Origin of the sequence: Nocardioides ureilyticus, assembly GCF_051280745.1 — a bacterium.
Taxonomy (GTDB): Bacteria; Actinomycetota; Actinomycetes; order Propionibacteriales; family Nocardioidaceae; genus Nocardioides.
Map to the genome: position 1 here is coordinate 1 of NZ_JBNCOG010000003.1, position 55,546 is coordinate 55,546.

The 55,546-nt window shown below is 71.8% G+C and carries 59 protein-coding genes, 3 tRNA genes and 1 pseudogene (1 of these 63 cut by a window edge); 35 read left to right on the forward strand and 28 right to left on the reverse strand.

Translation table 11 applies throughout. The annotated features are described in order from the left end of the window. Both ACSMHG_RS02275 and trxA read left to right on the forward strand, forming a co-directional pair. Positions 1-328: FAD-dependent oxidoreductase (locus ACSMHG_RS02275; protein ID WP_435741745.1), on the forward strand; the 328-nt coding region annotated here is incomplete at its 5' end. A 119-nt stretch (positions 329-447) separates the two neighbouring features. Further along, positions 448-774, forward strand: coding sequence for a thioredoxin (gene trxA / locus ACSMHG_RS02280; RefSeq protein ID WP_435741746.1), 327 nt, complete (start codon positions 448-450; stop codon positions 772-774). 43 nt (positions 775-817) lie between these two features. On the opposite strand, the gene ACSMHG_RS02285 is transcribed toward trxA, so the two are convergent. Beyond that, positions 818-1,471, reverse strand: coding sequence for a GNAT family N-acetyltransferase (locus ACSMHG_RS02285; protein WP_435741747.1), 654 nt, complete (start codon positions 1,469-1,471; stop codon positions 818-820). Positions 1,472-1,523: 52 nt separating this feature from the next. On the opposite strand from ACSMHG_RS02285, the gene ACSMHG_RS02290 reads away from it, so the two are divergent. Next, positions 1,524-2,738, forward strand: coding sequence for a pyridoxal phosphate-dependent aminotransferase (locus tag ACSMHG_RS02290; protein WP_435741748.1), 1,215 nt, complete (start codon positions 1,524-1,526; stop codon positions 2,736-2,738). Between the two features lie 43 nt (positions 2,739-2,781). After that, on the forward strand, positions 2,782-3,546 hold the full coding sequence (locus ACSMHG_RS02295) for a lysophospholipid acyltransferase family protein (RefSeq protein WP_435741749.1): 765 nt from the start codon (positions 2,782-2,784) through the stop codon (positions 3,544-3,546). 86 nt (positions 3,547-3,632) lie between these two features. Here the strand turns inward: ACSMHG_RS02295 and ACSMHG_RS02300 are convergent, their stop codons facing one another. From ACSMHG_RS02300 to rpmH, 8 genes are all read right to left on the reverse strand, one after another. Beyond that, the gene (locus ACSMHG_RS02300) at positions 3,633-4,628 is read right to left on the reverse strand and encodes a ParB/RepB/Spo0J family partition protein (protein ID WP_435741750.1); all 996 of its coding nucleotides are present in this window, start codon (positions 4,626-4,628) and stop codon (positions 3,633-3,635) included. Further along, complete coding sequence (locus ACSMHG_RS02305; protein WP_435741751.1) at positions 4,625-5,458, reverse strand: ParA family protein; 834 nt, start codon at positions 5,456-5,458, stop codon at positions 4,625-4,627. The genes ACSMHG_RS02300 and ACSMHG_RS02305 overlap by 4 nt, the downstream gene beginning before the upstream one ends. Positions 5,459-5,771: 313 nt before the next feature. Further along, a complete protein-coding gene (gene rsmG / locus ACSMHG_RS02310; protein ID WP_435741753.1) occupies positions 5,772-6,488 on the reverse strand; it encodes a 16S rRNA (guanine(527)-N(7))-methyltransferase RsmG in 717 nt (238 codons plus the stop codon). A 79-nt stretch (positions 6,489-6,567) separates the two neighbouring features. Then, on the reverse strand, positions 6,568-7,089 hold the full coding sequence (locus tag ACSMHG_RS02315; protein WP_435741754.1) for a Jag family protein: 522 nt from the start codon (positions 7,087-7,089) through the stop codon (positions 6,568-6,570). Next, entirely contained in the window at positions 7,086-8,093 is a 1,008-nt protein-coding gene (gene yidC / locus ACSMHG_RS02320) for a membrane protein insertase YidC (RefSeq protein ID WP_435741755.1), read from the reverse strand. The genes ACSMHG_RS02315 and yidC overlap by 4 nt, the downstream gene beginning before the upstream one ends. Before the next feature lie 3 nt (positions 8,094-8,096). Then, positions 8,097-8,345 (reverse strand): membrane protein insertion efficiency factor YidD, encoded by a 249-nt coding sequence (yidD, locus tag ACSMHG_RS02325; protein WP_435741756.1) that lies wholly within the window; start codon positions 8,343-8,345, stop codon positions 8,097-8,099. Then, positions 8,342-8,728: a ribonuclease P protein component gene (gene rnpA / locus ACSMHG_RS02330; protein ID WP_435741757.1), complete on the reverse strand. Its 387-nt coding sequence runs from the start codon at positions 8,726-8,728 to the stop codon at positions 8,342-8,344. The genes yidD and rnpA overlap by 4 nt, the downstream gene beginning before the upstream one ends. A 49-nt stretch (positions 8,729-8,777) precedes the next feature. Then, on the reverse strand, positions 8,778-8,915 hold the full coding sequence (gene rpmH, locus ACSMHG_RS02335; RefSeq protein ID WP_011758123.1) for a 50S ribosomal protein L34: 138 nt from the start codon (positions 8,913-8,915) through the stop codon (positions 8,778-8,780). 425 nt (positions 8,916-9,340) lie between these two features. On the opposite strand from rpmH, the gene dnaA reads away from it, so the two are divergent. The 16 genes from dnaA (at position 9,341) to ACSMHG_RS02415 (ending at position 25,533) form a co-directional block, all read left to right on the forward strand. Further along, the gene (gene dnaA, locus ACSMHG_RS02340; protein WP_435741758.1) at positions 9,341-10,843 is read left to right on the forward strand and encodes a chromosomal replication initiator protein DnaA; all 1,503 of its coding nucleotides are present in this window, start codon (positions 9,341-9,343) and stop codon (positions 10,841-10,843) included. Positions 10,844-11,246: 403 nt separating this feature from the next. Beyond that, positions 11,247-12,386: a DNA polymerase III subunit beta gene (dnaN, locus tag ACSMHG_RS02345; RefSeq protein ID WP_435741759.1), complete on the forward strand. Its 1,140-nt coding sequence runs from the start codon at positions 11,247-11,249 to the stop codon at positions 12,384-12,386. Between the two features lie 53 nt (positions 12,387-12,439). Beyond that, complete coding sequence (gnd, locus tag ACSMHG_RS02350; protein ID WP_435741760.1) at positions 12,440-13,411, forward strand: phosphogluconate dehydrogenase (NAD(+)-dependent, decarboxylating); 972 nt, start codon at positions 12,440-12,442, stop codon at positions 13,409-13,411. 7 nt (positions 13,412-13,418) lie between these two features. Continuing rightward, the gene (gene recF, locus ACSMHG_RS02355; RefSeq protein ID WP_435741761.1) at positions 13,419-14,573 is read left to right on the forward strand and encodes a DNA replication/repair protein RecF; all 1,155 of its coding nucleotides are present in this window, start codon (positions 13,419-13,421) and stop codon (positions 14,571-14,573) included. Then, positions 14,563-15,192, forward strand: coding sequence for a DciA family protein (locus ACSMHG_RS02360; RefSeq protein WP_435741762.1), 630 nt, complete (start codon positions 14,563-14,565; stop codon positions 15,190-15,192). Before recF ends, ACSMHG_RS02360 begins: the two co-directional genes overlap by 11 nt. Before the next feature lie 205 nt (positions 15,193-15,397). Continuing rightward, the gene (gene gyrB / locus ACSMHG_RS02365) at positions 15,398-17,587 is read left to right on the forward strand and encodes a DNA topoisomerase (ATP-hydrolyzing) subunit B (protein WP_435741763.1); all 2,190 of its coding nucleotides are present in this window, start codon (positions 15,398-15,400) and stop codon (positions 17,585-17,587) included. A gap of 51 nt (positions 17,588-17,638) precedes the next feature. Next, positions 17,639-20,422 carry a DNA gyrase subunit A gene (gene gyrA, locus ACSMHG_RS02370; protein ID WP_435741764.1) on the forward strand — a complete coding sequence of 928 codons (2,784 nt, stop codon included), beginning with the start codon at positions 17,639-17,641 and terminating at the stop codon, positions 20,420-20,422. Next, positions 20,422-20,985, forward strand: coding sequence for a DUF3566 domain-containing protein (locus tag ACSMHG_RS02375; RefSeq protein WP_435741766.1), 564 nt, complete (start codon positions 20,422-20,424; stop codon positions 20,983-20,985). The genes gyrA and ACSMHG_RS02375 overlap by 1 nt, the downstream gene beginning before the upstream one ends. A gap of 98 nt (positions 20,986-21,083) precedes the next feature. After that, a tRNA-Ile gene (locus ACSMHG_RS02380) sits at positions 21,084-21,160 on the forward strand. Positions 21,161-21,245: 85 nt separating this feature from the next. Beyond that, positions 21,246-21,374 carry a DLW-39 family protein gene (locus tag ACSMHG_RS02385; RefSeq protein ID WP_435741768.1) on the forward strand — a complete coding sequence of 43 codons (129 nt, stop codon included), beginning with the start codon at positions 21,246-21,248 and terminating at the stop codon, positions 21,372-21,374. Between the two features lie 46 nt (positions 21,375-21,420). Further along, a tRNA-Ala gene (locus tag ACSMHG_RS02390) sits at positions 21,421-21,496 on the forward strand. A gap of 161 nt (positions 21,497-21,657) precedes the next feature. Beyond that, on the forward strand, positions 21,658-22,434 hold the full coding sequence (locus tag ACSMHG_RS02395; protein ID WP_435741769.1) for a hypothetical protein: 777 nt from the start codon (positions 21,658-21,660) through the stop codon (positions 22,432-22,434). A gap of 21 nt (positions 22,435-22,455) precedes the next feature. Further along, positions 22,456-23,211 (forward strand): SURF1 family protein, encoded by a 756-nt coding sequence (locus ACSMHG_RS02400; protein WP_435741771.1) that lies wholly within the window; start codon positions 22,456-22,458, stop codon positions 23,209-23,211. Then, a complete protein-coding gene (locus ACSMHG_RS02405; protein WP_435741772.1) occupies positions 23,208-23,627 on the forward strand; it encodes a DUF3817 domain-containing protein in 420 nt (139 codons plus the stop codon). Before ACSMHG_RS02400 ends, ACSMHG_RS02405 begins: the two co-directional genes overlap by 4 nt. 19 nt (positions 23,628-23,646) lie before the next feature. After that, a complete protein-coding gene (locus ACSMHG_RS02410; protein WP_435741773.1) occupies positions 23,647-24,474 on the forward strand; it encodes a patatin-like phospholipase family protein in 828 nt (275 codons plus the stop codon). A 36-nt stretch (positions 24,475-24,510) separates the two neighbouring features. After that, positions 24,511-25,533, forward strand: a complete 1,023-nt coding sequence (locus tag ACSMHG_RS02415) for a 1-acyl-sn-glycerol-3-phosphate acyltransferase (protein WP_435741774.1) — start codon at positions 24,511-24,513, stop codon at positions 25,531-25,533. A gap of 30 nt (positions 25,534-25,563) precedes the next feature. On the opposite strand, the gene ACSMHG_RS02420 is transcribed toward ACSMHG_RS02415, so the two are convergent. After that, a complete protein-coding gene (locus ACSMHG_RS02420; protein ID WP_435741775.1) occupies positions 25,564-26,286 on the reverse strand; it encodes a hypothetical protein in 723 nt (240 codons plus the stop codon). Positions 26,287-26,489: 203 nt separating this feature from the next. Here ACSMHG_RS02420 and ACSMHG_RS02425 point away from each other — a divergent pair, with 203 nt between their 5' ends. Beyond that, entirely contained in the window at positions 26,490-26,996 is a 507-nt protein-coding gene (locus ACSMHG_RS02425) for a peptidylprolyl isomerase (RefSeq protein ID WP_435741776.1), read from the forward strand. A gap of 13 nt (positions 26,997-27,009) precedes the next feature. Beyond that, positions 27,010-27,969, forward strand: coding sequence for a rhomboid family intramembrane serine protease (locus tag ACSMHG_RS02430; protein WP_435741777.1), 960 nt, complete (start codon positions 27,010-27,012; stop codon positions 27,967-27,969). 183 nt (positions 27,970-28,152) lie between these two features. On the opposite strand, the gene ACSMHG_RS02435 is transcribed toward ACSMHG_RS02430, so the two are convergent. Next, positions 28,153-28,608: a cell division protein CrgA gene (locus ACSMHG_RS02435; protein WP_435741778.1), complete on the reverse strand. Its 456-nt coding sequence runs from the start codon at positions 28,606-28,608 to the stop codon at positions 28,153-28,155. Between the two features lie 67 nt (positions 28,609-28,675). On the opposite strand from ACSMHG_RS02435, the gene ACSMHG_RS02440 reads away from it, so the two are divergent. Beyond that, positions 28,676-29,482 carry a DUF881 domain-containing protein gene (locus ACSMHG_RS02440; RefSeq protein ID WP_435741779.1) on the forward strand — a complete coding sequence of 269 codons (807 nt, stop codon included), beginning with the start codon at positions 28,676-28,678 and terminating at the stop codon, positions 29,480-29,482. On the opposite strand, the gene pknB is transcribed toward ACSMHG_RS02440, so the two are convergent. Genes pknB through ACSMHG_RS02475 form a run of 7 tightly spaced genes read right to left on the reverse strand, consistent with a single transcriptional unit; the run spans position 29,451 to position 38,281 of the window. Continuing rightward, on the reverse strand, positions 29,451-31,292 hold the full coding sequence (gene pknB, locus ACSMHG_RS02445; RefSeq protein ID WP_435741780.1) for a Stk1 family PASTA domain-containing Ser/Thr kinase: 1,842 nt from the start codon (positions 31,290-31,292) through the stop codon (positions 29,451-29,453). The genes ACSMHG_RS02440 and pknB overlap by 32 nt on opposite strands. Beyond that, positions 31,289-32,812, reverse strand: a complete 1,524-nt coding sequence (locus ACSMHG_RS02450; protein ID WP_435741782.1) for a serine/threonine protein kinase — start codon at positions 32,810-32,812, stop codon at positions 31,289-31,291. Before ACSMHG_RS02450 ends, pknB begins: the two co-directional genes overlap by 4 nt. Further along, the gene (locus ACSMHG_RS02455) at positions 32,809-34,281 is read right to left on the reverse strand and encodes a peptidoglycan D,D-transpeptidase FtsI family protein (RefSeq protein WP_435741784.1); all 1,473 of its coding nucleotides are present in this window, start codon (positions 34,279-34,281) and stop codon (positions 32,809-32,811) included. Before ACSMHG_RS02455 ends, ACSMHG_RS02450 begins: the two co-directional genes overlap by 4 nt. After that, positions 34,278-35,690, reverse strand: coding sequence for an FtsW/RodA/SpoVE family cell cycle protein (locus ACSMHG_RS02460; protein WP_435741785.1), 1,413 nt, complete (start codon positions 35,688-35,690; stop codon positions 34,278-34,280). Before ACSMHG_RS02460 ends, ACSMHG_RS02455 begins: the two co-directional genes overlap by 4 nt. Then, positions 35,690-37,069 (reverse strand): PP2C family protein-serine/threonine phosphatase, encoded by a 1,380-nt coding sequence (locus ACSMHG_RS02465; protein ID WP_435741786.1) that lies wholly within the window; start codon positions 37,067-37,069, stop codon positions 35,690-35,692. Before ACSMHG_RS02465 ends, ACSMHG_RS02460 begins: the two co-directional genes overlap by 1 nt. Continuing rightward, positions 37,066-37,560 carry an FHA domain-containing protein FhaB/FipA gene (locus ACSMHG_RS02470; RefSeq protein WP_435741787.1) on the reverse strand — a complete coding sequence of 165 codons (495 nt, stop codon included), beginning with the start codon at positions 37,558-37,560 and terminating at the stop codon, positions 37,066-37,068. The genes ACSMHG_RS02465 and ACSMHG_RS02470 overlap by 4 nt, the downstream gene beginning before the upstream one ends. Beyond that, entirely contained in the window at positions 37,553-38,281 is a 729-nt protein-coding gene (locus ACSMHG_RS02475) for an FHA domain-containing protein (protein ID WP_435741788.1), read from the reverse strand. The genes ACSMHG_RS02470 and ACSMHG_RS02475 overlap by 8 nt, the downstream gene beginning before the upstream one ends. Positions 38,282-38,472: 191 nt before the next feature. Between ACSMHG_RS02475 and ACSMHG_RS02480 the strand changes: the two genes are divergently transcribed. Then, positions 38,473-38,556 (forward strand) — tRNA-Leu (locus ACSMHG_RS02480). A gap of 177 nt (positions 38,557-38,733) precedes the next feature. Continuing rightward, positions 38,734-38,829, forward strand: a pseudogene (locus ACSMHG_RS02485) (IS481 family transposase); the annotation flags it as partial. Positions 38,830-39,093: 264 nt separating this feature from the next. Here ACSMHG_RS02485 and ACSMHG_RS02490 read toward each other — a convergent pair. From ACSMHG_RS02490 to ACSMHG_RS02510, 5 genes are all read right to left on the reverse strand, one after another. Beyond that, on the reverse strand, positions 39,094-39,693 hold the full coding sequence (locus ACSMHG_RS02490; protein WP_435741789.1) for a TetR/AcrR family transcriptional regulator: 600 nt from the start codon (positions 39,691-39,693) through the stop codon (positions 39,094-39,096). After that, positions 39,690-40,178, reverse strand: a complete 489-nt coding sequence (locus ACSMHG_RS02495) for an FBP domain-containing protein (protein WP_435741790.1) — start codon at positions 40,176-40,178, stop codon at positions 39,690-39,692. The genes ACSMHG_RS02490 and ACSMHG_RS02495 overlap by 4 nt, the downstream gene beginning before the upstream one ends. Before the next feature lie 80 nt (positions 40,179-40,258). Continuing rightward, the gene (locus ACSMHG_RS02500) at positions 40,259-40,696 is read right to left on the reverse strand and encodes an organic hydroperoxide resistance protein (protein WP_435741791.1); all 438 of its coding nucleotides are present in this window, start codon (positions 40,694-40,696) and stop codon (positions 40,259-40,261) included. 44 nt (positions 40,697-40,740) lie between these two features. Continuing rightward, positions 40,741-42,222, reverse strand: coding sequence for a dihydrolipoyl dehydrogenase family protein (locus ACSMHG_RS02505; protein ID WP_435741792.1), 1,482 nt, complete (start codon positions 42,220-42,222; stop codon positions 40,741-40,743). Continuing rightward, the gene (locus ACSMHG_RS02510; protein ID WP_435741793.1) at positions 42,219-42,803 is read right to left on the reverse strand and encodes a hypothetical protein; all 585 of its coding nucleotides are present in this window, start codon (positions 42,801-42,803) and stop codon (positions 42,219-42,221) included. Before ACSMHG_RS02510 ends, ACSMHG_RS02505 begins: the two co-directional genes overlap by 4 nt. Before the next feature lie 94 nt (positions 42,804-42,897). Here ACSMHG_RS02510 and ACSMHG_RS02515 point away from each other — a divergent pair, with 94 nt between their 5' ends. The 4 genes from ACSMHG_RS02515 to ACSMHG_RS02530 all read left to right on the forward strand — a co-directional run bounded on the left by ACSMHG_RS02515 (position 42,898) and on the right by ACSMHG_RS02530 (position 44,843). Beyond that, complete coding sequence (locus tag ACSMHG_RS02515) at positions 42,898-43,239, forward strand: hypothetical protein (protein WP_435741794.1); 342 nt, start codon at positions 42,898-42,900, stop codon at positions 43,237-43,239. 343 nt (positions 43,240-43,582) lie between these two features. After that, positions 43,583-44,035 carry a MarR family winged helix-turn-helix transcriptional regulator gene (locus tag ACSMHG_RS02520; protein WP_435741795.1) on the forward strand — a complete coding sequence of 151 codons (453 nt, stop codon included), beginning with the start codon at positions 43,583-43,585 and terminating at the stop codon, positions 44,033-44,035. A gap of 77 nt (positions 44,036-44,112) precedes the next feature. Then, positions 44,113-44,640: a hypothetical protein gene (locus tag ACSMHG_RS02525; protein WP_435741796.1), complete on the forward strand. Its 528-nt coding sequence runs from the start codon at positions 44,113-44,115 to the stop codon at positions 44,638-44,640. After that, positions 44,637-44,843 (forward strand): hypothetical protein, encoded by a 207-nt coding sequence (locus ACSMHG_RS02530; RefSeq protein WP_435741797.1) that lies wholly within the window; start codon positions 44,637-44,639, stop codon positions 44,841-44,843. Before ACSMHG_RS02525 ends, ACSMHG_RS02530 begins: the two co-directional genes overlap by 4 nt. Before the next feature lie 14 nt (positions 44,844-44,857). Here ACSMHG_RS02530 and ACSMHG_RS02535 read toward each other — a convergent pair whose 3' ends face one another. Then, positions 44,858-45,826 (reverse strand): helix-turn-helix transcriptional regulator, encoded by a 969-nt coding sequence (locus tag ACSMHG_RS02535; protein WP_435741798.1) that lies wholly within the window; start codon positions 45,824-45,826, stop codon positions 44,858-44,860. Between the two features lie 96 nt (positions 45,827-45,922). Between ACSMHG_RS02535 and ACSMHG_RS02540 the strand changes: the two genes are divergently transcribed. The 3 genes from ACSMHG_RS02540 to ACSMHG_RS02550 all read left to right on the forward strand — a co-directional run bounded on the left by ACSMHG_RS02540 (position 45,923) and on the right by ACSMHG_RS02550 (position 47,441). After that, positions 45,923-46,348 (forward strand): VOC family protein, encoded by a 426-nt coding sequence (locus tag ACSMHG_RS02540; RefSeq protein ID WP_435741799.1) that lies wholly within the window; start codon positions 45,923-45,925, stop codon positions 46,346-46,348. 1 nt (position 46,349) lies between these two features. Further along, a complete protein-coding gene (locus ACSMHG_RS02545; protein ID WP_435741800.1) occupies positions 46,350-46,946 on the forward strand; it encodes a YdeI/OmpD-associated family protein in 597 nt (198 codons plus the stop codon). Positions 46,947-47,090: 144 nt separating this feature from the next. Next, positions 47,091-47,441: a VOC family protein gene (locus ACSMHG_RS02550; RefSeq protein WP_435741801.1), complete on the forward strand. Its 351-nt coding sequence runs from the start codon at positions 47,091-47,093 to the stop codon at positions 47,439-47,441. Here ACSMHG_RS02550 and ACSMHG_RS02555 read toward each other — a convergent pair. Next, on the reverse strand, positions 47,438-48,283 hold the full coding sequence (locus ACSMHG_RS02555; RefSeq protein WP_435741802.1) for a helix-turn-helix domain-containing protein: 846 nt from the start codon (positions 48,281-48,283) through the stop codon (positions 47,438-47,440). The genes ACSMHG_RS02550 and ACSMHG_RS02555 overlap by 4 nt on opposite strands. 114 nt (positions 48,284-48,397) lie before the next feature. On the opposite strand from ACSMHG_RS02555, the gene ACSMHG_RS02560 reads away from it, so the two are divergent. Continuing rightward, positions 48,398-48,751 (forward strand): nuclear transport factor 2 family protein, encoded by a 354-nt coding sequence (locus ACSMHG_RS02560; RefSeq protein WP_435741803.1) that lies wholly within the window; start codon positions 48,398-48,400, stop codon positions 48,749-48,751. Positions 48,752-48,841: 90 nt separating this feature from the next. Here ACSMHG_RS02560 and ACSMHG_RS02565 read toward each other — a convergent pair whose 3' ends face one another. Next, on the reverse strand, positions 48,842-49,798 hold the full coding sequence (locus ACSMHG_RS02565) for a helix-turn-helix transcriptional regulator (RefSeq protein WP_435741804.1): 957 nt from the start codon (positions 49,796-49,798) through the stop codon (positions 48,842-48,844). An 83-nt stretch (positions 49,799-49,881) separates the two neighbouring features. Here ACSMHG_RS02565 and ACSMHG_RS02570 point away from each other — a divergent pair, with 83 nt between their 5' ends. Beyond that, positions 49,882-51,051 (forward strand): epoxide hydrolase family protein, encoded by a 1,170-nt coding sequence (locus ACSMHG_RS02570; protein ID WP_435741805.1) that lies wholly within the window; start codon positions 49,882-49,884, stop codon positions 51,049-51,051. 96 nt (positions 51,052-51,147) lie between these two features. Here ACSMHG_RS02570 and ACSMHG_RS02575 read toward each other — a convergent pair whose 3' ends face one another. Continuing rightward, positions 51,148-51,999 carry a CPBP family glutamic-type intramembrane protease gene (locus tag ACSMHG_RS02575; protein WP_435741806.1) on the reverse strand — a complete coding sequence of 284 codons (852 nt, stop codon included), beginning with the start codon at positions 51,997-51,999 and terminating at the stop codon, positions 51,148-51,150. A gap of 91 nt (positions 52,000-52,090) precedes the next feature. Next, positions 52,091-52,300 (reverse strand): helix-turn-helix domain-containing protein, encoded by a 210-nt coding sequence (locus ACSMHG_RS02580; RefSeq protein ID WP_435741807.1) that lies wholly within the window; start codon positions 52,298-52,300, stop codon positions 52,091-52,093. 248 nt (positions 52,301-52,548) lie between these two features. On the opposite strand from ACSMHG_RS02580, the gene ACSMHG_RS02585 reads away from it, so the two are divergent. After that, positions 52,549-55,546, forward strand: partial view of a family 78 glycoside hydrolase catalytic domain gene (locus ACSMHG_RS02585; RefSeq protein WP_435741809.1) — the 5' portion only. 1,325 nt of this gene lie beyond the right edge of the window; 2,998 of the gene's 4,323 nt are visible here — the first part of the coding sequence; it begins with the start codon at positions 52,549-52,551; its stop codon lies off the right edge, out of view.

Genomic DNA, 55,546 nt, shown 5'->3' on the forward strand with positions numbered 1-55,546 from the left:
GCGGATGGACGCGACCGGTCTGTTCATCGCCATCGGCCACGACCCCCGCTCCGAGCTGCTCCGCGGGCAGGTGGAGCTGGACGCCAACGGCTACGTCGTCGTGGCCCACCCCTCCACGAGCACCAACTTGGCCGGCGTCTTCGCCGCGGGTGACCTCGTCGACCACCACTACCGCCAGGCGATCACCGCGGCCGGGACCGGCTGCGCGGCCGCCCTGGACGCCGAGCGCTACCTCGCCGCCCTCGACCACGTCGAGACCTCCCCCGAGGGCGCGCAGTCGCGCCTCGAGGCCGAGCTCGCCGCCGAGGCGGCGCCGGCCGGCAGCTGAGGTCTCGCCCGGCCGCGCGCGGGACCAGCCCGGCCGCAGCCGGAACAACTGTCGGCCGGGTGGTGTTCACTCCTCACAGGCTTCCGCCTGAGACGATCTCCAGGGAAAGGGATGTGCACGTGGGCAACATCGCAGCCGTGACCGACGCCGAGTTCGAGGCCCAGGTCCTCAAGTCCGACAAGCCGGTCCTGGTCGACTTCTGGGCCGAGTGGTGCGGCCCGTGCCGCCAGGTCGCGCCGATCCTCGACGAGATCGCCGGCGCACACGGCGACAAGATCACCTTCTTCAAGATGAACGTCGACGAGAACCCGGTGACTCCGTCGTCCTACCGGGTCACCGGCATCCCGACGATCAACGTCTACCAGGGCGGTGAGGTCGTGAAGACGATCGTCGGCGCCCGTCCGAAGGCGACGCTGCTCAACGAGCTGTCGGACTTCATCGCCTGAGTGATGCGCTGGGCACCGCCCAGCCGCCGTCCCTGCGGGCGGCTCACCGCACTGCGGCCCTCGGCACGCTCCCTCGGGAGGGTGTCGGGGGCCGTACCGGTTGCGGCACCGGCCGCACGGCGTCGACGAGGCGCTCCAGCGCCGCCTCGACCTCGTCCTTCCACGTCAGCGCCGAGCGGAGCTCCATCCGCATCCGGGGGTGGAGCGGGTGTGGACGCAGCGTGCCGAAGCCGACGCTGGAGAGGAAGCCCGCCGGCACCACGCACCCGCCGCCCACGGCGCCGGTGGTGCCGAACGCCTCGACCGCACGGATCCCGCCCCGTTGGATCAGGTCGCGGGCCATCCCCTGCACGAGCATCCGGCCCAGCCCGCCCCCGGCATGACGCCGGTCGACGTGGAGGCTGGCGAGCAGGACGGCGTCGGCGCTGACCGGTGCGGTCGGGAACCCGGCGGCCCCGGGGGCGAACGCCGCGGGCACGTAGACGGCGTGCCCCACGGGCTCCTCGTCGACGAGGACCACCCGGCCGCACGAGCCCCACTCGCGCAGCACCTCCGAGAGCCAGGCGTGCTTCTCGGCTGCTGGGTCGTCGACGCGCCCGCGTCGGACGGGGTCCAGCTCCCAGAACAGGCACTCCCGGCACGGTCCGGTGAGCTGGTCGAGGTGGTCCAGCGTCAGCCGGACGACCTTCCGCGACATGAGGACCTCCTCCCGCCCGCCATCATGGCACGCGGCCTGCGAGGATGGCCGTGTGCGCCAGATCCGCCAGAGCCGAAAGCTCAAAGATGTCCGGTACGACGTCCGTGGTCCGATCCTCGTCGAGGCCCAGCGCCTGGAGAGCGAGGGCCATCGGGTCCTGAAGCTCAACATCGGCAACACCGCACCGTTCGGGTTCGAGGCGCCCGAGGCGATCGTCGCGGACATGGTGCACCACCTGCCGGACTCCCAGGGGTACGCCGACTCCCGGGGCATCTACGAGGCCCGCACCGCGGTGATGAACTACTACCAGTCGCGCGGCCTCCGGGAGACGAGCGTGGAGGACGTCTTCATCGGCAACGGCGTCTCCGAGCTCATCTCGATGGTGCTGCAGGCCTTCGTCGACGACGGCAACGAGATCCTCGTGCCCGCGCCGGACTACCCGCTGTGGACCGGAGCGGTGACCCTGGCCGGCGGCACGGCGGTCCACTACCGCTGCGACGAGGCGGACGACTGGAACCCCGACCTCGCCGACATCGAGGCCAAGGTCACCGAGCACACCCACGCCCTGGTCATCATCAACCCGAACAACCCGACCGGAGCCGTCTACAGCGAGGAGACGGTCAAGGGCCTCGTCGACATCGCCCGCCGCCACGACCTGGTCGTGATGGCGGACGAGATCTACGAGAAGATCCTCTTCGAGGACGCCGTGCACCACCACGCGGCGACCTACGCCGGGAGCGACGTGCTCTGCCTGACCTTCAGCGGGCTGTCGAAGGCGTACCGGGTCTGCGGCTACCGCGCCGGCTGGGTGATGATCTCGGGGCCCAAGGAGCTGGCGACCGACTTCATCGAGGGCCTCACCCTCATCGCGAACATGCGGATGTGCTCGAACGTGCCGGCCCAGCACGCCATCCAGACCGCGCTCGGGGGCTACCAGTCGGTCGAGGAGCTGATCGGGCCGGGTGGGCGCTACTACGAGCAGTCGATGCTCGCCCACCGACTGCTCAACGAGATCCCCGGCGTCAGCAGCGTGCGCCCCCGCGGAGCGCTGTACTGCTTCCCGCGCCTCGACCCGGAGGTCTACCCGATCGAGGACGACGAGGCGTTCGTGCTCGACCTCCTCCGGGCGAAGAAGCTCCTGGTCACGCACGGCACCGGGTTCAACTGGCCCGCGCCCGACCACTTCCGGCTGGTGACGCTCCCGGACGTCACCGTGCTCGAGGAGGCCATCGGCCGGATCGCGGACTTCCTCGCCGTCCGTCGCTGACCCACGGGCGCGGCCGCCTTCGCCGTGCCCCTACGCTCGCCGCATGCGCGACATCAGCTACCCGCCGATCATCCTGACGGCCAAGGCCGCCTTCCGGCTCCTGGGCCAGCGGTTCCAGCTGACCGGTACCGAGCACGTCCCTCGTGAGGGCGGCGTGCTCCTCGCCTGCAACCACGTCGGGTACCTCGACTTCATCTACGGCGGTCTCGCGGCCCACCCGTCGGGTCGGCTGGTGCGGTTCATGGCGAAGAAGGAGATCTTCGACCACCCGGTCGGCGGTCCGGTGATGCGCTCGATGCACCACATCGAGGTGGACCGCGGCGAGGGCCTCGCGTCCTACCGCACCGCGGTCGACTACCTGCGCCAGGGCGAGGCCGTCGGGATCTTCCCCGAGGCCACCATCTCGCGCTCGATGGAGATCAAGGAGCTGAAGTCCGGCGCGGTGCGGATCGCGGCGGAGGCCGGGGTGCCGCTCCTGCCGGTGGTGCTGTGGGGCACGCAGCGGATCCTGACCAAGGACCACCCGAAGGACTTCTCCCGCGGAAAGACCATCTCGATCACGGTCGGCGAGCCGATGCACCCGACGGGGGAGGACCCCGTCGCGGAGACGGCCGCCCTCAAGAAGGCGATGACGGGGCTCCTGGACCAGACGATCGCCGGCTACCCCGCCGACGAGCAGGCTCCGGGATCCTGGTGGCTTCCCGCCCGGCACGGAGGGTCGGCGCCGACCCCCGAGGAGGCCGACCGCCTCGACGCAGAGGAGAAGCGCGCCCGTGCCGCCCGGCGGGCCCAGCGCCGCGGAGCCTGACGGCTGTCACAGAGCTGCTTTGTCGACAAAGCGTTAAGTGGCTTCATCGCTAGATCGTTGTAGCGATGTCGCCGACCGCTGCGACGTCAGATCGGGCGGTCCGAGCGGTTCCGGGGGTCCATCACGTCCACGATCCGGCGGAGGTCGTCCAGCGAGGCGAACTCCACCGTGATCTTCCCCTTGCTCTTCCCGAGGTCGACCTTCACCCGGGTCTCGAACCGGTCCGAGAGCCGCTCGGCCAGGTCGGCGAGGCCCGGGGCGGCCGGCTTGGCGCGCCGCGCCACGGGCGCCGCCGTGCTCGGGTCACCCACCGCGACGATCTCCTCGAGGCCACGGACGCTGATGCCCTCGGCCACCACCCGTTGGGCCAGTCGGTCCTGCAGGCCCGCGTCCTCGACCGCGAGCAGTGCCCGAGCGTGACCCGCGGACAGCACGCCGGCGGCCACCCGCCGCTGGACGGCAGGGCTGAGGCGGAGCAGGCGCAGGGTGTTGCTGATCTGCGGGCGCGAGCGCCCGATCCGCTGGGCGAGCTCGTCGTGGGTGCAGCCGAAGTCCTCCAAGAGCTGAGCGTACGCCGCAGCCTCCTCCAGCGGGTTCAGCTGGGACCGGTGCAGGTTCTCCAGGAGCGCGTCGCGGAGCATGTCGGTGTCTTCGGTCCGCCGGACGATCGCGGGGATCCGGTCGAGCCCCGCCTGCTGGGAGGCGCGCCACCGGCGCTCGCCCATGACGAGCTCGTACTCGTCGTCCCCCGTGCGTCGGACGACGACCGGCTGCAGCAGCCCCACCTCGCCGATCGAGTGGACGAGCTCGGCCATGGCGTCCTCGTCGAACACCTGCCGGGGCTGCACCCGGTTCGGCACGATCTGGCCGATCGGCACCTCGGCGAAGTAGGCGTCCGCGACCGGCGCCAGCGCCCCGGCGGGCGCGGGGGAGCCTGGAGCGTCCGGGGAGCCTTGAGCGTCCGCGGAGCCGGTGCTCGACCGGCCCGAGCCGTCCGTCCCACCATCCGAGTCGGCGGCCGTCGGGATGAGGGAGCCGAGGCCGCGGCCGAGACCACGGCGACCCTGCGGCTTCGACGTCACGCGGACCCTCCTCGGCGAGTGGCCGCACGGCCGGTGATCTCCCGCGCTGCCTCCAGGTAGCTCAGCGCGCCGGGGGAGCCGGGGTCGTAGGTCATCACGGTCTGACCGTACGACGGCGCCTCGGAGACCCGCACGGAGCGGGGGATCGCCGTCCGGAGCACCTGGTTCCCGAAGTGCTCCCGCACCTCGTCGGCGACGCCGGCTGCCAGCCGGGTGCGCGCGTCGTACATGGTGATGAGGATCGTCGACACCTCCAGCGCCGGGTTCAGGTGCGCGCGCACCATCTCGACGGTCTCGAGGAGCTGGCCGAGGCCCTCGAGTGCGTAGTACTCGGCCTGGATGGGGATCAGCATCTCCTCGCCCGCGACCAACGCGTTCAGCGTGAGCAGACCGAGCGAGGGCGGACAGTCCACCAGCACGTAGTCGAAGCGCTCGTCACCCGCCTCGGCGGCGGTGCCGACCCACGGGTGGCCGCTGATGGCCTTCTTCAGGCGTCCTTCCCGGGCCACCACGCTGACGAGCTCGATCTCCGCGCCGGCGAGGTCGATGGTCGCGGGGACGACGAACAGGCCGTCGAGGTCGGGACTGGGGCTCACGACGTCCGCGAGTGGTACGCCGTCGACCAGGGCGTCGTAGGTCGACGGCGTGCCCCGCCGGTGGTCGACGCTCAGCGCCGTCGACGCGTTCCCCTGCGGGTCGAGGTCGATCACGAGCACCCGCTGGCCGAGCTGCGCGAGGGCCGCTGCGATGTTCACCGTCGAGGTCGTCTTGCCGACGCCGCCCTTCTGGTTGGCTACCACGAAGACCCGGGTCCGTTCCGGGCGGGGCACGACGGGCCGCTCGCCGGTCCGCGAACGGGCGAGCACCGAGTGCTGTGCGGCCTTCGCGAGGGGCGTCTGGTCGTCGTCGAACCCGGCGGAGTACTCCGCGAGCTCCTCAGCCGTCCGGACCCGGTAGCTACCGGCAGTCGAGCTGGTTTCACGTGAAACCCCACTCGGGTCCGTTGTTCCACGTGAAACGTCGGGTGGCTCAGACACGGGCACTCCTGTGGATAACTTCGGCAAAACTGTGGACGTTCACGCTCAGCGGCGCAGTGTCGTCGGTGGATAACCTGCGGAACGGCGGCCGGCGGCCCCTCCGCCGCTAGGAGCCCCGATCTCCTCGGCTGCGCGAGCCGCGCTGACCGGCGGGACCCCTTCCCTTCGGTCGCCGACCGCCGGGGGCGGCCGCAGCGCGCCAAGATACCGCCGACGGATCCGCCCAGGAAACCCGGACCGCCATCGTGGTCTCCGCGAGGGAGTCAGCTCCCAGCACGAGCGGCTCAGGAGCCGCGCATCCGAGTCCGGCCAGCACGTCCCGCGCGCCGTCGATCTCCTCCGCGACGGCGGACCCCTTCATCGCCACCAGCGACCCGGACGGCGCGACCAGGGGCATCGACCACTCCAGCAACCGTCCCAAGGGTGCGACCGCCCGCGACGTCACCACGCCGAACCGGCGGGTGCCATGGAGGCTCTCCGCGCGTCCCCGCACGACCTCGACGCGCTCGAGTGCGAGCTCCTCGACCACCTCGCTGAGGAAGGTCGTCCGGCGCAGCAGCGGCTCGAGGAGCGTCACCTCGAGATCAGGCCGTGCGATCGCAAGCACCAGACCGGGTAGGCCTGCTCCCGAGCCGACGTCGCAGACCCGGGCTCCCTCCGGGATGGCCTCCCCCAGGACGGCGCAGTTGAGGAGGTGCCGGGTCCACAGGCGGGGCGTCTCGCGCGGCCCGATCAACCCGCGGACGACCCCCGCATCCGCGAGCAGCCCCGCGTACCGCACGGCCAGCTCCAGGCGGTCCTCGGGGAAGAGCGACCGCGCCACCTCTGGCGGGGGAGGCGGCGGCGATGTTTCACGTGGAACCTCGCCCATGGTCCTCAGCTCCGAGGGCGAGCGGGGACGATCACTCCGGGAGGACGACGACGTACCGGCGCGGCTCCACGCCCTCGGACTCCGAGACCAGACCCGCCTGCGCCACCACGTCGTGGACGACCTTCCGCTCGAACGGCGTCATCGGGTCGAGCGACACCGGCGATCCCGACTCCCGGACCCTCGCGACCGTCTCCTCACCGAGCGCGACGAGCTGCTCACGCCGCTGGGCGCGGAAGCCGGAGATGTCGAGCATCAGTCGCGAGCGCTCGCCGGTCTCGCGGTAGACCGCGAGCCTGGTCAGCTCCTGGAGGGCGTCGAGCACCTCGCCCTCGCGCCCCACCAGCTGTTGCAGGTCGGCGCCGACGATCGAGACGGCGGCGCGGTCGCCTTCCACGTCGATGTCGAGGTCACCGTCGAGGTCCGCGATGTCCAGCAGCTCCTCGAGGTAGTCCGCGGCGATGTCGCCCTCGGCCTCGAGCCGCTCCACGCGCGACGGCCGCCGGTCGTCGGCCTCGCCCGTCACCTGCGTCGTCTCCGTCGTCTCGTCGGTCACTTCTTCTTCCCACCTTCGGTACTGCCGCCGGCAGCACGCTGGCCGCCAGAGGACTTCCGTTGCTGTCGGGTCTGCTTGCGCGGCTGCTGGCGCTGCGAGGGACGCGGCGCCGGCGGCGCCTGCTCCTCGACCGGCGCGGAGGACGTCGACTCGGCAGCGGCGTCGCCGCCCTTGCGAGCCGCCTTGGTCCGGTCCCGCTCCTGCTTCGCCGCGAACGCCGGCGTCCCCGGCGCGGGGTTGTTGCGGATGACGTAGAACTGCTGGCCCATGGTCCACAGGTTCGACGTCGTCCAGTAGAAGAGCACGCCGATCGGGAACGCGATGCCGCCGACGGCGAAGACGACGGGCAGGACGTAGAGGAGCATCTTCTGCTGCTGGGCGTACGGACCGCTCAGCGCGTCGGCCGGCATGTTCTTGCTCATCAGCTGCCGCTGGGTCAGGAAGGTGGTCGCCGTCATGGCGACGACGAGCACTGCAGCGAGCGCCATGACGCCGAGGTGGCCGTCGGCGTTGAGGAAGGTGTTGGCGATCGGGATCCGGCCGAAGAGCTCTGCGCCGCCGAACTGGTCGGCCTGCTCGCCGGTCAGGATCCCCCTCGGGTTGCCGTGCGACGCCTGGTCGATGAGGCGGAAGAGCGCGAAGAAGATCGGCATCTGGAGCAGGATCGGCAGGCAGGAGGCGAACGGGTTGGTCCCGGTCTCCTTGTAGAGCTTCATCGTCTCCTGCGCGAGACGCTCCCGGTCGTGCCCGTACTTCTTCTGCAGCTCCTTGACCTTGGGCTGGATCAGCTGCATGTTCCGGCTGGACTTGATCTGCTTGACGAACAGCGGGATCAGGGCCGCGCGGATCACCAGGGTCAGCCCGACGATCGACAGCACCCAGGCAGCCCCGCTGTTCGGGTCGAGGACGCGGCCGAGGACGTTGTGGAACCCGACGAGTATGACGGAGATGACGTAGTAGAGCGGCGTCATGACGAAGCCGCCGATGTCGGTGAAGAAGTCCACGGGTCAGGCTCCTTGGCTGGGCATGGACCCCGCGCTCGCGCGGGGAGGAACGGGGTCGTAGCCGCCGGCCGACCAGGGGTGGCAGCGACCCAGTCGGCGCACCGCGAGCCAGCTGCCGCGCACGCTGCCGTGTGCGGTGACGGCCTCCAGCGCGTACGCCGAGCAGGACGGGTGGTACCGGCAGACCTGCCCGTACAGCGGGCTGATCACGGCCCGGTAGCCGCGCAGCAGCGCGATGAGGACGTGCTTCACGCCGGCACCGTGGGCAGGGCACGCCGCAAGCCCCGGGACAGGTCCGCGTCGAGCGTCGCGTACGCCGCCTCAGCGGCGGCAGGGAGCGCCCGGACGACGAGGACCGAGCCCGCCGGGAGGCGAGCGACGTGCTCCCGGGCCAGGTGACGCAACCGGCGCTTCACCTGGTTGCGGACCACTGCGCCGCCGACCGCCTTGCTCACCACGAGTCCGACCCGGGGTGGCAGGGGTTCGGCATCGCGGTGCGGCGATGCCTCGCTACCCGCTGTGCCGTCGGGCACGAGCAGGTGCACGACGAGAGACCTGGTCCCCGCACGTGCGCCCGCGCGGACGGCCGCCCGGAACGTGTCCGCGTCGCGCAGTCGGTGCGACGGGGGCAACATGGGCGGTCGCCGGCGGTGCGCTGCGGGCGGGTGGACGGCGTCGCGACCGTCAGACGGCCAGGCTCTTGCGGCCCTTGCGCCGGCGCGACGACAGGATGGCGCGACCGGCACGGGTGCGCATGCGCAGGCGGAAACCGTGCACCTTGTGGCGACGACGGTTGTTCGGCTGGTACGTACGCTTGCTCACGAGCTCTTCCTTCGGATGGCGGTTCGGGGAGTCGACCCTGGCGGAGCCGGGTGCGGCACCCGTCGACACCGGGTGACCGGCCAACGGTACGCGCTCGGGAATTGCAGGGTCAAACCGGCGGACACAGGCGAGAGACGCCTCGCGACCACCCTACGGGGCCTGTGGATGACGGCTTGCCGCTCGTCGCCGGAGCGGGTTACGTTCGAACCCGTCGGGGTTCCCCTCCAGTCGCCGAGCCGGACCGGTGCGGCGCACCGCACGCTCCGCCGCGGAGCCGCTCACCACCGGCTGACCTGCAGGAACACGCACAGCTCGGTGGCGCACACTGGACCTCGACGAGCCTTCCGCACGGCGAGCGAGCCTGGTTCACAGCCTGTGGACAAAGGTGTGGAACTTTGTTCGAGGTCAAGAGAAGGGGAGCCCCCGTGGAGCACACCGTGCCGGACCTGGCGCAGGCCTGGCGGACCGTGGTCGAGGAGCTGCAGCCGCACCAGCGGGCGTGGCTCACCGCCAGCGAGCCCGTCACGTTGCACGAGAGCACGGCCATCGTCGCCGTGCCGAACGACTTCACCCGTGGCCAGCTCGAGGGGCGGCTGCGTGGCCAGCTCGAGGACGCTCTGACCATCGCCTTCGGCCGGGAGATCCGCATCGCGGTCACCGTGAACCCGGCGCTCGAGGCGCCCGCGCAACCGGCCGCCGTGGTGCCACCCACGCTCGACGAGTCGATGGATCGATCCAGCGACATGTCGACAATGCCCGGTGACGACCGCAGCGGCCTCGAGCCGGCTCCCTCGGGCCACGCCGTCGACCCCGGCGCGCGGGACGCGCTCCCCCCGCCCTCCGCCTTCGGTGCCTCCCACGCGCCGGAGGGCAACCGGCCGACAGCCCTGGAGACCCGCCTCAATCCGAAGTACACGTTCGAGACCTTCGTCATCGGCTCCTCGAACCGCTTCCCGCACGCCGCCGCCGTCGCCGTCGCCGAGGCACCGGGCAAGGCCTACAACCCGCTGCTGGTCTACGGCGACTCCGGTCTCGGGAAGACCCACCTCCTCCACGCGATCGGTCACTACGTCCGGAGCCTCTACACCGGGGCGAAGGTGCGGTACGTCTCGAGCGAGGAGTTCACCAACGAGTTCATCAACGCGATCCGCGACGACCGGCAGGACCGGTTCAAGCGTCGCTACCGCGACGTCGACGTGCTCCTCATCGACGACATCCAGTTCCTGGAGGGCAAGACCCAGACCCAGGAGGAGTTCTTCCACACCTTCAACACGCTCCACAACGCCAACAAGCAGATCGTCCTGACCTCCGACCGGGCGCCGAAGCGGCTCGAGGCGCTCGAGGACCGGCTGCGGAACCGGTTCGAGTGGGGGCTGATCACCGACGTCCAGCCGCCGGACCTCGAGACCCGGATCGCCATCCTCCGCAAGAAGGCGGCGATGGACCGCCTGACGGCGCCGCCGGACGTGCTGGAGTTCATCGCCTCGAAGATCCAGACCAACATCCGCGAGCTCGAGGGCGCCCTCATCCGCGTCACGGCGTTCGCCAACCTCAACCGCCAGGAGGTCGACATGACCCTGGCCGAGATCGTCCTCAAGGACCTGATCCCCGAGGGCGGCGAGCCGGAGATCACCGCGGGCCTGATCATCGCGCAGACCGCGGCCTACTTCGGTCTCTCCATCGAGGAGCTGACCGGTCCCAGCCGCGGCCGGCACCTGGTCATGGCTCGACAGATCGCCATGTACCTGTGCCGCGAGCTCACCGACCTCTCCCTGCCGAAGATCGGCGCGCAGTTCGGCAACCGCGACCACACGACGGTCATGTACGCCGACCGGAAGATCAACCAGCTCCTCGCCGAGCGGCGGGCGGTCTTCAACCAGGTGAGCGAGCTGACCAACCGGGTCAAGATGCAGGCGCGGCAGGGCTGATCCCCCGGCGGCGGACCTGGATGACCGTGGTCGAACGTGTCGTCCACCTGTGGACCAGGACCCGCCTACCCCCCGAACTACACGGGGAGGATCTGTGGAGAAGAGATGACCACCGCCCGCCGGAGCCGGCGGGCTCCACATCCCGAGCACGAGCGTGGGTCGTTCCTCCACAACCCCTGTGCACGTCGAATCGCCGACCGGACCTGCACGAACACGGTTCATCCACAGTTTCCACCGATGCTCTGACTCCCACCTACCTCCAGACGATCAGATCCTCGGTGAACGTTCTCCGGGCCCCCTGCCTGTGCACGAACGCCAACCTTCCACCGAATCTCCCACCGCTCCGGCGCGCATGGCAGGATGCGGATCCCGATCTGGCCTCTCTCCACCGAAGGACTCCATCGTGAAGTTCCGCGTCGACCGCGACGTGCTCGCGGACGCTGTCGCCTGGGCTGCTCGCAGCCTCCCGGTCCGGCCCAGCGTGCCGGTCCTCGCCGGCCTCCTCATCGACGCGACCGACGACGGCCTGGTCCTCTCGACGTTCGACTACGAGACCTCCGCGCGGGCGACGCTGATGGCCGAGGTCAGCGACGAGGGCCGCGCCCTGGTCAGCGGCCGGCTGCTCGCCGACATCTGCCGCAGCCTCCCCGCGAAGCCGGTCGAGATGGTCCTCGAGGGGGCCCGCGTCTCGCTCACGTGCGGCTCGGCCCGGTTCAGCCTGCAGACGATGCCGGTGGAGGACTACCCGAGCCTCCCGGAGATGCCCACCGCGACCGGCACGGTGCCGAGCGACCAGTTCGCGCACGCGGTCGCCCAAGCCGTGACGGCCGCCGGCCGCGACGACATGCTGCCGGTCCTGACCGGCGTCCGGCTCGAGATCGACGGCGCCACCATCTCGCTGCTGGCCACCGACCGCTTCCGCCTCTCCCAGCGCGAGCTCGGGTGGAGCCCGCGCACTCCCGACGAGAGCCTGGCGGCGCTGGTGCCGGCCAAGGTGCTGGGCGACACCGCGAAGTCGCTCACCGCGGGCAGCGAGGTCACCATCGCGCTGTCCGCCACCGGCACCGGTGAGGGGATCATCGGCTTCGAGGGCAACGCTCCCGGCGGGGTGCGCCGGACGACCACCCGGCTGCTCGACGGCGAGTTCCCGAAGGTGCGCAGCCTCTTCCCCTCCGAGCACCTGACCGTCGCGAAGGTCGAGAAGGCGGCGCTCGTGGAGTCGGTCAAGCGCGTGGCGCTGGTCGCCGAGCGCAACACCGCGGTCCAGCTCGCGTTCAGCGACGGCGTCCTCACCCTCGACGCCGGCTCCGGCGACGAGGCGCAGGCCTCGGAGTCGATCGAGGCCACCGTCGAGGGCGACGACATCACCACCGGGTTCAACCCCCAGTTCCTCCTCGACGGCCTGACGGCCATCGACCAGCCGGTCGTCGAGCTGGCCTTCACCCAGTCCTCGAAGCCCGTCGTCATCAGCGGGTCCGTCGAGGACGGTGCCGCGGAGCCCGGGTTCCGCTACCTGTTGATGCCGCGCCGTCTGCTCTCCTGAGGATGGGTACCGGCCGCACGCCCCTGACCCATTCCTGAGCGGGAGGAAGCACCATGCACCTCGGACTCGTCGGCCTCGGCAAGATGGGCGGCAACATGCGTGAGCGCCTGCGCCGCGCCGGCCACACCGTGACGGGCTACGACCGCAACCCCGACGTCAGCGACGCGGACTCCCTCGAGGACCTCGTCGCCCAGCTGCCGAGCCCCAAGGTGGTCTGGGTGATGGTGCCGGCGGGTGAGCCGACCCGGCAGACCGTCGCCACCCTCGGTGAGCTCCTCGGCGAGGGCGACGTCGTCGTCGACGGCGGCAACTCGCGCTGGACCGACGACCTCGAGCACGCCGAGATGCTCGCCGCGAAGGGCGTCGGCTTCGTCGACTGCGGCGTCTCCGGTGGTGTCTGGGGCCTCGAGAACGGCTACGCGCTCATGTACGGCGGCTCGGCCGAGGACGTCGCGAAGGTGCAGCCCGCCTTCGACGCGCTCAAGCCCGAGGGCGAGTTCGGCTCCGTCCACGCCGGGCGGGTCGGCGCCGGCCACTTCTCGAAGATGGTCCACAACGGCATCGAGTACGCGATCATGCAGTCCTACGCCGAGGGCTGGGAGCTGCTCGAGAAGGTCGACATGGTCGACAACGTCACCGAGGTCCTGCGCTCCTGGCGGGAGGGCACGGTCATCCGGTCCTGGCTCCTCGACCTGCTGGTGGCGGCGCTGGACCAGCAGCCGAACCTGGAGGGGATCCGCGGCTACGCGGAGGACTCCGGCGAGGGGCGCTGGACGGTGGAGGCCGGCATCGAGAACGCCGTCGCCACTCCGGCGATCACCGCCGCCCTCTACGCGCGGTTCGTCTCCCGGCAGGACGACTCCCCGGCGATGAAGGCGGTGGCGGCCATGCGCAACCAGTTCGGTGGCCACGCCATGCAGACCTCGGCGCCCGAGGGCGGTGACGCCGACACCGGCACGCCGGACCAGACGGCGTCGGCGGAGGCTGCCGGCTCGGGCGACCCGTCGGCGCCCGCGGAGAGCTAGGGAGCCGTTGCACGTCTCGCACCTGACCCTTCACGACTTCCGGTCGTACGCCGCCGCGGAGGTGGCGCTGGACCCGGGCGTCACCGCGTTCATCGGTCGCAACGGGCAGGGCAAGACCAACCTCGTGGAGGCGGTCGACTACCTCTCCCGGCTCTCCTCCCACCGGGTGGCCGGCGATGCCCCACTGGTCCGCGCCGGCGCGGACCACGCGGTGGTGCGAGCCGCGGTGGTCCGCGACGGCCGCACGGCCGTGCTCGAGGTGGAGATCAACCCCGGCCGCTCGAACCGGGCGCGGGTCAACCGGTCCCCGTTGCCCCGGGCCCGGGAGCTCGTCGGCCTGGTGCGGACCGTGGTCTTCTCCCCGGAGGACCTCACCCTGGTCAAGGGCGACCCCTCCGACCGGCGCCGCTTCCTCGACGACCTGTTGGTCCTGCGCACGCCGAGGATCGCCGGCGTGCGCGCCGACTACGACCGGGTCCTGAAGCAGCGCAACTCCCTGCTCAAGACCGCCGGCGCCGCACGCCGGGGCAGCAGCTCCCAGGAGGCGGCCTTGTCGACGCTCGGGGTCTGGGACGCGCACCTCGCGCGCACCGGCGCCGAGCTCCTGGCCGGTCGCCTGGAGCTCGTCGCCGAGCTGGCGCCGTACGTCGGGCGGGCGTACGCGACCGTCGCCCGCGGCGCGAACCGGGACGACGCCGGCATCTCCTACCGCCCGTCGCTCGAGCTGGACGGCGTCGCGGACCGGGGCGCCCTGACCGAGGCGCTCCTCGCCGAGCTCGAGCGCCGACGCGGTGACGAGCTGGACCGAGGGGTCTCGCTGGTCGGGCCGCACCGCGACGAGCTGCTGCTGACCCTCGCGCTCGGTGGGGGCGAGGAACGGCTGCCGGTGAAGGGCTACGCCTCGCACGGTGAGTCGTGGTCCTTCGCGCTGGCCCTGCGGCTGGCCTCCTACGACCTCCTCCGCTCCGACGGCGACGACCCGATCCTGGTGCTCGACGACGTCTTCGCCGAGCTCGACACCGGCCGCCGCGCGCAGCTGGCCGAGCTGGTCGCCGACGCCGAGCAGGTGCTGGTCACCGCGGCGGTGGGCGCGGACGTCCCCGAGGTGCTCGCCGGGGCGCGGTTCACGGTCTCCGGTGGCGAGGTGCGCCGTGACGGCTGACGACGACCGGCCCGACGACCGGCCCGACGACCGGCCCGACGACCGGCCCGACGACCGGCCCGATGGTGGGGCCGGGAGCAGGGCGGAGGGCGACGCCGTCCCGGCCGCCGAGGACCACCGCGCCGACGGGCTCGACCTCGCCCGGGCCCTCACCCGTGCCACGGCGGGGTCGGGGAAGCGCGCCGGCAGGCGCCGGGGGCGTCCGGCCGGTGGCGCCGCCCGGTCGGGTGCCGGCCGGGTCAGCGGCGCGCACCCCGATGACCGCGACCCGCAGCTGCTCGACTCCACCCTCGGCCGGCTCGTGGCCGAGCGCGGGTGGGAGCTCGACCTCCGGGTCCACGGGGTGTTCGGCAGGTGGGCGGAGCTGGTCGGGGACGAGGTGGCCGCGCACTGCACACCGGAGTCCTTCGACGAGGGCCGGCTGGTCGTCCGTACCGACTCCACCGCGTGGGCGACCCAGCTCCGGCTGCTCGCGCCGACGGTCGTGCGCCGGCTCAACGAGGAGCTGGGCCACGGCACCGTGACGGTGATCGAGGTCCTGGGGCCACACCTGCCCACCTGGAAGAAGGGCCCGCGGTCGGTCCGCGACGGGCGGGGCCCACGCGACACCTACGGCTGATCGACCCACCGAGGCAGGGCCCCAGCCCGGGTCCGGCGTGGCCGACGCTCTGCCGTGTGGAGCGGGGATCGGCCGTACCCCCGGCCGTCCACCCCCCTGTTCGGCCGTCCCCGGTGCCCTCACGAGGCTTGTGCGGCCGTTCTTCGCCGCCGGATCCCCCACAGCCGCAGGTCGTGACGTGTCCAGAGGCGTCCCAGGCGGTAGCATGGCAGCGGGTCGCCTCGTGCGACCCGTCCCATGTCCGGCTCCCTGTGAAGCCGGCCCGGCTCGCGCAGAAGAGGTGGACGTGTCCGAGGAGACCCCCGTCGACGGATCCCCCGCTCCCACACCCCCGCCGGCCCCCGTGCCGCCCGCCGCGGAGTTCGAGTACGACGCCTCGGCCATCCAGGTGCTCGAGGGCCTCGAGGCGGTGCGCAAGCGCCCGGGCATGTACATCGGTTCCACCGGCGAGCGGGGCCTGCACCACCTGATCTGGGAGATCGTCGACAACGCCGTCGACGAGGCGCTGGCCGGCCACTGCGACCGGATCGTCGTCACGCTCCAGGGCGACGGCGGGATCCGCGTGGAGGACAACGGTCGTGGCATCCCGACCGACACCGCGCCGGGCCAGGACGTCCCGGCCCTGACGCTGGCCCTCACCGTGCTCCACGCCGGCGGCAAGTTCGGCGGCGGGGGCTACAAGGTCTCCGGTGGCCTGCACGGCGTCGGCGTCTCGGTCGTCAACGCGCTCAGCAGCCGGCTGGTCGCCGAGGTGAAGAACCGCGGCCACCTGTGGCGGCAGACGTTCAACCTCGGCGTGCCGGACGGGCCGCTGGAGCAGGTGCGGGCGATGGAGCCGGGCGAGCGGACCGGCACCACGGTCACCTTCTGGGCCAGCCCGGACATCTTCGAGACCACGCGGTACTCCCTGGAGACCATCACCACCCGGATCCGGGAGATGGCGTTCCTGAACAAGGGGCTGGAGATCGTGGTCCGCGACGAGCGGCCCGCGGCCGACGACCTCGCCGACGCGGTGGAGGACGAGACGGTCGCCGACTCCGTCGAGGAGGCCGCGGGTGGCATCCACCGCGGCGAGGGCGGCGGGACCGAGCAGGTCTTCCGCTACGAGCGCGGCCTCGTCGACTACGTCGAGCACCTCAACCGCAGCAAGCAGGCGGCCAACCCCTCGATCATCTCCTTCGAGGCCGAGACCGCCGCCGACGTCGAGAACCACATGAGCCTCGAGGTCGCCATGCAGTGGAACACCTCGTACAGCGAGTCGGTGCACACCTTCGCCAACACGATCAACACCCACGAGGGCGGCACGCACGAGGAGGGCTTCCGCGCGGCGCTCACCTCGCTGGTCAACCACTGGGGCGAGGAGTGGGGCCAGATCAAGAAGCCCGAGGACCGGGTCAAGGGCGACGACATCCGCGAGGGCCTGACGGCGATCATCTCGGTCAAGCTCGGCGAGCCGCAGTTCGAGGGGCAGACCAAGACCAAGCTCGGCAACACCGAGACCAAGGGCTTCGTCCAGCGGGTGACCAACGACCAGCTCGGTGCCTGGTTCGAGCAGAACCCGGCCGAGGGCCGCGACATCGTCCGCAAGGCCCAGGCCGCGGCGCACGCGCGGGTCGCCGCACGGAAGGCCCGCGAGCTGGCGCGCTCCCGCAAGGGGCTCCTCGGCGGTGGCGGCCTCCCCGGCAAGCTGTCGGACTGCCAGTCGACCAACCCGGTCGAGTGCGAGGTCTTCATCGTCGAGGGCGACTCCGCGGGCGGCTCGGCCCGGCAGGGTCGCGACCCGCGGATCCAGGCGATCCTCCCGATCCGCGGCAAGATCCTCAACGTCGAGAAGGCCCGCATCGACAAGGTGCTCGGCAACGCCGAGGTGCAGTCGATCATCTCCGCCCTGGGAACCGGCATCCAGGAGGAGTTCGACCTCGAGAAGCTGCGCTACCACAAGGTGGTGCTGATGGCCGACGCTGACGTCGACGGCCACCACATCAACACCCTCCTGCTGACGCTGCTCTTCCGGTTCATGCGGCCGCTCATCGAGCACGGCCACGTCTACATGGCGCAGCCGCCGCTCTACCGCCTGCGGTGGAACAAGCCGCACGACCACGAGTTCGTCTACTCCGACGCCGAGCGCGACGCGCTGCTCGCCGACGGCCAGGCGGCCGGCAAGAAGCTGCCCAAGGAGAACCCGGTCCAGCGCTACAAGGGCCTCGGCGAGATGAACGCGAAGGAGCTGTGGGAGACCACCATGGATCCCGACCAGCGGCTGATGCTCCAGGTCACGCTCGACGACGCCGCCCACGCCGACGAGATCTTCTCGATCCTCATGGGCGAGGACGTGGAGCAGCGCCGCTCGTTCATCCAGCGCAACGCCAAGGACGTCCGATTCCTCGATATCTAGGCGTCTAGCCCTGTTCCTAGATACGAGTAGAACGACCGAGAGAGAGCAATCGTGACCGAGACGCCCACCGACGGCGGCGCACCCCTGGGACCCGGCGGCCGGATCGAGCCGGTGGAGCTGCAGACCTCCATGCAGCGCGCCTACATCGACTACGCCATGGCGGTCATCGTCGGCCGCGCGCTGCCCGACGTCCGCGACGGCCTCAAGCCGGTGCACCGCCGGGTGCTCTACGCGATGTACGACGGGGGCTACCGGCCCGACCGCGGGTTCTCCAAGTGCAGCCGCGTCGTCGGCGACGTCATGGGTCAGTACCACCCCCACGGCGACTCCGCGATCTACGACACCCTCGTGCGGCTGGCCCAGCCCTGGGTGATGCGGGCCCCGATGATCCAGGGCCAGGGCAACTTCGGCTCGCCCGGCAACGACGCGGCCGCCGCGATGCGGTACACCGAGTGCCGGATGGCCCCGCTGGCCATGGAGATGGTCCGGGACATCGACAAGGAGACCGTCGACTTCCAGCCGAACTACGACGGTCGCTCCCAGGAGCCGGTGGTCCTGCCCTCGCGGATCCCGAACCTCCTGGTCAACGGCTCCGCGGGCATCGCGGTCGGCATGGCCACCAACATCCCGCCGCACAACCTGCGGGAGGTGGCCGCGGGCGCCCGGTGGGCGCTCGAGCACCCCGACGCGACCCGCGAGGAGCTGCAGGACGCGCTCATCGAGCGGATCAAGGGGCCCGACTTCCCCAACGGCGCCCTGATCGTCGGGCGGCAGGGGATCGAGCAGGCCTACCGCACCGGCCGCGGCTCGATCACCCAGCGCGCGGTGATCGAGGTCGACGAGGACGCCCGCGGCCGGACCTGCCTGGTCATCACCGAGCTGCCCTACATGGTCAACCCGGACAACCTGGCCCTGAAGATCGCCGAGCTGGCCGACTCCGGCAAGGTGCAGGGCATCGCCGACGTCCGCGACGACACCTCCGACCGGACCGGCCAGCGCCTGGTCGTCGTGCTCAAGCGGGACGCCGTCGCCCGGGTGGTGCTGAACAACCTGCTCAAGCACACCGAGCTGCAGACCAACTTCAGCGCCAACATGCTGGCCCTCGTCGACGGGGTGCCGCGCACGCTCAGCATCGACCAGTTCATCAGCAACTGGGTCACCCACCAGGTCGACGTGATCCGCCGGCGCACCGAGTACCTCCTGCGCGAGGCCGAGGAGCGCGCACACATCCTGCGTGGCCTGGTCAAGGCGCTCGACCTCCTCGACGAGGTGATCGCGCTGATCCGCCGGTCCCCCGAGGTGGACGACGCCCGGGACGGGCTGATCGAGCTGCTGGAGATCGACGAGATCCAGGCGATGGCGATCCTCAACCTCCAGCTGCGCCGCCTGGCCGCCCTCGAGCGGCAGAAGATCATCGACGAGCTGGCCGAGATCGAGCGCACCATCGCCGACCTGCAGGACATCCTCGCCAACGTCACGCGGCAGCGTGCGATCGTGGCCGACGAGCTCGCCGAGATCGTCGAGAAGTACGGCGACGACCGACGCAGCCAGATCATCGCCGCCGACGGGGACCTCTCCATGGAGGACCTCATCCCCGACGAGGACCTCGTCGTCTCGATCACCCGCGGCGGCTACGCCAAGCGCACCCGCGCCGACCAGTACCGCACCCAGAAGCGGGGCGGGAAGGGCGTGCGCGGAGCCAGCCTCCGCGGCGACGACGTCGTCGAGCACTTCATCGCCACCACGAACCACCACTGGCTGCTCTTCTTCACCACCGCCGGGCGGGTCTACCGCACCAAGGCCTACAACCTCCCGGAGGCGTCGCGGGACGCCAAGGGCGGTCACGTGGCCGGCCTGCTGAGCTTCCAGCCCGACGAGTCGATCGCCCAGGTGCTGGCGATCCGCGACTACGACCAGGCGCCGTACCTCGTCCTGGCCACCCGCAACGGCCTGGTGAAGAAGACCCGCCTCGGGGACTACAACAGCCCGCGGCAGGCCGGCGTCATCGCGATCAACTTCCGCGAGGACGACGACGAGCTGATCGGTGCCGAGCTCGTGAGCTCCGAGGACGACATCCTGCTGGTCTCCCGCAAGGGCCAGGCGATCCGGTTCCGCGCCGACGACACCCAGCTGCGGCCGATGGGCCGGGCCACGTCCGGCGTCTCGGGCATGAAGTTCCGCGACGGCGACTCGCTGCTCTCGCTCTCGGTCATCCGGGCCGCCCAGGTGGCGGCCGAGGAGGCTGCTGGTCTCAGCGAGGAGATGGACGACTCCGCCCGCGTCGAGGCGACCGCCGAGCAGGTGGAGGAGGTCAAGCCGCAGTTCGTCTTCACGATCACCGACGGGGGGTTCGCCAAGCGCACCCGCATCAACGACTACCGCCTGCAGTCCCGGGGTGGGCTGGGCATCAAGGCGATGTCGCTGACCAACGAGGACCGTGGCGGACTGGTCGGCGCCTTCATCGTCGAGGACGGCGACGAGGTCCTCTCGATCACCCAGAACGGCCAGGTCGTGCGCAGCCCGATCAACGACGAGTTCCGCCCGACCGGGCGCTCGACCATGGGCGTGAAGTTCGTGACCCCGAAGAAGGGGGACAGCGTCGCAGTGGTGGCGCGGTCGGTGGAGGCCAAGGTCGAGGACGAGGTCGAGGAGGCGGCCGAGGCTGCCGCCGAGGAGGTCGTCGACGCCGTGGCCGACGACCCCGCTGTCCAGGCGGCTGCCGTGGAGACCGCCGACCTCGAGCAGGACGTCGAGTCGGCCGAGACCGCGGATGCGGAGCCAGGTGCAACAATCGACCAGACCGCTGCGACCGACCCGGGAGAGGGTGAGGACTGATGTCCGACCGCCCAGCTGAGCGACCCTCGACCGGCGGCATGACCCGCACCGAGGAGACGGCCGTCCGGCCCGGCCTCGGGGAGCGGATCCAGGCGCGGATCAACAGTGCCGCCGACGAGCACCGGGCCAACGCCACGAGTGCGCGCGGGCCGGCCCAGGCCCCGCGTCCCGCCGCCGGTGGACCGCGGAGCCCGCGTCGCGCGCGGCTGCGGCTCACCAGGGTCGACCCCTGGTCGGTGATGAAGACCGCGTTCTTGCTCTCCATCGCCTTCGGCGTGGTGACCGTGGTGTCGGTGTTCATGGTCTGGTCCGTGCTCGGCGCGGCCGACGTCTGGGAGTCGATCAACCGGACGGTGCAGGACGTCGTCGGTGGCGAGCAGGCCGGCACCTTCGACATCGAGGACTACCTCGGCACCTCCCGGGTGCTCGGTTTCACGATGCTCGTCGCCGCCATCGACGTGGTCCTGCTGACCGCGGTCGCGACGCTCGCGGCGTTCCTCTACAACATGGCCGCCGCCCTGCTCGGCGGCGTCGAGGTGACCCTCGCCGAGGACGCGCACTGAGCGGTGCGGCGCCGCACCACCCCGTTTTGGGAGCCGTTCGAGCGGTGGGGTAGTGTTCCCCCTCGGTCGCGCGGCGACCGCCCGGCAGCGGCCGGAGCGGGCCTATAGCTCAGACGGTTAGAGCGCTTCCCTGATAAGGAAGAGGTCACAGGTTCAAGTCCTGTTAGGCCCACCACCGCACGACCAGCGCCACATCGCCAGCACGAGACTGCCAGCCTGAGACCGCCAGCACAGCCCGCTCTCGCCCCGGAGGCCGCCCGATGAAGAAGCTCCTCCTCCTCGCCCTGGCTGCCGCCGGCGCCGCCGTGGCGAAGAAGAAGTACGACGAGGGCCAGCACGAGCAGGCGCTGTGGGCCGAGGCGACGGACAGCGTCCGCGCCTCCTCCTGAGGAACCAGTCCTGCCGCACCACACCCGCCGCCACCCGCGCGGCATCGGGGCCTTGGCGCAATTGGTAGCGCACCTGCTTTGCAAGCAGGGGGTTAGGGGTTCGAGTCCCCTAGGCTCCACCACCTCGCGGACCACGCGCCTCGCCGGCGTCGTCGTCGCGGCGGCGCTCCTCGGTTCCCTGGCGGGGTGCACCGACGAACCGTCGGAGCCGCTCCCGGCGCCGAACCCGTCCGTCCCGACCGCCACTCCGGAGTACGACGCCCGTGCGGAGGCGGCCGCAGCCGTGCTCCCGCTCGTCCCGGCGTCGGCGAGGTCGCTCTCGGTCACCGACCTGGGCCGGGTGCGCCTGCAGCTCGGCCTGCCCGAGGTCGTCCGCGAGCAGCGGTCGGCCGCGGAGCGGGCGGACTTCTGGCAGCGCGCCGGCCGCGAGGCGCCGCTGCTCACCGGCGGGCTGCTGCGCCCGGTCGACGCCCGGCTGGCCGCGGAGTACGGCTTCAGCCAGGACGACGTGCAGTGGGAGGCCCGGTTCGACGGACCGGACGGCCCGGGCTGGGTGCTCTCCTTCCGGCTCGGCATCGACATGGCGGCGGTGCAGCGGGCGGTGACCGACCGCGTCGGCCCGCTCGCCGGCGCGGAGGTGGTCGCCGAGGACAGCCTCGTGGTCCTCGGTGCCACCGCGGACGGCGGCTCGTCCTGGGCGGCCGACCCGTCGCTGACCGGCCTGGTCGGCACGCCGGCGGAGGCGACGTACGTCGAACGTGGCTGCGTCGAGCCGGCGACGGGTGTGGACACCTCGCGGCTCGAGCCGCTCGAGGCGTGGTCGGTGGCGCTCCACGGCGAGCTCGCGACCGCCCGGCTCGGCGAGGGCCGCAGCGACGCGTTCGAGCGGATGCGGCTCTCGGAGACCTGGGAGGCCGGCAGGCCGTCGTTCAGCGACGCGCTCCGCGGCGGGGTGGCCGATCCCGGCACCGGCCGGGTCGGCTACCGGGTCGTGGACCCGGGCACCGCCGCCGAGCTGGTCCTCGACCGGACGCTGCCCTTCGCGGCCTGCGCCTCCTGACCCGTCCGTACCATGGAGGGCGTGCTCCGCCTGCTCGCCCCGCGACTGTGGGCGGGGCACCTGCTCGCCGTGGTCCTCGTCGCGGTGGCCTGCGCGCTGGGCGTCTGGCAGCTCGGCGCCTGGCAGGCGCACCGCGACGCCGAGGCGGCCGACCTGAGCGCCCGCCCCGCGGTGCCGCTGACCGCACTGATGGGCCCCGACGACCCGTTCCCGGGCGACCGGGTGGGCCAGCCGGTGGAGGTCGAGGGGACGTGGGTGCCGGACGGCAGCGTCCTCATCCAGGGCCGGGAGCGGGACGGCGACGCCGGCTACTGGGCCGCCACCCCGGTGGAGATCGGCGGTGTCGGTGGTGCGGCTCTCTACGTCGTGCGCGGGTGGGCCGCGACGCCCCAGGACGTCCCCCCGCCGCCGACCGGCCCGGCGGCCCTCACCGCCTGGTTGCAGCCGACGGAGGGGACGAACGACGTCGACCCGGACCGCAGCGACGACGTGCTGCCCCAGCTGCGCACCGCCGACCTCGTCCAGCACGTCGACCAGGACGTGTACGGCGCGTTCGGCGTCGCCCGCGAGCCGGTCGGCGGGATGATCGCCGCCGAGCTCGCCCAGCTCCCCGAGGCGTCGGTCTCCACGGGGCTGAAGAACTTCCTGTACGGGATCGAGTGGTTCGTCTTCGGCGGCTTCGCCGGGTTCATCTGGTGGCGGTGGACACGTGACGAGCTCCAGCGGGGCGAGCGCGAGGAGGGTGCCGTGCCCGAGGAGGTAACCTCCAGCCCGTGATCGACGACGACGAGGGCGCGGACCCTGGCCTCAGCAGCGCTCTGACGCGCTACCGGTTCATGGCCACCGTCGTCGGCGTGCTCCTCGTCGTGCTCTGCCTGGTCGGCGTGCCGCTGGCCAACTTCGACGGCACCGGGATGTGGGGCTTCATCGGCAGCACGCCGGAGCTGGTCAGCCCCGGGTCGACGGCCCAGGAGGTCGGGGAGGCGATCACCGAGTACCTCGGCGTGGCCCACGGCTGGCTCTACATGATCTTCCTCGTCATGGCCTTCCTCCTCGCCCGCCGGGCCTACTGGGACCTGCGCTTCACCCTGGTGACGCTCGTCTGCGGAACCATCCCGGTCCTGAGCTTCTGGGCCGAGCACCGCGCGACCGAGCGGGTGCGTGCCCAGCTCGGCGAGCCGGTTCGCGGCTGACGCCGGACCCGAGCGCCCCGTGACCACGGCCTTCGTCCTCGGCGGCGGGGGAGTGCTGGGCGCGGTGGAGGTGGGCATGCTCCGCGCCCTCCTCGAGCGCGGGATCGCCCCCGACCTGGTCCTCGGGACCAGCATCGGCGCCCTCAACGGAGCGATGGTGGCCCGGCAGCCGACCCTCGACGTGATCGACCGGATGGCACGCCTGTGGGACGACGCGCGCCGGGCACCACGGGAGGTGTACGGCGACCGCCCGCTGCGGTCGGTCCGGCGCGCGGTGGCGACGGGGACGCACCTGTACTCGGCCACGCCGCTGCGCCAGCGGCTCGCCGAGGAGTTCGGCGAGGTGACCTTCGAGGAGCTGCCGGTCCGCTTCCAGGTGTGCGCGGCGAGCATCGAGCGCGCCGCGGAGCACTGGTTCGACTCCGGCCGGGTGGTGGACGCGGTCGTCGCGAGCGCCGCCGTACCCGGGCTGCTCCCGCCGGCGCGGGTCGGTGACGAGCACTTCCTCGACGGGGGCATCGTCAACTCGATCCCGGTCGCCCGGGCCGTGGCGCTCGGGGCGCAGCGGGTCTTCGTGCTCCAGGTGGGCCGGATCGACCGGCCGCTGCGGGTGCCGCGCCGGCCCTGGGAGGTCGCGCGGGTCTCCTTCGAGATCGCCCGGCGCCACCGCTTCCACCGCGAGCTCGAGGAGCTGCCGCCGGAGGTCGAGGCGCACGTGCTGCCGGCGCGCGGCACCTCGGGCCGCGACGACACCTGGCGGGCGACGCGGGACTTCTCCAGCGTCCAGGAGCGGATCGACCGGACCTACGATGCCTGCGTGGAGTACCTCGACCGAGAGCTGGGCTGACGTGCCCCTCGGCGTCCCGGTCGATGCGGCGCCGGCGTGCTGACCTGGGCCCTGCGCCGGCTGGTGGTCGCCCCCGTCGTCGTCGCGTCCACGGTGCTGCTGTGGGTCACCGCGCCGCTGTGGCTGCTCGTCGCGGCCGCCCTCTCACCGCTGCTGCCCGGGCGCTGGCGGGCCCTGCGGCTGGCCTGGATCGCCATCGTCTACCTGACCATGGAGGCGCTGCTCCTGGTCGTTCTCCTGGGCATGTGGCTGGCCGCCGGCTTCGGGCGGCGGGTGCGGACGCCGTACTGGGAGGGCATCCACTACGACCTCGTGCAGGGCGTGATGTGGGTGTTCTTCTCCGAGGCCCGCCGGGTGCTCCGGCTCAGCATCGCCACCGACGGCCCCGCCCCGGACGCCCACCCGGGCGTGCCGATCGTGGTGTGCTGCCGCCACGCCGGTCCGGGTGACTCCTTCACGCTCATCCACGCGCTCATGCACTGGTACGCCCGGGAGCCGCGGGTGGTCCTCAAGGACACCCTCGCCTGGGACCCGGCGATCGACGTGCTCCTCGGCCGGATCCCGGCGCGCTTCGTCACGCCCGGACGGCCGGGCACCGACGTGGACGCCGAGATCGCGGCGCTCGCGACGGGGCTGGACGAGAACGACGCGTTCGTGATCTTCCCCGAGGGCGGGAACTTCACGCCCGAGCGGCGTCAGCGGGCGATCGACCGACTGCACCGCCTGGGCCTGCACGCGATGGCGGAGCGGGCCGAGCAGATGACCCACGTGCTCGCGCCGAAGCCGGGTGGCCTGCTGGCCGCGCTCGACGCGGCGCCGGAGGCCGACGTGGTGCTGGTCGCCCACACCGGCCTCGACCACCTGCTCACGATCGGCGACGTGTGGCGCGAGCTGCCGATGGACAAGCGGATCACCATGCGCTGGTGGCAGGTCCCCCGCTCGGAGATCCCCGAGGGCCGCGAGGCCCGGATCGAGTGGCTCTACGGCTGGTGGGAGCAGATCGACGCCTGGGTGGCACAGAACCGGCCGGAGGATCTCCCCTCCGGCCGGTCCCGGTGACTGCTGGGGGCGGTCGCCCCTACTGCCCGGTCACGACTTGAAGTCGCCGTCGACCTCCGTCACCTCGGCCGGCTGGTCCGGCGTGGTGACCTGGTGCGGGGCCTCCGTCGCATCCGCGATCGCCTCGTCGGGGGAGGCACCGCCGACGTCGTGGGCGACGTCCTCGGCGACGGAGTCGGCCAGCGGGGTGTCGGCGGTGGCCGTGCCGGCCGGCGCCGCGGGCGTGGTGCCGGGGGTGCTGCTGGCGGGCGGGTTGGCGGGCACGTACGACGACTGCCAGTTGTCGCTCGAGCCGCCGCCCTGCACCTTCTTGGCCACCACGGCGACGAGGCCGGCGAGGCCGGTGAGGAGCAGCAGCTTCTTCAGCCCGCCGCCCTTCTTCTTCTGCGGGACCGGCTTGCCGGTGAGCTCGGCGACCTTGAGCGAGGCCAGCGTCTTGGCGGCAGTGGCCTTGTCGCCGGCGACGGCAGCGCCGGCGGTGACCAGCGGGACGGCCTTGTCCCGTGCCTCCGCGACGACGGGGCCGGCCTTCTCGCGAGCGTCCGCCAGGCTGGTGCTGGCCCGGGTCCGGGCGTCGGCGAGGGCCGGAGCGGCCTTCACCTTGGCGTCGGCCAGGGCCGGGCGTGCGGTGCTCTCGACGAAGTCCTCGACCGCCTCACGGGCCTGGGCGACGGCGGCCTCGACCTGGGGCCGAACGGTGTCGACGTAGTCGGAGGCCTGGTCGAGGAGGGACTTCTTCTTGCGCAGACGCATCGCGTCACTTCCTCTCGTTCGGTCATGGTCTGTCGATCGCGGACCGCACGTGGGGCCGCCCCGGGGGCCGGTTGCCCGCCCGTGCGAGGATCAACGGGTACGGCGCGACGAAGCCGCCGTACGCCGTGCAGTACCCACTCGTGGCGCGATCGGAACCCCGGGCGCCGCGCTCCTCACCCGTCCGCGACACGCGAAGGACATCCATGGCTGACCAGCAGGCCGTTCTGAAGACGAACAAGGGCGACATCACCCTCAACCTCTTCCCGGACCACGCCCCCGAGACCGTCAAGAACTTCGTCGGGCTCGCCACCGGCGAGAAGTCCTACGACGCCGGCAACGGCCGGTCGGGACCGTTCTACGACGGCCTGATCTTCCACCGGGTCATCGACGGCTTCATGATCCAGGGCGGCGACCCCCTCGGCACCGGCACCGGCGGCCCCGGCTACACCTTCAAGGACGAGCCGCACCCCGAGCTGACCTTCGACAAGCCCTACCTGCTGGCGATGGCGAACGCCGGCCCGGGCACCAACGGGTCGCAGTTCTTCATCACCCTGGCGCCCACCACGTGGCTGAACTTCAAGCACACCATCTTCGGAGAGGTCGCCGACCAGGCCTCGCGCGACGTCGTCGACACCCTCGGGAAGGTCAAGACCGGCCCCGGTGACCGCCCGGTCGACGAGGTCGTCATCGAGAGCGTCGAGATCCGCTGAGCCTGCCGCACCGGTGACCCAGCCACCCGTCGACCCGCCCGCCGGGCCGTCGAGCCCCGAGGCCGGGGTGCCCGTCTGCTACCGGCACCCCGGCCGCGAGGCCCACATCCGCTGCCAGCGGTGCGGCCGCCCGATCTGCCCCGACTGCATGCGCGACGCGGCGGTCGGGTTCCAGTGCCCTGACTGCGTCGCCGAGGGCGCCCGCAGCACGCGCAGCGGCCGCACGGCGTACGGCGGGATGCGGCCGACCAACGCCGCGCTCACCTCGATGGTGCTGATCGCGCTCAACGTGGTCGTCTGGCTCGCGATCCTCGCGACCGGCGGGCGGGGCAGTCGCCTCCTCGACGCGCTGGCGCTCCGCGGGTCGGGGCTCTGCTCCGCCGAGGACGGTCTCTCCTACTTCCCGCGCGTGCCCGACGCCGAGGTCTGCGCCACCGTCGCCGGCACCCAGTGGATCCCCGGGGTGGCCGACGGCGCCCTGTGGCAGGTGCTCACCTCGGGCTTCACCCACGTCACCGTGGTCCACATCGCGTTCAACATGTTCGCGCTCTACGTCCTCGGGCCGCAGCTCGAGCTCGCGCTGGGACGCGCCCGGTTCCTGGCGCTCTACCTGCTCTCGCTGCTGGCCGGGTCCGCGGTCGTGCTGTGGGCGACCCCGGAGCACTCCTCGACCGTCGGCGCCTCCGGCGCGATCTACGGTCTCTTCGCCGCGCTCTTCGTGATGGCCCGCAAGGTCGGCGGCGACCTGCGCCAGCTGGGCGCGCTGATCGCGATCAACGTCGTGCTGACCTTCGCCGTCCCGGGCATCTCCTGGCAGGGCCACCTCGGCGGCTTCCTCGGCGGAGCGGTGGTCGCGGCGTTGCTGGTGTACGCACCCCGCGGACCGCGCCGGACGACGTACCAGGTCCTCGGGCTGGCTGCGGTCGCGGTGGTCGTCCTCGGCGCCCTCGCCGCCTACGTCCTGCTGGCCTGAGCCCGGCGGCTGCGGCTGCGGCCGTCCCCCCGCGCCCACCCGGCCCACCTGGCCCACCCGCACCGGCCCGTCCGGACCGACGCCAGCACAGGCCTCACTTCTCCACAGCTGTGGAGGGCCCTGTGCAGAACTACACGCGTGTCATTCGTGCACAGCCTTCTCCACCGCTGTGGAGAAGACCCCTCACTCCCAGCGGGTGGCGTAGGTGAAGCCGACGGCCATGAAGGCGATGCCGACCACCAGGTTCATCTGGCCGAGGTCGTTGAAGACCCACAGGCTGCTGAGGTCGTCGCTGAAGATGTAGAAGGTGCAGATCCACACCAGGCCGAGGAGGAAGCAGCCGAGCATCCCGGTCACGACCCCCCGTCCGCGGCCGAGGGGGGTGCTCGGGTGGGCGGCGACCACGAGGCCGACGAAGATCAGTGCGAAGCCGATGGCGTAGTTCCAGTCGCCGAGGTCGGCCATGAAGGCCGGGCTGCCGGCCTCCGTGGCGGGCGGCGCCACGCGCACCGCGGCGTAGTAGAAGACGATCCACGCGATGCCGAGCGCCATCAGCAGCAGGGCGAGGATGAACCGCACCGAGAAGACGGGGCCCCGGACGGGAGCGAGGGGGTCGCGCTCGGTGTTCTTCTTGGCCACGGCTGCTCCAGGGGATCTCGACTCGTCCGGGACCGGGCGTCGCGGACCGCGGGTTACCTTAGTAGCCGTGACCTCCCGCTCCCACGCTCGCCCCGCCGACCAGCCACCGTCCCGGTGGCGCCTGCGGCCGCGCGCCGGGGGTCGCCGGTCGGCGCTCGGGTGGCGGCTGGGCACGCCGCTGGTGGTGCTGCTCAGCGGCACGCTCTTCGTGGCGAGTGCCGAGAGCAGCGGCGGCACCGACCTGCGGCCGGGCCGCTACACCGACCTGGCCTCGCTCGTCGAGGCGGAGTCCGAGCAGTACGACGAGCTGCGTGGCCGGCTCACCGAGCTCGACCGCGAGGTCGACCAGCTCACGGCGGCGGTGGCCAACGACTCCGTGGACCGGCAGCGGACGCGGGTCGAGCAGCTGCGTGACCCGGCGGGCCTCGAGCCCCGCTCCGGGCCGGGCCTGCGGATCACCCTCTCCGACGCCCCCGACGAGATCGTCGAGAGCCAGCCCCCGGACGCCGACATCAACCCCTACGTGGTCCACCAGCAGGACATCCAGGCCGTGGTCAACGCGCTCTGGAAGGGCGGGGCGAGCGCCGTCACCATCGCCGGCCAGCGGATCATCACCACGACCGGCATCAAGTGTGAGGGCAACGCCGTGACCCTGAACGGCGTGCCGTACCCCCAGCCCTACGTGATCGAGGCCGTCGGCGATCCGTTCGCCCTCGAGGCGGCCGTGGAGGCCGACGACTACGTCGACAGCTACCGGGCCGACGCCAGCGACCCCGAGATCCAGGTCGGCTGGGGCATGGAGACCGACGACCTCGTCGTCGCCCCGGCGTACGACGGCGTGCTCAGCGTCGAGTACGCCCAGCCCCTGGCCTGACGGCTCTCGACCGGTCCGGCGTCACCGCGCGCTGGTCGAGCAGGTCCGGGTCGTCGGTCGGCTCCTCGCTCGGGCTCTCGGAGGGCTCGGCGGTCTCCGACGGCTCGGCGGTCTCCGAGGGGTCCGGCTCCTCGGGCGGCTCGTAGGTCGACACCACGATGGTGACCGTCTGCCCCTCGGGCAGGGTCTCGCCCGCCTCGGGGCTCTGCTGGATCACCGTCCCGGCGGGCTCGGTGGTGTCGGAGGAGCGGACGACGAAGGCCTCGAACCCGGCCTCCCGGATCAGGCGCTCGGCCTCGCGCCGGTTGCGGCCGACCACGGCGGGCACCTCCTCGGGTCCGTCGGAGTAGGCGACGGTGACCGTGGTGCCCGGCGCCACCTCGGTGCCGACCGCCGGCTCCGTGGAGATCACCTCCCCGGCGGGGCGGTCGGACTCGGTCTCCTGCGGGGACGCGGCCAGGTCCAGCTCGCGCAGCTGCGCGACCGCGTCCTCCCGGGAGAGCCCCACGACCGGCGGCACCGCGACCTGCGGCTCGCCGAGGGAGACCACGAGGTCCACGCTGGTGCCCGGGTCGACGTACTGGTCGCGGTTGGGCTGCTGCTCGGCCACCTTGCCGGCGGGGATGTTGTCGTTCACGGCGAACGAGACGTCACCGACGGTCAGCCCCGCCTCGCGGATCGCGGCACGGGCCCGGTCGTCGGTGAGCCGGATCAGGTTCGGCACCTGGACCTGGTCGGGAGGGGACTCGAAGAGCCGGGGGACCAGGACGAAGCCGGCGACGACCAGGCCGAGCAGGACGAGGACCAGGAAGGCGATCAGGCCGGTGTGCCGCCCCGGCCGCTCCTCCACCGCGGCCGGCAGGGGCGCGCGGACGGCGGTCGTGTGGGCCGACGAGTGGTCGGCAGCCGCCAGCGGCGCGGCCACGGCCGTGGGGGCGGCCGGCGGCACGGAGGCCTGGACGGGGCGGCCGGCGAGGTAGCGCTCGATGTCGCTGCGCATCGCCGCGGCGGACTGGTAGCGGTCCTCGACGCGCTTGGCCAGCGACTTCATGACGATCGCGTCGAGCTCAGGGGGGATGTCCTGGTCGTGGTCCGACGGCGGGGACGCGGGCTCGCGGACGTGCTGGTAGGCCACCGCCACCGGGCTGTCGCCCACAAACGGCGGCCGGCCGGTGAGCAGCTCGTAGAGCAGGCAGCCCGCCGAGTAGACGTCGGAGCGCGAGTCGACGGTCTCGCCGCGAGCCTGCTCGGGGGAGAGGTACTGCGCGGTGCCGACGACGGCAGCGGTCTGGGTCATCGTCGACGACGCGTCGCTGATCGCCCGGGCGATGCCGAAGTCCATCACCTTGACGTCGCCGGTCGGTGTCAGCATGACGTTGCCGGGCTTGATGTCGCGGTGGATGATGCCGGCCCGGTGGCTGTAGTCGAGGGCGGCGAGCACGCCGCTGGTGATCTCCAGCGCCCGCTCGGGAAGGATCTTGCGGCCCTCGCGGAGGATGTCGCGCAGGGTCCGCCCGGCGACGTGCTCCATGACGATGTAGGGCTGCGCGACCCCGGACCCGTCGGTGGCGATCTCCTCGCCGGTGTCGTAGACGGCCACGATCGCCGGGTGGTTGAGGGAGGCCGACGACTGGGCCTCCCGGCGGAACCGCGCCTGGAACGTCGCGTCGCTGGCGAGGTCGGTGCGCAGCCGCTTGACGGCCACCACCCGGCCGAGCCGGGTGTCGATGCCCTTGCGGACCTCCGCCATGCCGCCGCGCCCGAGCAGCTCGCCGAGCTCGTAGCGGCCGCCGACGACGGGGCCCGTCACGGAGTGCTTCCCACGGTCGGGGTGGGGGCGGGCGTCGACGGCGCGGTCGGGCTCGCGTCCTGCGTGGGGGTGGGCTCCGGTGTCGGCGTGGGCTCGGGGGTCGGCTCCGGGGTGGGCTCCTCGGAAGGCTCCTCGGAAGGCTCCTCCGGCGTGGGCGTGGGCTCCTCGGGAGTCGGCTCCTCGGAGGGCTCCTCCTCCGGCGCCTTCCCCCAGAACTCCACCATCACCACCTCACCGACGTCGAGGGTGCCCGAGGGGTCGACGGAGCTGACCAGGCCGGCCGTCTCGTCGCCGGGGTTCTCGACCTCGTCGGTGCGCACCCGCAGGCCGGCGTCCCGGAGGTCGCGGCGGACCTCCTCGATCGGCTCGCCGACGAAGTCGCCCTCGTCGATGGTGACGGTGCCGGCGTCGGGGTCGGTCTCGATCGGGTCGTCGCGCCCGTCCACCAGGGCGACCGCGACCGCGATGGCGGCCAGCACGAGCACGGCCGCGAGCAGCCCGGCGAGCAGCCCCCGCCGGCGTCCGTCGTTCCCGGCCGGCTCGGCCGGCGCCGGGGCGGGCGGCGCGCCGACGGCCGTGGGGGTGGGGTCCACCGGGTGGGCGGCCAGGACCTGGGTCGCGGCGTCCCCGGGCATCGCCGGGGTCACGACCGTCGGAGGCGCGGACAGCACGGCGGTGGCCGGGTCCCGCAGCGCGGCGGCGAAGGCGTTTCCGTCGGAGAACCGGTCGCGCGGCTCCTTCGACATCGCGCGCCGGACCACCGCGGCCAGGTCGGACGGCACCGAGGCCGGCAGGTCCGGCACCGGGTCGTGGAGGTGGGCGAGGGCCGTCGCCACGGGCGAGTCGGCCTGGAAGGGCCGGCGCCCGGCGAGCATCTCGAAGGCGACGACGCCGAGGGCGTAGACGTCCGAGGCGGGCGTGGCGGCGTTCCCCCGCGCCTGCTCCGGCGAGAGGTACTGCGGGGTGCCCATCACCTGGCCGGTGTGGGTCACGCCGACGCCGTCCGCCGCGCGGGCGATGCCGAAGTCGGTGATCTTCACGGTCCGCTGCGGGGTCACGAGGATGTTGGCGGGCTTGATGTCGCGGTGGACGATCCCGGCCGCGTGCGCGGCCCCGACCGCGTCGGCGACCTGGCCCAGCAGGGTGCGGACCGCGTCCGGGTCCAGCGGCTCCCCCTCGCGCAGCAGCGCGGAGAGCGGCTCGCCGGCGACCAGCTCCATCACCAGGTAGGGCCGGGGGACGCCCGAGCCGTCGGCTGCCGTCGCCTCGCCGAAGTCGTAGACCGACGCGACGCCGGGGTGGTGGAGGGAGGCGGCGTGGCGGGCCTCGGTCCCCAACCGGGAGCGGAACGTCGGGTCGTCGGCGTACTCGTGCTTGAGCAGCTTGACCGCGACCTCCCGCCCGAGGGTCGTGTCGGTCGCGCGCCAGACCTCGCCCATCCCGCCGGTCGCCAGGCGCGAGTCCAGGCGGTAGCGCCGGGCGTCGTCGGCGTACCCCGCCGACCCGTGTGTCTCCGTCACTGCCGGATCACCGCCTCCATCACGGCCTTCGCGATCGGGCCGCCGAGCCTGCCGCCGGCGACCTCCGAGCGCTCGATGTCTGCGTTCTCGATGACGACCGCCACCGCGACGTCCTCGTCCGGGGCGAAGGCCACGAACCAGGCGTACGGCGGACGGTCCGGGTCGCCGCTCTGGGCGGTCCCGGTCTTGCCGGCGACCGTGACCCCTTGGATCTGCGCGGCGGTCGCGGTGCCCTCCTCGACCGTGGCGACCATCAGGTCGGTGACTTGGTCGGCCGTCTGCGGCGAGACCGCCTCGGACAGCTCGTCGGGCTCGGTCTTGTCGAGCACGTCGTAGTCGGCGGAGAGCACCTCGTCGACCAGGTAGGGGCGCATCACCACGCCGCCGTTGGCGATGCCGGCGACCACCATCGCCATCTGGAGCGGGGTGGCGCGGACGTCGAACTGGCCGATCCCGGTCTGGCCGAGCTCCGCCCGGTTCGGGTCCTCGGGGTAGACCGAGAGCGCCTGCGGGCGGAGGTCCTCGAGGTAGTCGGTGTTGAAGCCGAAGCCCTCGGCGACCTCCCGCATCCCCTCGGCGCCCACCTCGTCGGCGAGCGCGGCGAAGGTGGTGTTGCAGGACTGGCCGAGGGCCTGGGTGAACGGGATCTGCGCGCCGCCGCAGGCGCGGCCCTCGTTGTCGATCAGCCCGGTCTCGCCCTCGGTCAGCGGCAGCTGGTAGGTGTCGCCGCCCGGCACCAGGTCGTCGGCCGAGTAGAGCCCGGCCTCGATCGCCGCGGCCGCGGTGACGACCTTGAACGTCGAGCCCGGCGGCAACGTGGTCTGGATGGCCCGGTTGACCAGCGGCTCGGCCGGGTTGGAGCTCAACCGCTCCCACGCCTCCTCGACCGCGGAGAAGTCGTGGGAGGACAGGACGTTGGGGTCGTAGGAGGGCATCGACACCATCGCCAGCACCTTGCCGCTGCTCGGCTCGAGCGCGACCACGGCGCCGCGGGCCTCACCCGGCAGGGCCTCGAGGCCGTCGAAGGCGGCGTCCTGCGCCGCCTGGTCGAGGGTGAGCTGGACGTTGCCGCCCTCGGAGTCGTCCTGGCTGACGAGGTCGACGAGCTGGGTCACGAAGAGCCGGGAGTCGTCGCCGGAGAGCACGGCGTTCTGCGAGCGCTCGACCCCGGCGGCGCCGTAGAGGTAGGAGAAGTAGCCGGTGACGTGGGCGTACCGCAGCGGGCGGGGGTAGGCCCGGAGGAACTCGAACTGGTCGTCGACCTCCCGGCTCACCGCTAGGGAGTCCCGGTTCACGAGGATCGCGCCGCGCTCGCGGGAGTACGCCGCGTCGATCACCCGGCGGTTGCGCGGGTCCTCGATCAGGTCGCTGGCGGCGTGGTACTGCAGGTAGGTCGCGTTGACCATCAAGGCCAGGAAGAGCACCAGGCAGAAGGTCGCGATCGTGCGGATCGGCTTGTTCATGGTCATGGCAGGCGCACCACCTGGGTGGTCTCGGCGTCGGCGGCCTCGTCGTCGGTGGTGGGCAGCACCGGCGCCGGGCGCCGGGCCAGGTCGGAGACCCGCAGCACCAACGCGATGATCACCCAGTTCGCCACCAGCGAGGAGCCGCCGTAGGAGAGGAACGGCGTGGTGAGGCCGGTCAGCGGGATCAGCCTGGTCACCCCGCCGACGACCACGAAGACCTGGAGCGCGAAGACGCTCGCCAGGCCGGTGGCCATCAGCTTGCCGAAGGCGTCGCGGGAGATGAGGGCCGCGCGCAGCGCGCGCTCGACGATGAGCCCGTACATCACCAGCACGGCCATGACGCCGGTGAGGCCCAGCTCCTCGCCGATCGCGCCGATGATGAAGTCGGACTCCGCGTACGGGATGCGGCCGGGGCTGCCCTCGCCGAAGCCGCGCCCGATCAGCCCGCCCCACGCCATCCCGAAGAGCGACTCGACGAGCTGGCCGCTGCCCGGGGTCTGGTCGTAGTAGGGCATCGGGTCCAGCCAGATCGCGACCCGGTTCTGGATGTGCGAGAGCCGGCCGGTCGCCAGCGAGACGTAGTAGAGCAGTCCGGCACCGCCGAAGAACATCGCGCCGCCGACGACGAGCCAGCCGGGGCGCTCCGTCGCGACGTAGAGCATGACGAGGAAGAGGCCGAAGAAGAGCAGGCTCGAGCCGAGGTCCCGCTGGAGGACCAGGATGGCGAGGCTGACCGCCCACATCGCCAGGATCGGGCCCAGGTCCCGGCCGCGCGGCAGGTCGACGAAGAGCACCCTGCGGCCGGCCAGGGCCAGGGCGTCGCGGTGCAGGACGAGGTAGCCGGCGAAGGCGACCACCAGCAGCACCTTGGCCACCTCGCCCGGCTGGAAGCTGAACGGACCGACGCCGATCCAGATGCGGGCGCCGTTCACCTCCTTGCCCAGGCCCGGCACCATCGGCAGCAGCAGCAGGAGGATCGCGCCCAGCCCGCTGGTGTAGGTGAACCGGGTGAGCATCCGGTGGTCGCGCAGGACGATGAGGGTGCCGACGAAGAGCAGCACGCCGAGGGTCATCCAGGTCAGCTGCTGGCGGGCCAGGGACGTGCCGTCGGCAAGGTCGAGCCGGTGGATGACCGCGAGGCCGAGGCCGTTGAGCGCCGCCACCAGCGGCAGCAGCACCGGGTCGGCGTACGGCGCGACGAACCGGATCACGACGTGCGCGGCGACCACGAGGCCGGCCAGCCACCCGCCGTACCCGAGGAGGTCGACGGGGACCTCGCCCTCCACGCCGATCCCGACGGCGGCGTAGGCGCCGACGCCGACGGCCAGCGCCAGGACGAGCAGGAAGAGCTCCGCGCCCCGCCGGCGGCGGTGCACGAAGCCCATCAGGACGCCGGGCTGGACGGCCGCCATCAGGAGGCGTCCGGGACGGTCGTGGACTCGGCGGTGGGCTCGGCGGTGGGGTCCGTGGTGGGCTCGGTGGTGGGCTCGGTGGTGAGGTCGGTGGTGGGGGCGGCCGGGTCCTGGCGGGCCGCGAGGTTGTCCACGGTGCGGCGGGCGTCGTCGAGCGTGCCGACCTCGATCCCGTCGCGGACCTTGCCGGCGTCGAACTCCGAGAGCCGGTCGAGGTCGACGTCGGTCGTCTCGTACGGCTCGCTCAGGGACACGCCGGGGAGGTCGGTGTTGAGGCCGCGGTAGATGACGACGGTCTCGCCCTCCACCCCGACGTAGTACTGGTCCTGGCTCCAGGACCAGGCGCCGGCGGCGGCCACCCAGACGACGCCGCCGAGCAGGAGCACCACGAAGACCGGGCGCAGCCAGGCCAGCCGCCGTGGGGGCTGGGGCGCGTAGCGGGCGGTCTCGGGGTCGATGGGGTCGCTGGGGATCGCGTGCGGAGCGTCGTCGGGCAGGTCGGCGGCCACGGGCTCCAGCTCGCCGGTGTCGCCGGCACGGTGGCCGCGGAAGAGTCCGGGCTTCTGCCCGCGGGGGCGCGCCCGGCGCAGCTCGGCGGCGGCGCCGACGAGCATCGGCTCGCGGTCGGCGTGGTCGGGGTCGGCCGCCAGCTCCTCCTCGGTGCGCACCTCGGCGACGATGCAGGTGACGTTGTCGGAGCTGCCGGCCTCGAGGCTGGCGCGGACCAGCTCCACGGCCGCGAAGTCGACGTTGCCCGAGCCGACGAGGTCGGCGAGCCGGGCGTCGTCGAGGACGCCGCTCGCGCCGTCGCTGCACAGCAGCAGCCGGTCGCCCGCGGCGAGCTCGATGACGAAGAGGTCGGGGTCGACGTCGCCGGGGCCGCCGAGCGCCCTGAGGATGAGGTTGCGGTGCGGGTGGACCCGCGACTCCTGCTCGCTGATCCGTCCCTCGTCGACGAGGGTCTGGACGAAGGTGTGGTCCTTGGTGAGCTGGGAGAGCTCGCCGCCGCGCCACAGGTAGGCCCGGCTGTCCCCGACGTGGCCGAGACCGATCCGGGCGCCGTCGAAGAGCGCGACGGTCGCCGTGGTGCTGGTGCCGTTGAGGGAGGGGTCCTCGTCGACGAGCTCGTTGATCCGGTCGTGGGCCCGGTGCAGCGCGCCGGAGACCAGCCCGAGCAGCTCGTCGGGCTCGCCGCCCGGCCGCTCGTCGAGCCGGCGCAGCTGGGAGACCGCCGTGCTCGAGGCGATGTCGCCGCGGGCGGCGCCGCCGACGCCGTCGCAGACCGTGAGCAACCAGGGCCCGGCGTACCCGGAGTCCTGGTTGTCCTTGCGGACGCGGCCGACGTCGGAGATGGCCGACCAGTGCAGGCGCAGGCTCACTTGCGCAGCTCCAGGATGGTCTTGCCGATCCGGACCTGGCTCCCGAGGGTGATGGTGGTGGGCTGCGTGATCCGGACGTTGCCGAGGTAGGTGCCGTTGGTCGACCCGAGGTCCTCGACGAACCACTGGTCACCCGAGGCGGCGATCCGCGCGTGGCGCGTGGAGACGTAGTCGTCGTCGAGCCGGATGGCGGCGTCGCTGCCGCGGCCGATCAGGACCGGAGCACCGTTGAGGTCGGCGCGCTCGCCGACGTTGCTGCCCTGGGTGACGACCACGTGGGTGGGCGCACCGCGACGCTTCGTCGGGGGCCTGGCGGCCTGCCGCCCGCGGCGGCCGGCCCGACCGCCGGTGCGCGGCTCAGCGGCGCGCGCCGCCTCCGGGACGCGGGCGCCGAACATGTCGGAGCGGATGACCGAGATGGCGGAGAGGACGAAGATCCACAGGATCGCCAGGTAGGCGACGCGGATGAGGAAGAGGGTCAGCTCAGACATCCCACGCCTCCTCCTCCACGACCCGGACGGTCATGGTGGTGTTGCCGATGCGCACCTCGGCGCCGTCGTGGAGCGCGGCGCGCGCCATCTTCTGGCCGTCGACGAGCATCCCGTTGGTGGAGCCGAGGTCGCGGACCTCGACCCGGACGGTCTCCTCGCCACCACGGCGCTCGGTCGTGACGCCGAACTCGATGTGCCGCCGGCTCACGCCGGGGTCGTTGATCCGCACGTCGGCGTCGGTGCCGCGGCCGACCACGAGACCCGGAGGGTGGAGCGGTTGGGTGGTGCCGTTGACCTCGAGCACGGCGCGCGCCCGGCGTACCTGGGTCTGCGTCGCGTTGCCCGTGACCCGGGCCTGGGCGCGGCTGCGGACCCGGAAACGGCCGGTGGTGAGGTCGTCGGCCTGCTCGAACTCGATGCGCACTGGGCCCGGGAAGGCGTAGCCCTGGTGCTCGGCGTGCTCCTGCAGCTGGGCGCCGAGCTCGCCGGCGAGCGCGGTGTCGTACGGCGCGAGCCGCTCGATGTCCGGACCGGAGAGCTCCACGTGGAAGTCGTTGGGCACCAGGCGGCGCTCGCGCGAGATGATCTGGGCGTTGTTGTCGAGCTCGCGCTGGAGGGCCGCGGAGATCTCGACGGGCTGCACCGCGGAGCGGAAGGCCTTGGCGAAGGCACCGGAGATCACCTGCTCCAGCCGCTGCTCGAGCCTGGAGAGTCCGCCCACGTCCCATCGCCTCCTTCCTGTCACTGACTCTGCCCGTGCCATGCGGAGGCCGGCTCTCCTTGCGTGCCGCTCGGGCCCGCGCGCCCCCGGGGTTCCGACCGATCGTAGCGATGCCCGGGTGCGTGGGCCCGCACCCTCCATTCCCGGTTTGGTCGAGCCTCACGCACTGGGCTAACCTTGGCCCGCTTCACGCGCGAGTGGCGGAATAGGCAGACGCGCACGGTTCAGGTCCGTGTGCCCGAAAGGGCGTGGGGGTTCAACTCCCCCCTCGCGCACGTGTAGATGGTCGAGGAGGCGCCCCAGCGCCGTCTCGAAATCAGGCCCCGGGTCCTCGGACCCGGGGCTTCGTCCATTTCGGCCGGCGCCGAGTCGCCGGGGCGTGGAAGTGCCGAGCGCTCCCTGGGCCAGGACCCTGGCCGCGGCCGGGATCAAGGACCGCCGGACCCGGGTCGTACCGGCCTCAGACCAACGGCAAGGTCGAACGGTTCAACCGCACCCCGCTCGAGGAGTGGGCATACGCCCGCGAGTACCGCTCAGAGGGCCCTCGGCCGAGCGGTTCGACGGGGCGTTGCCCGACGGCTGGAGGATTCCGGTGACGAGCTGGAGGAACCAGGCCCGGTGCGCGAGCACCTTGTGATGCACCGGATGATCCGCGTCCGAGCACTCGACGGTCGCGTTGAGGAACGCGCAGCCGCGGAACACGGGATTCTTGATCTGGGCGACGACGCGGCTGATGCCGCGCAGAGCACCTCTTCCGGGGACCGGTCGCGAAAGATCTTGGGCAGCGGAGAGATTGATGCTGTCGCCGAGGGTCACCGCTCGGGTCCCCAGTGTCGCAACATGTCGTCGAGGGCGTCCAGCGAGCGCTGCCACGATGCGTCGGTCGACGGAGGGCGGTGCCCGAAGGCGCCACCGGCCTCGAGCTGGATGAAGCCGCGCAGCACGCTCGCGATCAGCCGCGCCGCGTGCACCTGCTCGCCCTCAGGGATGGCGTAGCCCCGGAGCACGGCGGCGGTCTGCTGACTGGCGCGAGCGCCCGCCGCGGCGAGGCTGTCGCTGGGCGTGACGTCGAGAGCGTTGGCGGCCTCGAAGCGGCCAGGGTGCTCTCGGGCGTAGTCGCGGTAAACGGCCGCCAACGCCAGGAGGGCGGCCCGGCCGGAGCGGCCGGCTAGTGCCCGGTCACTCCGGTCTGCGATCTCGGTGAGTGCCAGCTCGGTCACAGCAGCGGTGAGGTCGTCGGTGCCACGCAGGTGGGAGTAGAGGCTCGGACTGCGGACACCGGTCTCGCGGGCCACCGCGCTGACGGTGACCCGGTGGAACCCGATCCGGTCCGCGAGGTCCGCAGCCTTCTCGACGACGGCCTCCCGCGTCAGCCCGGCCCGCGCGGCGGGGCGACGGCTGTTGCCGGTCACCGGCGGATCCGCCGGATGAAGGCATCGAGGTTCTGCTCGAGCCGTTCGACGCGCTGCTCGAGGTCCATGGTCTCCTCGAGGAGGCTGACGACAGGCGCCGGCGTCAGGCCGTGGACGTACTCCGAGCAGCGCAGCGAGCTGCACACGTCGAGGCCGACCGTGTTGCCGTCACGGCCGGCCTTCCCCGCCTTGTTGGCGACCATGAGGGACACGCCATTGGACGGGTGCACCGTGCAGCACAGGGAGCACATCCGGGCGCGCCCGCTGCTGCTGGAGTTCCGGCGCAGCTGGATGCCGACCAGCTCCTGATTGCGGGGGACGACGGCGTACGCGAGCTGAGGCGCCTTCGAGTCCACCCAGCCAAGGAAGTCGAGCTCTGGCCACGGGAGCTCCTCGAGGTTCTCGGGCAGGTTCGCCCGTTGCGCGGCACCGCGACTGCAGTTCACGAACGACCGCCGGATCTCATCTTCGGAAAGGGCCCGCATGAAGCCGAGGCTACGAGCGCCTACATGCTATAGGCAAATTCCGACGGGCCGTCGGTCGCGGTGCCGAGCGAGCCTGCTCGTCAGGCGACCGTGGTGTCGACCGTGACGGCGATGTTGCCCCGGGTGGCGTTGGAGTAGGGGCACACCTCGTGCGCTGCCGCGGTGAGCGAATCGGCGGTTTCCTGGTCGATGCCGCCGAGCTCGACGTGCAGCGCCGCCGAGAGGCCGAAGCCGCCCTGCTCGGTCGGATGGATGCCGACCTCTGCGACGACCGCGGAGTCGGTCAAGATGATCTTCTGGCCGGCGGCGACCGCCTTCAGTGCGGAGTGGAAGCAGGAGGCCCAACCGGCGGCGAAGAGCTGTTCGGGGTTGGTCGCGCCGCCGGGGCCGCCCATCTCGCGCGGGATCGCGAGGGTCAGGTCGAGCAGGCCGTCGTCGGTGCGGGCGCGGCCTCCGGCGCGGCCGTCACCGGTCGAGGTGGCGACGGCCGTGTAGAGGGACGTGGACGTGCTGGACATGTGAAGCTCCTTGTTTCGCTTGCGGTGGGGTGTCGGTGGGTGGGTCAGTGGTCGCGGCCGTCGGCCTCGAGCAGGCGGAGCCAGATCTCGCTGGTGGTCGGGTACGCCGGCACGGCGTGCCAGAGCCGGTCCAGCGGGACCTCGGCGGTGACGGCGATCGTGGCGGCGTGCAGCAGCTCGGCGACGTCAGGGCCGACCGCGGTGAAGCCGACCAGGACGTTGCGCTCGGCGTCGACGACCATCCGGGCCTGGCCGCGGTAGCCGTCGGCGTGGAGCATGGCGCCGGCGACCGCCCCGAGGTCGTGGTCGACGACGCGGACCTCGGTGCCGGCTGCGGCCGCCGCTTCGGCGGACAGGCCGACAGTCGCGACCTCGGGGTCGGTGAAGACCACCTGCGTCACGGCACGTTCGTCCGCGGTGACCGCGTGGCGCCCCCAGGCGCTCAGGTCGGCACGATGGCCGCGCGCCCGCGCGGCGATGGCGTCGCCCAGGGCACGCGCCTGGTACTTGCCGTGGTGGGTCAGCATCGCCCGTGCGTTGACGTCGCCCGCGGCGTACAGCCAGCCACCGTCGACCGGACTTCCGGCCTCGTCGACGACAGCGAGGGACTCGTCGACGACGAGCCAACCACCCGGAGTGAGACCGAGGTGGTCGAGTCCGATGTCCTTCGTGTTCGGCGTGCGCCCGGTCGCGACGAGGACCTCGTCGGCCGTGACGACCGCCCCGTCGGCCAGGGTGATGTCCACCGCGCCCGCGGCATTGCGACGGGCCGCTGTCGCCTCGGCCTCCAGGTGCAGGGTGACCCCCGAGGCCTCGAGGGCTGCCGCCACGTGCTCGCCGGCGAACCGCTCGACGCCGGGCAGCAGCCGGGTCTGGGAGATCAGGGTCACCCGGGAGCCGAGCGCGCTGAACGCGGTGGCCATCTCCGAGCCGACGACACCACCGCCGATGATCGCCAGGCGTTCAGGGACCGTCCGGACGGCCGCGGCCTCCCGGCTGGTCCACGGGGCCACCTCGGCCAGGCCGGGGATCGGGGGGATCTGGGCCGAGGTACCGGTGGTGATCACGACCGCGTGTCGGGCGGTGAGCACGGTCGTCGTGCCGTCGGCGCGGGTCACGGTGACGGTCCGGGTGCCGGTGACGCGTCCGTGGCCGCGGACCAGCGTGATCCCCGCTCCCTCGAGCCAGCCGACCTGGCCGGCGTCGGACCAGTCGGAGGCGAACCGGTCACGACGACGCAGGACGGCGTCGACGTCCAGCTCGCCGCTGACCGCCCGGGCGGCGGCCGGAAGCGCGCGTGCGGCGCGGACGACGGCGGCGTCGCGGAGCAGCGCCTTGGTCGGCATGCAGGCCCAGTAGGAGCACTCCCCGCCGACGAGCTCGCGCTCGACGACCACTGCGGTCAGGCCGCCCTGCACCGCCCGGTCGGCGACGTTCTCGCCGACCGGGCCGGCGCCGATGATGACCACGTCGTACGTCGCGTGGTTCTCGGTCGCGGTGGAGGGGCCCGGGGTGGCGGCGGTCATCGCTGGTCGCCCGCGGCGCTGCGGTGCAGCCGGAACGCGGAGGCCGCGAAGAAGACGCCGCCGAGGGTCGCGTACCCGGCGAGGCCACCGAGCGCCGCGTTGTCGCCCGACGCCATCACGACGAAGCCCCCGCCGGCGAGGACCGAGATCCCACCGCTGAGGATCATCGGCCACTGGCCGCCGAGGCCGCGGCGCTGGGCCGCGACGATCAGCTGCACGAGGCCCGCGGTGATCGCCCAGGCGCCCCACACCCGCAGCACGTCGGGGATGCCGGAGTCGACGGCGACGGCCAGCCCGAACGCGGTGGCCAGGCTCAGGGCCATGTTGACGAGGAGCGGGACACGCTGTCGCGTGGCGCCCGACGACCGGAGGTCGTAGACGGCAGCGCCGAGGTCGAAGACCGGGTAGACCAGGAGCAGGGTGGCGGTGAACGGGTTCAGCTCGGACGCGTTGGTGGCGAGCAGGCCTGCCCAGACGATCGCAAACGCGAACCGGGCGGCGTAGAGGTTGCGCAGCGCGTCGGCGCCGCCGACGGGCGTCGGCCGGGCGATGACCGCCTCGGCCTCGGTGGAGTGGGACATCGGACTCTCGTTTCTCGTAGCGATTCAGGTGGATAGACCGATCGGTCTCCATTGAGAGTGGTGGGAGGGCGCCTTTGAGGTCGCGCCACGGAGCATGGAGATCGTTCAGTACGACGAGCAGGGGATGCCCGTCGCGATCAACGGCACGCACGCACGAGACGAAGTTGGACAGGCCCGGTACTTCGACGAACTCCTAGAAGTCTTCGAGACCACTGGAGTGCACGCCGCCTTCCCCTACCTCTTCGCTCTCTACAACCTCCCCCACCGCCCCGATGGCCCGCCGACTCTTGACCTCGACCTCGCGAGCTTGGGCGTTGTCAAGGTCTTCGAGGACCGCAACGGGACGGTGTACCCGGACATGCCCTGGGAGCCCAAGGAGGCGTTCGGGGTAATCGCGCGCCGTTACCGAGGACTCTCAACGGGCCTGGCCGGGTGAAGTTGATCAGTCCGATTGTCGGGGCAGCACGCAGGATCGCGAGCCGGTCTGCCACAGAGGACCGGCGGCTCTTGACGCGCCCATGCAAGCACCGGTCGACATGAGCCGCCCGTGTTGATCGCCGAGTCCATGCTGATCGCCTGCCGCCGGTCCATGGACCCGACCACACCTAGGGACTCCCGCAAAGCGGGGAGGACCATCGTGGTGGCGATCGACGGCTTGGCGATCGACGGCTTCGGCGGGGCGACTCGGCGACATTGTCGCCCCACCGCGGTCAGACATTCGCCCGCGTAGTGCGCTGACAACCGTGCAGCATCCTGACAGTGTGTGCCACACTGTGCTAATGGATGTGGCAACCGAGTACCGCCTGCTCATCGCCGACGTGTACGAGCTCGCGGCAGCGTCGCGGCGCACCGGCGAGGAGATCGCCGGAGCTGTGGGTCAGACGGCTGCGAGATGGCATGTGTTGAGCGTTCTCTCGGCACAGCCACTCACCGTGTCCGCGGCGGCTCGGCGGCTCGGCTTGGCTCGGCAGAGCGTCCACCGGGTCGTGAACGACCTTCTCGCGGAGGAGCTGCTGGCGACCGCGCCCAATCCCGATCACAAGAGCGCACCCCTGATATCGATCACCACCGCCGGCCGGAGCGTCCTGGCCGAGTTGGTGCGCCGTGGCGACCTAGACCGAAGCGAACGCCTGAGTCGCGCCGAGATGTCAGCCGATGAGTTGGCCAGAGCCCGGCGAGTCTTGCGGACGTTGCTGGAGGCCTTGACCGAGGGAGCGCAAGAACGACGCTAACCGAGCAGCAGGACCCGCCGACCCTGTTCGCGGGCCCTCGAACCATCACTATCCGTGAGTCAGGAAGGAGCTCAGCCATGATCCTGCGGCTGTGGAGTGGGTGGACGACCCCAGAGAATGCCGATCGGTACGAGAAACTGCTCAACGAGACGATCGCTCCGGGCATCGTGGGCCGAGAGTTGGACGGACTGCTGGCGTTTGACGTCTGGCGCCGCCACCCTGCGCGGCCCGAGGAGCCGGGGCAGGAGGTCGAGTTCCTCACCTCGATGGTGTTCAGGGACGAGCAGGCGGTCGCTCGGTTCACCGGTGGCGATCCCTCCTCCTCCGTGGTGCCCGCTTCCGCTCGCCAGGTCCTGCTGAGGTTCGACGAGCACTCCCGCCACTACCAGCACCTGCGCGAGCACCAGGGACGCCAGCGGACGTCCGAGAAGCCGACGGCCAGCCCACGGACCGGCGACTCGACGACGATTCCGACTGGCGTCCGATGGCTAGTGCCGGGGCTGTGCTTCGCCGTGGCGGCGGTGTTCATCGCCTCGGGCTCCCTGACCGTCGGGGCCGTACTCCTCGGGCTGGGGGCGGTCGCGCTGGCTCTCCTTATGCCATGACGGGCTCGCTGTGGGATTGGGTGCTCAGCAGCGGCGCCGGATCGCACGCTGGCGGTGACGCCGCACCGACTGCGGCCCTGACCACGGTGGCCAACGCCGGCATGTCACTACAGGCGCTGATGGCGCTGCTGCGCAGGACGCCGGTCGACAACATGGCTCCCGTCCGGGGTCATGGCCTAGGGGTGGCCGACCCGGTGGCGTGACGGCCGTACGGCGCTCAGGACTTCCGCCCGTGGTCGCCGGCCGCGTCGGCGTAGCGGCGTGCGGCCCGGCGCAGGAGATCGCGCAGCTCGGGCGGGTCGAGCGCCTGAAAGGGGAGGTCGAGGCCGTCGACGTAGCGAACGAGGTCGCGCAGCGAGTCGCTGCCGGTCTCGAGGACGCAGGCGTCGTCGCCGTCGGGCCGGAGGATCCCTGCCTCGGCGGGGACCTGTCCGGCGACCTCCTGGAGGGGGGCGAGGAACCGGATCCGCGCCTGGTGGCGCCAGGCGGTGGACCCGACTCCGCGGAGCACGTGGATGGCCGCGTCGTCTGGGAGCTCCCGGACCGCGAACCTGGGTCCGGTCGGCGGCCGCGGCCGGATCCGGTCGGCGCGGAACGTGCGCCAGTCCTCGCGGTCGCAGTCCCACGCCAGGAGGTACCAGCGGCGACCGGTGTAGACGAGGCGGTGGGGCTCGACGGTCCGCCGACTGCTCGCGGCGTCGCGTCCGACGTAGTCGAAGCGCAGCCGCTCGTGGTCGCGTACCGCGCCCGCGACCGTGGCCAGCGTGTCGGCGTCGACGGCCGGGCCGGGCCGCACCGCGGAGACCGTGGACTGCCGCAGCGCGTCGAGGCGGTGCCGCAGCCGGGCCGGCAGCACCTGCTCCAGCTTCACCATCGCCCGTAGTGACGGCTCCTCCAGGCCGCTCACCGAGCCGGCCGCGGCGGCCGCCAGGCTGACGCCGACCGCCACCGCCTCGTCGTCGTCGAGCACCAGCGGAGGCACCGCGGTCCCCGGCGCGAGTCGGTAGCCGCCCGCCACCCCCGGTGTCGAGCGCACCTCGTAGCCGAGGATGCGCAGCCGCTCGACGTCGTTGCGCACGGTGCGGGTGGTCACCTCCAGCCGCCGGGCGAGGTCCGGGCCCGGCCAATCCCGGCGCACCGACAGCAGCGACAGCAGGCGGAGGAGGCGGACCGAGGTGTCGAGCACGGCGCCAGCGTCCCACTTCGATCGCGGAACCGCACGTTCCGCAATGGCTTCTAGCGTGGTCACACCACCCCGAGACCCCCACGAAGAGGAGACACCATGAGCCTGCGAGGCATCGCCACCGTGAACGTCTGGGCCGACGACCCCGAGGCGGCCGCCGCCTGGTACGCCGAGGTCTTCGGCGTCGAGCCGTACTTCCGCCGCCCCGGCCCGGACGGAGCGACGGTCTACGTCGAGTTCCGGGTTGGCGACCACCAGCACGAGTGGGGCATCATCGACAGCCGGTTCCGGCCGCCCGCCCTCGCCACCGGAGCCGGCGGTGCGGTCGTGCACTGGCACGTCGACGACCTGGAGAAGACGGTGGCGCGTCTGCAGGAGCTCGGCGCGCGCGAGCTGCAGCCGATCACCCCGCACGGGGACTCCGGGTTCGTCGCGGCCTCGGTGGTCGACCCGTTCGGCAACGTGCTCGGGGTGATGATGAACCCGCACTACCTCGAGATGCTCGCCGGCGCGCCGGAGGCCTGAGGTGGACGTGCTGGAGCTGGCCGACGTCGCCGCCTGGGACGTGTGGCTGCAGGAGCACCACGACACCGCCGCCGAGGCCTGGCTGAGGATCCGGCGCAAGCACGCCGACGTGCGGCTGATCACGATCGGCGACGCCCTCGACGGTGCGCTGTGCCACGGCTGGATCGACGGCACCCGCCGCGCCCTCGACGACGTGTCGTTCCTGCAGCGCTACTCCCGCCGTCGACCCCGGACCGCCTGGTCCCAGGTCAACGTCGCCAAGGCCGAGGCGCTCGAGGCGGCGGGCCGGATGCGCCCCGGCGGCCTGGCCCAGCTGGCCGCCGCCCGCGCCGACGGCCGCTGGGCGGCGGCGTACCCACCGCAAGCGGCGAGCGAGGTCCCGCCCGACCTCGCGGCCGCCCTGGCCGCCGCACCGCCGGCGGCCGCGGCGTTCGCACGACTAAGCCGAACGCGTCAGTACGCCGTCATGCTCCCACTGCTCAAGTCAACCTCGCCCCAGGCGCGGGCACGGCTGGTGACCCGTGCGGTGGCCCAGCTGGGGGATTCCGCTGAAGACGGCGGCCCGCGCGCCGCGGGGCACTCGACGGAGGACCTGTAGCTGGTTGAGGAGGCGCGGCAGCGCCACAACGAAGGCCCCGCCCCCGGACTGGAGCTCCGTCATCTGCCGGGGGCGCATGGTCGGTCGAACCGCGCGCGCCGACAGGCGCGGTCACATCGGTGGCTCGGCAGACGTCATCGGGGCATGAAGACTCTTGAGAACATCGTCTACACCGTCAGCGACCTCGATGCCGCCAAGGCCATCCACATCGCCCTCCTCGGCGCCGAGCCGCACACCGATCAGCCCTTCTACGTGGGCTTCCGCGTCGAAGGGGTCGAGATCGGCCTCACTCCGGTCCAGCCCGGCGGCTCGACCCAGACCGTGGCGCACATCCGCGTGCCCGACCTGGAGACCGCGCTCGACGAGGTGCAGAAGGCGGGAGCCACGGTCGTCGGCGACCCGCGTGACGTCGGCGGCGGCACCCGGGTGGCCACGGTCCGCGATCCCGGTGGCATCCCCTACGGCCTCATCGAGCACGCCGGGCGCGGCGCCTAGTCGCGCCGGGCCGGCGCCGAACTGGGCGCCTCATCGGCTCGGGGTCGTCTCCATGCTCGGCGGGAACCGAGCAGGCCTCGTGTGCGGGCGTCGGCCGGGAGGAAGGTCTCGAGATGGAGCCCACCGAGGGTGACGTCCGAGGCGCTCTCGACCTGGCTGGCCACGCTGAAGAGCCGGAGCACGTCGTCGCCGGCCTCGATCTCCAGTGGCACGACGGGGTCGACCGACGGTCCCACGGGTGGCGTCGTCCCACCGGAGTACGCCGTGACCTCGTGGCGGAGTGCGACGAGGTCGGGGTCGCCGCCACGGTGGTCGATGCGCTGCTCGAGTTGGCGTAGCAGGTGTGCTCGCCACGTGGACAGGTTGCGGATGCGCGGCGCGAGGCCGTGCGGGTGCAAGCAGAGCCGGATCACGTTCAGTGGTGGCTCGAGCAGGTCCCGGTCGCAGCCGGTGATCAGCGCATCGACGGGCTCGTTGGCGTCGATGACGTTCCAGTGGTCGTCGAGGAGCAGGGCCGGGTAGGGCACGTGCGCGTCCAGCAGGCACCGCAGCCCGGCCATCACCGGCGCGAGTGCCTCGTCGTCGGGCGCACGCTGCGGGTATCGAGGAGCGAAACCGCCGGCGAGGAGGAGGCGGTTCTGCTCGTCCATCGGCACCCGCATCACCTCGGCCAGGCGGATGATCATCTCCGGTGTCGGGCGGGCGCGTCCGTTCTCGATGAAGCTCACGTGCCGGGTGCTCACGTCGGCCTTGGTGGCGAGGGCGAGCTGGCTGAGTGATCGCAGCTCTCGCCACCGGCGCAGCTCGCTGCCGACCGATGGAGTCGCCGCCGTCGAGGTCATGCCCTGACGCTAGGCAGCGCGCACAGGGACGGCCATGACCTCTCAGGTAATCGACCGGTCGTTGTGCTTCGGGTGAGTCTTCAGGAACAGCCCGCCACAGAAGGGAAGAAGCCCGTGAACGAGACCGTCACCCGCTACCTCGACACCTGGAACGCCACCGACGATTCGGCCCGCGTGGAGCTGCTCGCCCGACATTGGACCGACGACTGCGTCTACGTCGATCCCGTCGCCGAGGCGCGAGGCCGCGAGGCCGTGGGAGCGGCCATCGGTTCGGTCCATGCCCAGTTCCCAGGGTTCGAGTTCACCCTGGTCGGCGACCTCGACGCGCACCACCGTCAGGTCCGCTTCCAGTGGGGTCTGGGACCGGCCGGCGAGGAGCCACTCGTGATTGGTTTCGATGTGGTGGTGGTCGATGCAGACGGGCGCATCCATGACGTCCGCGGATTCCTCGACAAGGTTCCCTCCTGAGCGCGGGCGAGGGGCGCAACGCCGTCCGTGTCGCCACTGTCACGGCGATGGGCGACGCGGCGTCCCCCGGGTCCCGTCATCGCCGGGCTGTCACGTGCCCCCGGTCGCGCGGGCGTAGCGGTCGGCGAGCAGCCGGAGGTGTGCGACCAGCTCGGGCGGCTCGGTGACATGGAAGTCGTAGCCCAGCATGCCGATGTAGACGGCGACGATCTCGGCGCTGTCGCCACCGGTGACCAGGACGCAGTGGCTCTCGTCGACCGGTTCCACGACCCCGACGGCCGGGTTGATCCGGGCGAGCACGTCGGCAGCGGATGCGGCCACGGTGATCCGGGCGTGGACGCTCCACCCGGTGACCGCGACCTGGCGCAGCAGGAACGCCGTGTAGTCGCCGCCCGGCAGCGGCGCGGGGGTGAAGCGTCGACCGCCGGGGGTGCGGAGCGTCATCCAGTCCAGCCGGTACGGCGCCCACCCTCCTGTCGCCGGGTCCCGGCCGACGACGTACCAGCGTCGCTGCCAGCTCATCAGCCGGTAGGGCTCGACCAGGACGGCCTCGTCGCCGCGGTACCGGAACCGGATCTCCTCACCCGCCTTGATGGCGCTCGCCACCTGGGTGAGAAGCCGGCTGTCCACCGGCGGGTCCTCGACGTTGTCGGTGGTGTTCTCGGGGCCCTGCATGGTCGCCTCCCGCAGCGCGCTCACCCGGGGCCGCAGCCGGGAGGGGAGGACCTGCTCGAGCTTGTGGAGGGCGCGGCCGCTCGACTCCTCCATGCCCGGGACGACCGAGGAGGCGCGCAGGGCGACCGTCACGGCCACGGCCTCGTCGTCGTCCAGGAGCAGCGGGGGGAGCGCCGCCCCGGCCCCGAGCCGGTAGTGGCCACCGGGGCCCTTGACCGCCTCGACCGGGTAGCCGAGCTCCCGCAGGCGCGTCACGTCGTTGCGGACGGTGCGTCCGGTGACGTCCAGCCGGCTCGCCAGCTCGGCGCCGGACCACGTGGGGCGCGACTGCAGCAGCGCCAGCAGGGCGAGCAGCCTGGCTGAGGTCCGCATGCGGGCTCCGACCGTGCAGGAGTAGTGGAACGGGTGGAGATTAGCGGAACGAACTCTTCCGCTACCGCTCCTAGCGTGCTGCCATGACCACGATCCCCGGCCCGGCCGGCACCCACACGACCGACAGCCACGCGACCGGTACTGCGATCCGGCCCTTCCGCGTCTCGATCCCGGAGGGGACCCTGAGGGACCTCCAGGACCGCCTCGCCCACACCCGCCTCCCCGTGCCGGCGCCGGGTGACTCGTGGGACCACGGCACGCCCGTGACCTATCTCCGGGAGATGGTCGACCACTGGCGCGAGGGCTTCGACTGGCGGGCGCAGGAGAAGCGGATGAACGCTCACCCTCACTTCGTCACCGCCGTCGACGGACAGACCGTCCACTTCCTGCACGTCCGGTCCGAGGTGGCCGAGGCGACGCCGCTCCTGCTGGTCCACACCTACCCGGGCTCGTTCGTGGACTACCTCGACATGATCGGCCCCTTGGTCGACCCGGTCGCGCACGGCGGTCGGCGCGAGGACGCGTTCCACGTGGTGATCCCCTCGATCCCCGGGTTCGGCTTCAGCACCCCGCTCGCCGCGGGGCCCTGGTCAATGGGTCGCGTCGCCGAGGTGATGGACACCCTGATGCGGCGGCTCGGCTACGCCTCCTACGGTGCACACGGCAGCGACGCCGGGGCCAACGTCGCCCGCGAGTTGGCGATCCGGTCACCCGAGGGTTTCCTCGGCGCCCACGTGCTGCAGCTCTTCTCCTTCCCCTCGGGCGACCCCGCCGAGCTCGCCCGGCTCACCGAGAAAGACCATGACGCACTGCAGTTCCTCGGCTGGTTCCAGCAGCGAGCCGGCTTCGCGGCGATGAACGCCTCGCGGCCCCAGACAGTGGCCGCCGGGCTGGCCGACTCGCCGGTCGCGCAGCTGGCGTGGAGCGAGCTGTTGGAGAACTTCGGAAGCGGTACCAGCCTGCTCACCCGCGACCAGGTGCTCACCCAGGTCTCGCTGTACTGGCTGACGAACACCGCTGCCACCGCCGCCCGGTTCTACTTCGACGAGGCCAGGGCTGGGGCCGAACCGGTGTTGAACCACGGCCGCATCGGCGTCGCGGTCTTCGCCGACGACTTCCAGAGCATCAGGCCCTTCGCCGAGCGCGACAACACCGCGATCGAGCACTGGGCCGAGTACCCGGAAGGGGGTCACTTCGCCGCCATGGAGCGGCCCGACCTGGTGGTGGGCGACCTGCGCACCTTCTTCGGCTGATCGCGCGCGGAGCTGCCCCGGGTCCTCGGACTCGGGGCCTGGCCCGCAGCGACCGGGTCTGCGGTCAACGCGAGCCAGGATCGGAACGCGCCGAGATCAGCGCTCCGGTGCGCGGTCGGCGTCTCGATGGAACAGGCTCGGACGTGCCGGTGCGAGCAGCGAGAACGCGATGACACCGGTGGCGAACGGGACCGCCCCCAGGGCGAGCATGGCCGACGCGGGGGACCCGGAGAAGGAGACGACCTCCTGGGTGAGCACGAGCTGCGAACCCGTCTGGAAGGCCGCGTGGAAGCCGACCGCGGTCCAGACCGAACCGCTGACGATCCGCAGGTAGCCGAGGGCGCCGCCCATCCCGAGGAACATGGACAGGTCCGCGATGCCGGTGAAGCCGCGGAGCACGACCGCGAACCCCGTGAACAGTGCCGCCTGCACGACGATGCTCCACCAGGCGGGGAGCCGCTCCCTCACGACGCCGATGACATAGCCACGGAACACGATCTCCTCCGGGACCGCCTCGCTGAGCAGCACCGCGCCGAACAGGAGGGCGCTGATCGCGATTGCATCACCGGCCGACCCGTGGAGGGTCAGCGGAGCTCCCGCCAAGCCCAGGATGGCGAACGCCGCAGCGGCCGGGAGCAGCCAGGTCAGGAGACCGGCACTGAAGGTCCACGCTGCGGCTGCCGGGCCCGGCGAGGCCGAAGTGCGGCGTCGGGCGCCGGTCGACCCACCGCGCGAGGCCGCGGACGACGGAGAGGACGACGGCCGAGAGCAGTACGCCACCCACGCCGCGCGCCACGAGCGTCCGGACCTCGCTCGGCTCACCGCGACGACCTGAGTCAGCAGCGCGAGCCCGGCGGTGAGCGTGGCGCTCGCGATCGCGATCCTGATGACGCCCGACGCCGGGCCCGAGGTCGCTGCATCCCCGGCCCGGGAACGTGTGGAGTCCACGTCGCCCTCCCCATGTCGGTTTGCAAGGTTGCGAGCACTCTTGCGCAGACGTGGGATCGACGCCGTGACCGGTCGAGGTGGCGGGACCCGCTCAGATGAGGCCGCGCCGTACCGCTTGGACGATCAGCTGCACGTTGTGCTCGACGCCCCAGTCGCGGCGGAGCGCCTCCAGCCGCCGCCAGGCGGTTGCCCTCGACATGTTGCACGTCGCCGCGGCCTCGCCAGTCGTCCGTCCCTCGGCGAGCTCCCGCATCAGCGCGAGCGTCAGCGGGTCGGGCTCGCCGCCGTCGCTCCTGCCCATCGGATGCACACCTTTCGCCGCCGTCGGGAGGGTGGAACGTTTCACATTGGCGGGCAGTGTGCCACCGCCCAACCTGGATGGGAACCCCGGTCTCAGGGGAGGTCGGCCGGCAGACTGCGACCATCGTCTCAACTTCATTTCCGGGGGGTGCCATTTCAGTTGCGTTCATGAAACGGTTCACCAGCTACGTGACAGCCGTCACGGGCCGATGCCGTCGGGGGGCCGGCGTGGGCACACAGGTTGAGTGGATGGGGAAGACGTTGAACGAAACTGTCGCCGGCCGGCCGCCACAGCAGCGGCCGGTCCTCCGCCTGGGCGTCGTCGCCCTGGCGATCGGCGTGGGCGGCTCCGCGCTCGCGCCCGTGGTGGCAGCGCAGGCGGCCCCGGGTGGCCTCCCGCTGTCGACCGCGGCCATGGCGCCGGCGGCGCCGCAGGTCTCCGTGACCGGGTTGGAGGTCAACCACCTCTTCGACCCGGAGGGCATCGACGACGCCAAGCCGGTCTTCTGCTGGGGCTTCGAGTCCAATGTCATCGGCGCGAAGCAGGAGAGCTACCGCATCGAGGTGGCCACCGACCCGTCGTTCGACGACACGGTCTGGGACAGCGGCCAGGTCGACTCCGACGAGACGACCGACATCCGGTACGGCAGCACGGGCCAGGCCGAGGCCCTGCAGCCCGAGACCGACTACTGGTGGCGGGTGACCGCGGTGGACGACCGCGGTGTCGAGACCGTCTCCGAGGTGTCGACCTTCTCGACCGGCCTGATGGACACCGAGATCGCGGCGTGGGACGGAGCCCAGTGGATCGGCAATGACGCGACGAAGCTGGACGCGACGGCCGCCCACGTGTTCGACCTCCGCACGGGCTTCACGATCAACAGCGGTGACAACGCCTCGTTCATCTTCGGCGCGAACGACCCGCGCTTCACCAGCGAGTTCCGCAACGTCTTCGGTGCGCCGGGCGGCGAGAACTTCGTCCGCTTCGAGCTCGACCTCTCCGGAGTGACCGACGGCGACGACAACACCGGTGGCGTGGTCAACCTCTACCGCAAGGGCTACCACGCCACCGACGACGCCGACGGTGACCCGAACGTCCACCCCTACAAGTCGGTCGAGCTGGCCGACAGCACCGTGGCCGAGGTGCAGAAGCTGTTCACGACCGCCAACAAGAACAAGCAGCACACGCTCCGCATCTACGGCAACGCGAGCGAGATGACCTACGAGATCGACGGTGTCGAGCTCGAGGGCTTCACCGCCGACACCATGAAGGTGAGCCCGAAGCGCCCGGCGTCCACGGACAACCTCGACGTCAGCCCCTACTCCACGATCGACGACGAGGGCGTCCACTCGTTCGAGACGGGCAACAACTACAACACCTTCCCGCACCTCAACGAGATCGGCTTCTCGGTCAAGAACGTCGGCGACGACGTCAGCGTCACCGACTACCACCTGGTCGACGTCGGGCAGAGCGCCAAGCGCACCCTCTTCGACTCGACCACGGCCGCGGACTACGGCATCTTCGCCGACCTCCCCGACTCGGGGATCACCACCGACGGCGACACGATCCGGGTGAACCCGACGACCGCCGAGCAGCTCGGCCCGAAGTACGCCGACCCGTCGTACGGCGCGCAGACCCACCTCCGCACGGAGTTCACGACTGCCTCAAGCAAGGACATCGCCGAGGCCAAGATGTACATCACGGCGCAGGGTGCGTACGAGATGTTCATCAACGGTGAGCGGATGAGCGACGACTACCTCAACCCCGGTATGTCGACCTTCGCCAAGACGCTGACGTACCACACCTACGACGTCACCGACATGCTGCAGAGCGGCGAGAACGCCATGGGTGCACTGCTCGGCCCCGGCTTCTGGACCGGCAACATGACCTTCTCGCCGCGGAACTACAACATGTTCGGCGACAGCGAGGCGCTGCTCGCCAAGATGGTCGTCACCTACGACGACGGCACCACGGAGACCATCGTCACCGACCCCGGCTCCTGGAAGTCCTTCAACGACGGGCCTAACCGGTACGCCGACAACTTCCAGGGTGTGCGGTACGACGCCAGCAAGGAAGCGAACATCGCGGGCTGGTCGACCACGTCCTACGACGCCGCCCTCGAGAGCAAGTGGTCGAAGCCGGACGTCATCTCGATGAAGAGCGAGCTGGACCCCGACTTCATGGCCCGTCAGGACCAGCCCGTCCGCGAGGTCGAGCGCCTGACCGCGGAGCGGGTGCTCAGCACGCACAGCGACGACGACCAGACGTGGACCTACGACATGGGCGTCAACATGGTCGGCGTCCCGAGCGTCACGATCCCGGCCGGCACGCTGGAGGCAGGCGACGAGGTGATCTTCCGCTTCGGCGAGGACATCTACCCCGGCAACAGCGACTCCCCGAACGAGGTCTGGCCGGGCCCCGACCCGCGCTACTACGAGCCCAAGCCGTACTCGGAGCTGTACGGCCCGGAGGGCAGCTACCGACCCGGTGTCGCGGGGCAGATCCTGACCGACACCTACCGCGCGGCGTTCGCGACCGACTTCTACGAGGCGTCGGCTGCGGACGCGGACCGGGACGTGGTCATCACGCCCAACTTCACCTTCCGCGGCTACCGCTACATCGAGATCACCGTCCCCGGACGGACCAAGCCGCTGCCGCTGAGGAACGTCGAGGGCATCGTGCTCTCCTCGATCGACAAGCCCGAGGGCACCTACGAGGCGAAGACGAGCGACGACAACTACACCGGCGAGCTCGCCACGCAGTTCTTCGAGAACGTCCAGCGCAGCCAGCTCGGCAACTTCTTCTCGCTGCCGACCGACTGCCCCCAGCGCAACGAGCGCATGGGCTGGACCGGTGACCTGCAGGCGTACGCCCGTGCGGCGACGTACAACTCCACCGACACCCAGGCGTTCCTGCGCCAGTGGATGGTCGCGCTGCGTGACGCCCAGGGCTCGAACGGAAGCGTCGGCACCACCGTGCCGATCATCAGCCTGACCGGTGACCGTGGCGATGCCTTCCCCCAGACCCCGACGTGGGAGGGCGCGGTCGCCCAGGCGCCGTGGCAGCTCTACCAGCAGTACGGCGACACGCAGATCATCGAGGAGAACTTCGCGACGATCCAGAAGTGGCTCAAGGGCTACGCCGACCAGCCGCTCTCGGAGGACTACCCGGGCCTGACCGCCGGCACCGGCAGCCACGCCGACCACATCAGCATGGACGCCAACACCGAGCGCCACATGGTCAACCAAG

What these genes read in the sequence shown, in the direction of transcription:
- ACSMHG_RS02515 (WP_435741794.1), top strand. Translation starts at nt 42,898, where the DNA reads ATGGAGATCGTTCAGTACGACGAGCAGGGGATGCCCGTCGCGATCAAC.
- ACSMHG_RS02510 (WP_435741793.1), bottom strand. Translation starts at nt 42,803, where the DNA reads ATGTCCCACTCCACCGAGGCCGAGGCGGTCATCGCCCGGCCGACGCCC.
- ACSMHG_RS02420 (WP_435741775.1), bottom strand. Translation starts at nt 26,286, where the DNA reads ATGCGTCTGCGCAAGAAGAAGTCCCTCCTCGACCAGGCCTCCGACTAC.
- gyrB (WP_435741763.1), top strand. Translation starts at nt 15,398, where the DNA reads ATGGCAGCGGGTCGCCTCGTGCGACCCGTCCCATGTCCGGCTCCCTGT.
- gnd (WP_435741760.1), top strand. Translation starts at nt 12,440, where the DNA reads ATGCACCTCGGACTCGTCGGCCTCGGCAAGATGGGCGGCAACATGCGT.
- ACSMHG_RS02570 (WP_435741805.1), top strand. Translation starts at nt 49,882, where the DNA reads ATGACCACGATCCCCGGCCCGGCCGGCACCCACACGACCGACAGCCAC.
- ACSMHG_RS02565 (WP_435741804.1), bottom strand. Translation starts at nt 49,798, where the DNA reads ATGCGGACCTCAGCCAGGCTGCTCGCCCTGCTGGCGCTGCTGCAGTCG.
- ACSMHG_RS02580 (WP_435741807.1), bottom strand. Translation starts at nt 52,300, where the DNA reads ATGGGCAGGAGCGACGGCGGCGAGCCCGACCCGCTGACGCTCGCGCTG.
- ACSMHG_RS02505 (WP_435741792.1), bottom strand. Translation starts at nt 42,222, where the DNA reads ATGACCGCCGCCACCCCGGGCCCCTCCACCGCGACCGAGAACCACGCG.
- ACSMHG_RS02470 (WP_435741787.1), bottom strand. Translation starts at nt 37,560, where the DNA reads ATGTCTGAGCTGACCCTCTTCCTCATCCGCGTCGCCTACCTGGCGATC.
- ACSMHG_RS02385 (WP_435741768.1), top strand. Translation starts at nt 21,246, where the DNA reads ATGAAGAAGCTCCTCCTCCTCGCCCTGGCTGCCGCCGGCGCCGCCGTG.
- ACSMHG_RS02525 (WP_435741796.1), top strand. Translation starts at nt 44,113, where the DNA reads ATGATCCTGCGGCTGTGGAGTGGGTGGACGACCCCAGAGAATGCCGAT.
- ACSMHG_RS02285 (WP_435741747.1), bottom strand. Translation starts at nt 1,471, where the DNA reads ATGTCGCGGAAGGTCGTCCGGCTGACGCTGGACCACCTCGACCAGCTC.
- ACSMHG_RS02455 (WP_435741784.1), bottom strand. Translation starts at nt 34,281, where the DNA reads ATGACCATGAACAAGCCGATCCGCACGATCGCGACCTTCTGCCTGGTG.
- ACSMHG_RS02555 (WP_435741802.1), bottom strand. Translation starts at nt 48,283, where the DNA reads ATGACCTCGACGGCGGCGACTCCATCGGTCGGCAGCGAGCTGCGCCGG.
- ACSMHG_RS02460 (WP_435741785.1), bottom strand. Translation starts at nt 35,690, where the DNA reads ATGGCGGCCGTCCAGCCCGGCGTCCTGATGGGCTTCGTGCACCGCCGC.
- ACSMHG_RS02550 (WP_435741801.1), top strand. Translation starts at nt 47,091, where the DNA reads ATGAAGACTCTTGAGAACATCGTCTACACCGTCAGCGACCTCGATGCC.
- ACSMHG_RS02540 (WP_435741799.1), top strand. Translation starts at nt 45,923, where the DNA reads ATGAGCCTGCGAGGCATCGCCACCGTGAACGTCTGGGCCGACGACCCC.
- ACSMHG_RS02295 (WP_435741749.1), top strand. Translation starts at nt 2,782, where the DNA reads ATGCGCGACATCAGCTACCCGCCGATCATCCTGACGGCCAAGGCCGCC.
- ACSMHG_RS02375 (WP_435741766.1), top strand. Translation starts at nt 20,422, where the DNA reads ATGTCCGACCGCCCAGCTGAGCGACCCTCGACCGGCGGCATGACCCGC.
- ACSMHG_RS02495 (WP_435741790.1), bottom strand. Translation starts at nt 40,178, where the DNA reads ATGCGGGCCCTTTCCGAAGATGAGATCCGGCGGTCGTTCGTGAACTGC.
- rnpA (WP_435741757.1), bottom strand. Translation starts at nt 8,728, where the DNA reads ATGTTGCCCCCGTCGCACCGACTGCGCGACGCGGACACGTTCCGGGCG.
- ACSMHG_RS02500 (WP_435741791.1), bottom strand. Translation starts at nt 40,696, where the DNA reads ATGTCCAGCACGTCCACGTCCCTCTACACGGCCGTCGCCACCTCGACC.
- ACSMHG_RS02530 (WP_435741797.1), top strand. Translation starts at nt 44,637, where the DNA reads ATGACGGGCTCGCTGTGGGATTGGGTGCTCAGCAGCGGCGCCGGATCG.
- ACSMHG_RS02520 (WP_435741795.1), top strand. Translation starts at nt 43,583, where the DNA reads ATGGATGTGGCAACCGAGTACCGCCTGCTCATCGCCGACGTGTACGAG.
- ACSMHG_RS02425 (WP_435741776.1), top strand. Translation starts at nt 26,490, where the DNA reads ATGGCTGACCAGCAGGCCGTTCTGAAGACGAACAAGGGCGACATCACC.